The sequence below is a fragment of the Sphingomonas palmae genome (genome assembly GCF_900109565.1).
GTDB classification, from domain to species: domain Bacteria; phylum Pseudomonadota; class Alphaproteobacteria; order Sphingomonadales; family Sphingomonadaceae; genus Sphingomonas; species Sphingomonas palmae.
Window position 1 is genome coordinate 1 of record NZ_FNZZ01000008.1, and the last position, 57,671, is coordinate 57,671.

Consider the following 57,671-nt stretch of genomic DNA (forward strand, 5'->3'; position numbering starts at 1 on the left):
CGACGCGGCGGAACAGCACGCCCTCGGTGATCGCAGCCTCGGCGCGCGGCGACGCGGCGCATCGTATCGGCGGACAGCCACGCCCAGCGCTTCAACGAGATCAAGCGGCGGCCAGACGGCATCACCCACAAGTCGCTCGCCGACGCGTTGAAGCGATTGGAACGGCACGGGCTGGTCACGCGCACGGTGATGCCGACCTCTCTAATTGGCGTCCGCTATACGATCACGCCGCTCGGCCGTTCGTGCGCGACCAGAAGCTGCTAACAACCTTCGAGCGTGAGCGAAAAGGAACTGTTTTCCCGAAATATGTTCCCGATTGTTAATTCCCGAAATTCGCCAATTGCGATGCGGAAACGGGAAAACCAATCAGCCAATTGGGGCAGCTGTTGGTAAGATAAAATACTGAAAGCACGAGCCCCGCTTACGGTGAGACATCAACCGGTGCAGGCGCTTCCGTCTCGCCTCGACGGTCTGACGTTGTTGGCAGGAATCGGTAGACAGTGCCGCGCGAGATGCCAAGCTGCCGCGCGATATGCGCGGGTCGGACTCCCTCGGCCGCCAGTCTGCGCACTTCTGCCGGGTCGATCCGGGCTTTGCCGCCTTTGTAGACGCCGCGCAGCTTCGCGGCGGCGATGCCTTCCATCTGGCGTTCGCGGCGCAGGTTGGTCTCGAACTCGGCGAAGACACCCAGCATGTCGAGGAACGCCTTGCCCGCCGCGGTGCCGGTGTCGATCGGCTGCTCGGTGGCCTTGAGTGCTACCCCTCTGCCCTTCAGTTCGTGCACGATATCCTGCAGGTCCTTCATCGAGCGTGCGAGCCGGTCGATCCGCGTCACCACCAGCGTGTCGCCTTCGCGCAGGAAGTCTAGCAGGATCTGGAGCTCGGTACGCGCGCTCCGCTCGGCGCCTGACTTCTTCTCCGCCCGGATCGTCTGGCAGCCGGCCACCCGCAACGCCTGGATCTGTATGTCGAGGTCCTGATCGGTGGTGGACACGCGTGCATAGCCGAAAAGCGACATGGAAGCCCTGTTCTGTTCAATCAGCTTCTAGATCGTGCGCGGCAGCTGTTCAATATGGCTGCAAGCGACCCTGTTCGGACGCTGGCGCTGCTTAATCGGCTATGTTCTAGCAAAGTATACCCAGATGGACGACCGATGGAGACACAGTCTGCATATATGCCCCACCTAAGGCTTTGCCATAGTCCTCAATGTGGCATACTATGCCTGTGAAGCAGATGCAGGACGAAGGGCGATGGCAACGCAAACTATGGACATCAAAGTGGCTGGCAACGGTCGCATGGTTCTTCCCGCATCAGTGCGGAAGGCGATGGGGTTGCATGGCGATGCCAAGGTCATCCTGACTGTAGAGGATGATCAGGTCCGTCTGACTCCGATCGGACACGGGGTGTCACGGGCACAGGCGCTCTACCGCGAACATGCCAAACAGGCGCGCACGACCGATGACTTTCTCAGTGACCGAAAAGCCGAAGCTGCCGTCGATCTCGGTGAGGTCGCATCCGGTGATAAGGATCGGAACGCGCAATGACGTCCGCCGTCTTCGACGCATCCGCGGTACTGGCACTGGTTCGGGACGAACCCGGTGCCGACAAGGTCGCACCATATGTCGGGCGCGCGGCCATCTCGGCGGTCAACCTCCAGGAGGTCGTCAAGGAACTGCTGCTGAGCGGACTCGACGAAGCCACCACCCGCGAACTGCTGGACGAACTCCGCCTCGACATCCGCGCGCACGACGTTGCCGCAGCCTATGCGGCCGCGGCATTGCACGCCCAGACGCGCGAGTACGGCCGCGGCTTGGGTGATCGGTCCTGCCTGGCGCTTGCCATGCAACTTGGCGTCCCCGCCCTCACCGCCGATCGCGAGTGGAAGAAGGTACGGGTCAAGAACCTGAGGCTCGAGCACATCCGCTAACCCAAGACGCCCGCATCTGCAGCCGAGCAGAGGGCAGCCAATTCGGCAAATGCCCACTCTTTCAGAAAACGCTTCCCCCTTGGCGAGAGCGCCCGCTGTTTCAGGAGAACCGACATCCTGTTCTGCCTCGCGCTTGCCAAGCGCGACGTCCTCTCCGCCTTGACCGCCGACCGCAAACGGAAGGAAAACGCAGGCGCAGCAGAGGTCAAGGTGGTGGTGATCCGCTGAGCGCAGGTGGTCACCGACTATTGCAGAAGGTGCAGAGCTACCAGTCCACGCTGCGACAATATTCGGTCGAACATGCAATGACAGGTTGAAGCACATCGCTATTGGGGCCGACGCGCTTCACGTCAGCCCCTTGCTTATTCACCGCGCCCAGATCTGCCCGGTTGTGCAATTGACGAGCTGATGCTCGAAAGGCCTATGAAGACGCAGCTTCAATCCGCCATCCATGAGTGGATTTGCATCTGCAATGATTGCGTCAATATCGAACGGTAGACGATCGATAGAAGCGATCGACGATCCGATCAATTCATTGGCTTCGTGTTCTGTATAGGTACCGTAATACATTTCTACCCAGTCATGGTATTTCATGAATACACCGGGAACATCGACCTCAGCCTTGATGCAGCCATCCCGCCAGAACAGGATAGCGTGGAGTTCTCCCAGATTGGTCGTGAAGCTGACCAGCGCTTCATAGTCGCGGGTAAGACGAGCGAGGATCGCAGCCTGCCCCTCTGGTGCGGCCCGCAGGATAGCTGCGGCGAACTCCTCGATCTCACCGTCTGCACCGAGCGCTCGCAATGCGTCGCGTTCAGCGAAGCGCCCGGAAATGCCCGAAGGGACAGGGTTGAACATCGACCAGGCCGTGATGTGCGCCGGAATGTAATCAAGCACGACACCAGGACGCATCGCTTCGTCGATGCCGTCATATTCGACGTAGAAGGCAAGGCATTCATCGGCGCGCTGCTCCTCGAAATCGAGCGCGATGGCGCGAACGGCGACGCCCGGCGCATCCTTCGGGATCTTGTTTTCGGCCAGGACGCGCACATCCCTTGCTTGCTCGGCGACCAGCCGGCGTCGCTTCCACAATGTCTCCATGTCGACAGCGATGGATGTCGCCAGCGCCTCGATCTGCGTCGGTGTCGCCGAGCAGAAGCGGGATGCCCCGGTATCACTCGCCGAACGCTGCAACACCACATTGCCGGCCGGCTGGAATGGCGGAAACTGGATCAGATGCCGTGCATCGCTGTCGACGATGAACACCGGCGATGGCAGGCCGATGCGCTGCCAGGGCTTGCCGCGCACCTGTTGCGAGATGGCATAGCGCAGCAGTTCGAGATTGATGCCGTGGGCGTCGCGCCGCGTGGCCTCAAGCGGGAACAGTCCCGGACGCGCGACATCGGTGACCCAGAATTCACGTCCGATCAGAACGCTGCCGATCTCGTCCGATTGAACGCGTGTTCCCAGCGGCAGGTCGAATGCCTGCCGGGCATCGGCGAGTGCGTCGAGCAGGTTGGCGCCGAGCGTGACGATCTGGCTGTCATCCATATCGAACAGGATGGACCAGCCGTCCGGATGCTGGCTGCGTCGCAGATCGACCATCAGCGCGCTGAAAAGGGCGACGGCAAGCGGCGTTCCGTTGGCCAGCATCATGTCTGCCAGTGCTGCGGATAATTGTGCGCGGAGCCGAGCCCCGTTCGATTGCACCTGATCCTTAACTTCCATCTTCATTTTCCTTTCTGTGGCAATTGCCGCATCTCGAATCTGAAGAATGGAATCAGACATCACCCCGGTAGGTATGAACCTCACTTGTCGCATGGGCCGCACCTTGCGGCCGTGTCGCAAGGTTTATCCTGAGTGAGGGGCTTGGCTGCCTAGGCCTCATCTGGTGACGGATCAGGCCATCTTGCGAAACGGTAGCGATTGTTCGCGTTGGTAAGGACGCCAGCTTCCGCAAGCTGTTGAAGGTGCCACGACAATCCACCGATGCGGATGCCTGCGCCGCTTCCGGACGAGCTGACGATACAGCGGCGTGCCTTGAAAGGCTCTTCGCCGTGCATGGTATCCAGCGTCTTCTTGATCAGGCTCTCGATCACGTAGTCGCCAGGCGCAATGTTGGGATAAGCGCGCTTGATGACGCGCAATATTATCGGTGTGCCTGGCCGATATCTTGCCTCCTTGTCGGCGCGTTGCTGCGCCGAAGAGCGCGGTGCGGGCGTCGTTGAAGAAGCATTGTGCCGCTTGCCGGGATCCTGTGCCTTGGCATCACCCGGCCTGGTGCTGCCGGGCTTTGGCGCATCTACTTGCCTAAAGGCGCCCTCCTCGACGCGGACGAGATAGCGCGGATCGCGACAGACGCCCTGCAGATTGGCCTTGGCGGCATAGACCACGAGGATGTCCTCGCGCCTGACACCCGGGAGCCGCTCGCGCAGTTCCTTGGCTTCATGGACCGTATTGCGCTTGAGATGCCACTCCTGGATGAAGCGCACCTCGACCACCATGCGCGGAGCGGTGGTCCAGATGGCAACGCCGCGCAGGCGGGCCGCGGCCGTGCCCCACGGATCCTTCTGCGGAACGGTGCTACCCTTGGGCACGTGCCCGATGATCGTGAAAAAGAGCTTCATCGTCTCGCACATGCGATTGAGATAGAAGAAGAAGTTCGTCGTCGCCCCCTCGTCCATCGAATCGAAACCCGCCATGCTGGTGGCCGAGTCCATGACGACGCCCACGATCTGATCCTCCGGATCGTCGTGCCGGGCGTTCCAGCCTTTGATGTATTCACGCACTTCCGTCAGAACTTCGGACGCGCGCCAGACGCGGTCCTCGGCCAACCTGAAAAGGCTCGCGTTCGGATGGCGGAACTCGGCCTCGCTCATGCTGAGGAACGGCATGACGTGAAGGCGGGCGCTGGTTTCGCGCGCCATCGCGGCGTCCTGACCCATCGTGGTGTGCAGGATATTGCGCAATCGCTCGATGATCTGCTGCCCGGTATCCTCGGCGCTGAGGATCAGGACGTGCCCCGTACCGTTGATCGTACCGCCTAGCCAAGTCGGCGCACGGTATTCCGGGCGGCTGGCGATCATCGCCGCCATCCACAGAAGCAGCTGCGTCTTGCCGGTCGAACCTGCACCAAACCAGACGTTCGCGCCCCTCGCCGGCAGCCAGCCATCTACCCGGAATGGTATCCGGGGCATTGCGACATGCAAGCTGTTGCTAGCCAGCCACCGATCAGATTCAGGCTGTGAGTGCCACCGCTTGCCCGACGGCGCCGCATGCGCCGTCTGCGCGTTCCGATCCGGTGCGTCCGGATCGGCGATCCTGGCGGAACGTGAGGTCATGATTGGCCGAACTCGAGCAATGTCGCGCGCGTGCTGCGCGCGACGGGTAGAATTCAGCATTCAGCGCGAAATCCCTTATATAATATGATGGACTAAAGGTCGGCTGATATTCATCAGCCGCCCTGGTCCGTCCCGCGCTGAAAATATGCGTGGTCAGCAGGCAGACATGCTCACCTGCCCGCGTCCATGATCGCGAGCTTGGCGTTCTCTGCCGTGAAAGCGTCCTGCAGGATCCGTTCTCCAAACCGCTGCCAATGGGCCGTGTAGGAACGATGTCCGCAATGTGCGGTGACGAAGTCGCACAGCCTGCGAGTTGCCTCCAGGGTCGAGGTGCTGCCACCCAGCAGATGGCGCCAGTGCATCAGGATCATCGACGTCGTCAGGACATCGCCCTCGCATACCGACTTGACCGACGACCATTTGCCCTGATCCATCAGCTGGCTGACCAGATCCGGGCGGCAGGTCACCTTGGCCGGGATGCCGAACTTGGCAGCGACCTCCGCAAGGTGCGGAGAACTGGCGCCTGCACACATCTCGGTCATCAGATCCCGGTGGCCAGAGCTATGGCGTCGCCACGGCGAATGAAGCCGCGAGAGGCAGGACGGCAGCCGCAATCCCGCTGCGGCCGCAGCGAGCAGGATCTGTGGCACATCGTTGTGAAATCCGCCCCAGGTCACGAGCTCGACGTTTTGCAGGGCATCCATATCGGCAAAAAAGGCCCGCACGATGCCAGCCTCATCCAGCTCGGGAGCGCCGCGCGTTTCCATGCGCAGCGGGCGCAGGCCATCGTCGGTATCGGCAAAGATCGCCCAGCTGAGGACAACGATCTGCTGACACGCCCACCTTGGGGTCACGCGCGGATCGGTGCGACGATCACGCGGAGACAGGGTGGCCACGTCAGCCGGCACGAAGCGCTCGGCCTGTAGGTAACGTCCGTGAACGACGTGGTCGTAACGGCATTCGGCGTCCAGAACGACGACATAGCCGGGTGTGTCCGCCTTCCACAGGCGGGAGGTATCGATCTGCATGTGATTTCTCCTGCGGACACCCAGGTCCGCGACAGGGAAGAAGGAAGTCAGCGGGCGGAGCGCTGATCGGCCCGCCAGATGTCGAAAGCGCGCAGTGCGGCTTGCGCGGGGTGACTGTGGTCATCGAAGTCGCCGAACGGGCGCACCCAACACTGCCAGCCGACGATCGCCTCATCGATCAGTTCGGTAGCCGTCGTGATCGGATCGGGCAGCAGAACCGCTGGTGTCGCGCCGTCGCATTCGTCGATGCGAACATCGGGTCCGCACAGGCACGGCATGGCCTGCGCTCGAGCCTGGCGCACATGCCAGGTGTGCCCGCGTGGCATGTCGCGCCAACGGCCCACGGTATCTCGCGCGACCGCGACGATTTCCGGATGATGCAGCGGATCGGCAAGTGCGAGGAGCCGGCGCGGCACAGAGCCCCAATTGTCCCAGCTGATGACGGCTGGCGCATCCGACAACCGCGGCTCCAGCCAGTCGAGCAGGTCCGCCACCTTCTCGCCCTCGTGCAGACACCGGGCTGCAGTGGCGAAGTGCGGCTGGCCACCGTCACCCTGCGTGACTGACAGCAGACCGATACCGGTCATGAAGCGGTTATCCGGGCGATGCCGGGCACCGAAGCACGCACCGATGGTGCGCACGGCGAGGCTGATGGACACGGGCGCGTAACAGCGCGCGTCGATCGACACGTCGATAAGGGTCATTTGATTTCCTTGATGACGCCCGCCCTGGGGCGCGCAGGCGTGGGAGGGTTCAGGCAGTCAGCGAATCGAGATCGGAGGCGTGGAGCTGCGCGGCTGCATTGTCCGTTCCGCGAAGCCAGGCGGCAAAATGCGTGCTCATGGCAGCAGCGATCCCACGCCCGATCGGCGCGGTTGCCGCCATGCGGTGAAGGACGAGGCGGAAAGCCGCGATCACATCCACCTGCGTCTCATGATCGATCCGGTCTGTGTCGGACCGGCACCATGCCGCGAAGCGCGCATCCGGATCGATGCTGGTGCAGATGATGTCCGACCAGGTGCAGGCTTCCGCAAAGGTCAGCGGTCTCCCATTCACCTGCCGCGCGGACAGGTCGAGCAACGGTTGCGGCCCGCATCCCGCAAGCGTTCTCAGGCACGGTGACCGATCAGCGTCCGGCAGCTTCGCCAAGAGCGCGTGGATCTCGTCCAGCCGATATCCCGCGATTGTCGATCCGATGCTCGTCAGATGCCCGTCGAGCCAGCCCAGGAGCATGGCCGGATCGCCGGAGGGCTGGAGCAGACACCCATCCAGTGTGAACAGCACTGACCTGCCGTCCAGACGCGCAGTCAGGATGGCTGCGCCGACCGGAATGTGGGCGTTGAAGCCGAGGTGATGACCGATGTCGAGCCGCGCGATGCTCAGCGTCGTGATGGTAGGTGTCGGTAGCATGATGAACTCCATGCGTGCGTCGACATGCCGTGCCGCTGACGCGGATCGGTTTGTGGGACGCGGATGTTGGTGAGAGGACCGGTAATGACCGGTTGGCGACGAAGGCGCCGTCTGAGGGTCAGCCGGTGAACACCGACCTTTCTTTTCCCTCCTTCAACTCCTTCGCTTCAGCCGCTCATCAATCATCAGCAGCGCTGACGAATTACGGTGCCGAACCTCTTGCGATCGCCGGCATGCAGGACAGTGAAGGTGGATCAAGCGATCGGTGCGAATAGTCGGCTGGCGCTGGTACCGTTCTGCTTTCGCCTGACGGGGTAGACGCGATCATCCATCGGCAGATCGCGACCCGATCCACGGATAGCGGATCCTCGATAGACGCGCGCTGCAGGATGATCGCGAAGCGTAGAGGGGGTGATCACACACCCGTCTTGAGAGCGGCGCAGCGGCGACCCCCGCGTTAGCGCTGGCACGCGCGTGAGCGGTGCCACACTCGGCGCGCAGCGCCGATCCAAGCGCCTCGGCAGAGGCGCCGCACACAATGTGACGCATCCGACAGGGTGCGTCACATTGTAGGTATTGCGCCTGTATTCCGTGGGCGAAGCTAAAGTGCGCCCGATCTTCGCTAACCTGCCTGATGATCAGCGGACCCGGCGAAAGATTTCCGCAAGGTATCTTCGCACCCATCAGATCAGGCGCGCCGTCCGGGCTAGTGCTTTTCCATGCCGCCAACAAAATTTTTTGAAAACAGCTAAGTAGATCCTACAACATGGATTTTGTGGTTCAAAAGGTGATCCATGTCGGTCTGGAAGAACATTCGACCCGACGCTTTGGCGAGCGTCTTCGTACAGGTGCAGGCATTCATTGATCAGAACGAGGAACTGACCCGGATCGTCGCGGAAGCCACGCCGGATCGGCTCGCCGGTCTGACGCCCGCGGAAGCTGCAAGGCGCAAGAAGCTGGCCAAAAAAGCGAAGCAGACGCTGCACAATTATCGCGGCTCGGACGCGTCGCTCGCGCAGGAGGAAAAGGCTCGCCGCAAGGCGCTCAGCAAGCTGCTGTTCGACAATAAGGGCCAACTCGGCGACATAGCCAAGGTCGTGGTTGAGGCCTCCATTCTGAGCGCCCAGATCGAGGAAATCGCCACGGTCCGAGCCGAGGTGGAAGCAGAGGCCAAGCCGCAGTTGAAGGCGCAGGAACGCGCATGGCTCGACGCTTTCTACAAGGCCGGTGGATCGCTGTGGCAATTGCGTCAGCTGTCAAAAAGCGACCTCGTTTTCCTCGCCACATTCGCGCGGGAGAAGGCCGAGGATCCACGTCATCGTGATCAAAATGGCCTCGCCATGACGGCCTTCCGCGATGGCCATCTCGACCTCTGCGTCGAGGGTCTTACCGAGGCCGAGCAGACCGCGCTTCTGCTGGCATCCGGTCGGATTACCGCCGCTGATATCGAGGCGAAGAAGGCGTTCGAGATGGCTGCGGGACATGCCTTGGCGATCACTCCGACTCTTGCTGGCGCACTGGCGCGGGCAGCCGAAATCCAACGTGCCGGAGGTGATTGGAATGGCGCGATCGGCACGGTCGACCATGCCGAAAATGCAGCGTTCGAGCGCGATCTCCAGACGTTGGTCGAAGCGATCGGAAGCGGCGAAAAAGCCGAGGCGCGTGCTTGGGACATCCTGCTCCCACCCACGCCATTATCTATCGATGCAGTGCCGGACGCCGCAGCGTCGCCCGCGCTCTGCGCCACGATCGCGCGCGAAATGCTCGATCACATCCACGGAGCGGAGCAGGATCGCTGGGCTACGCTGATGGACAAGATCGGTCACGACATGAGCCAGCGCCAGACCATCGCGGAGCGGCTCGCGGTGGCGGAAAACGACAATCTGCTGATCCGCGATGGCGCCCAGAATGTTCCTCTCGCCAGCGATTGGCGAGCGGCGCTGCAACGCCTTCAGGACGACGATGTTCGCAGCCTTGCCATGCTGGTACGCGACCAGCCGGAGGTGCGGTGGCTGGCCCAATGTCGCGGCATCGATGTGCCCGCGACGCTGACCATCGAGCCGCCATTCCTGCACGCCGCACGCCTGCTTCGGCAGCCCGTCGACGAGCTCGTCTGGGAGCTGTTCGACCCGCCTCCAGCGCGCGAAAACACATCAGGATCGGTCGCCGGATCGTCCTCAACCAGCGCTGTCGGCCCCGCCGACAACCACGTCCTCGATGACGACGACGATTATTGAGAACCGATCAATGACCGACCATCAAAATCATCTCGTCCCCGCTCAATCCCGTGCGATCGCCATACCGGATCGCCCGCGACTTGCGGTTGCCGTCCCCGCATCGAACCTGCTGATCAACACACTCGGCACGACGATTCTGGTCGTAACGGGAGAGACCGGCGGAGCCGGTGTCGATACGCTCGTCGCCTGCCTCATCGCGCTTCTGGACGAGGCCAATCATCCGGTTCGGGTGGTCGAAGTCGGCACACGACGCGGTTACCTGAAGGCTACGCTTCAGCCCGAGGAATATGCCTTCGCCAATGTCGCGTCTTCCGATTTCGTCGCGGATCTTCTGAACGGCGTCGCTGGTGCGCCGGCTGGATATCCGATCATCATCAGCGTCAATGCGGCGGCATGGAAGGACTTCGTATACATCGAGGAACAACTCGAACCGTGGATTGAAAAGGCACCTGAGCGGTATCGCGTGCTGATCAAATTGCCGGAGTGGGGGACGAGCAATCGAACCTCGGGCTTGTACAAGAAAATGAACGGTGCCGGGCGCGTGATCCGGTGCTTCACGCAGCATCCGCCTAGCTTGCGTGGTGCAGGCGCCGCACCGCTACTGCGCCACGATCCGGATAACGGCATCGTGCAGGTTCCGCGGCTCAGCGACCGTCTCAAAGACGCCTTTTACAATCAGGAACGGCGCTTGAGCTCGGCCCTGAACGAAGTTCCGATCGGTGATGCGATCGTGTTCGCCCGCGCCATGAAACTGTTCGCCAGCGGGCTGGAGGATGTGCTGTGACGGCGTGGCGTATCCTGTGGGATCAGATCTGGCCCGACGAAGAACCCGACGTGCAGGTAGCCGCCTCGATGGACGAGATCGCGGCGGTATGCGCGCCCTCACAGGATGATCCTTTCCTGGTGATCGCGATGTATCAGCATCGCAACGGTCAGGTGCTGAAGATGTCGATCGATGAGTGGCTCAACACGCATGGCGAGGCGATGCGCGACCATCTTCACCATGCGACCGACGCCGCATCGCGGCTTCACGCAGCAGCCCGGACTGCCGCTCAGGCAACTGCAGCGTTGGACGAATTGGGTGACCGGCTAGCCGGTCGTGTTCAGCAAGCCATTGCTCGCGTCGATCATGCCGAGCGCGACCTCCGCACTCAGGCGGCGGAAAGCAACGCGGCATGGCGTCTGATACGAGAACAGCTGTCATGGACACGCCCGGCGCTGCTGACCCTGCTGACGATCGCTCTGCTGGCAAGCCTGATCGTCAGTGCCTTCCTCGCCAGGCAGGCGTTCGCCGAACGGCCCGGTGACGCGCTCTGGGCGCAGCTTTCCGATAACGAACGGCGCGATCTGCCTGGTTTCATCTCGTCGGGGTCACTCGATGCGGTGATGTCCTGTCGAATACCAGGTTTCGAGATCAGGAAGGATCACTGCGTTCGGTCGCAGACGACTGTTCCTGACGATAACGAAGGGTGGCTCTTGCCGGAGCAGACCGTTGCGCGGTCGGCGCACCGCTGGAGTGCAGAAGCGCGATGATCGACACCGAACCTGAGGCATCACTGATCGCGTGACCCTGTTTCGTGCGCCGTTCAAGCCGATACGCTCGCATGTGCTACGACCCACGGCGACATGAGTGCAAAGCAAGCAGACACCACTGCCACGTTTCTAGCCGCGGCGAAGCAACATGCCTGACTAGCCACCCGTCTACGCCAGCGCACGAATCGCGACCTCACCGCCGACAAGCGTGTCCGCACGTCCTCACACCCCCATGCTGCACGGCACAAAATGTCGCGTCACATGCTAGCAACATCATGAAACGGCACGTTTGCTGTCGCTTTCCTGTTATGTTGCATCAGGGTGACAGTCGGTAAGATTGTTGCAACTTATCGAAGGTTGCAATTGATATGGCCGCACTTTCTCGGTCAGATACGCCCCACAACATGCGTTAATGGCATGTGAACAAGAGGGGTCTTGATGATTTCACGCTATCTCGCGGCGACCGCGCTTGCCTCGGCAACGCTGCTGTCGGTTCCCGCATTCGCACAGGGCGGCACTCAGGGTGCGGCGCAGACGCCGACCGATCAATCGTCCACCGTTCCCGGCCTCAGCAACGAAGCGCCTGCCGGTCAGAGCATCGCCGCACCGTCGGATCAGGCCGCGCCGACCAACGCCGACGGCAGCTCGGCCGCGTCGTCGGGCGACATTCTCGTCACCGGTACGCGCCTGCGCAACCCGAACGCGGTGTCGGCGGTGCCGATCACCACCGTGTCGGCCGCGCAGCTGACGCTGACCGCCCGCACCTCGATCGGCGACGTGCTGAACGACCTGCCGCAGCTGGTCAGCACCTTCAGCCAGTCGAACTCGACGCGCTTCCTCGGCACCTCGGGCCTCAACCTGCTCGATCTTCGCGGTCTCGGCACGCAGCGCACGCTGGTGCTGGTCAACGGCCGTCGCCATGTCGGCTCGGACATTCTGAGCAACGGTGTGTCGGTCGACACCAACACGATCCCGACCGACCTGATCGAAAGCGTCGACATCGTGACCGGCGCCAATTCGGCGGTTTACGGGTCGGACGCACTCGCGGGCGTCGTCAACTTCCGCCTGAAGAGCAGCTTCGACGGCCTGCTGATCCGCGGCCAGGGCGGCATCAGCGACGAGGGCGACGCGGGTACCTATTTCGTCAGCGCGACGGCGGGCAAGAACTTCGCCGATGGCCGCGGCAACATCGCGATCAATGTCGAGTACGCGCGAACCGAAGACCTGTTCGGTTTCGACCGCAAGGCGTATCGCCAGAACGACACCTTCCTCACCACCAACATCGATGCCTCTGGTGTCGGCTCGGGCGGCAACCTCAACTTCGACGGCATTCCCGACTCGACGTTCTTCCGCGACGTCCGCGTCGGCACCTTCTCCGACGGCGGCCTCGTGGCATTCGCGGGTGCACCGCTCGGCGCCAACTCGGCCGCGCGCTGCGGTCGTGACTATCTGGGTCGCGCGTTCACCTGCAACTACCTGTTCCAGCCGGGTGGCTCGATCGCGCAGCAGACCGGTTCGCGCGTTGGTATCGCCAACGGTTCGGCCGCGGCACCCAGCGCAGCGCCCGCAGGCTCGTTCATCGGCGGCAACGGTAACACGCGCCGCGAGGGCACGCTGCTCCAGCTGCTGCCGCAGCTCGACCGCTACGCTGCCAACCTGATCGGCCACTTCGACGTGTCCGACGCGTTCAAGCCGTTTATCGAGGCGAAGTACGTCCGTGTCGACTCGGTCGGCCTCGGCGGGTCGGGTCCGGCGTTCTTCACCGGCTCGACGATCGACGCGCTGTACGAGCGTCCGCGCCTCGACAACCCATTCCTGTCGGCCGACGCGCGCACCTTCCTGACGCAGCAAGCGCTGCAGGCGGTTGCCAACGGCCAGAATCCGAATTCGGGTGCCGCGATCACCGCCGCGCAGGCTGCGACGCTGACGCAGCAGATCAACAGCGGCGCGTATCGCTTCATCCTGCGCAAGAACCTGACCGATCTGGGTTCGCGTCGCGAGGACGCGCGCCGCGAGACCTACCGCTTCGTCGGTGGCTTCCGCGGTGACCTGAGCGACCACTTCAACTACGAAGTGTCGGGCAACTACGGTGAGTTCAAGGAGCGCACCAAGGTTCTGGGCAACGTCGACGTGCAGCGCCTGAGCCTCGCGCTCGACGCAGTGCGCAACCCGGCCAATGGCCAAATCGTCTGCGGTTCGCAGCTCGACGCGTCGCGCTTCGCCTTCGGCACCGACATCGGGGGCAATGCGGCCAACCTCGCCAACGACATCGCGAACTGCCAGCCGCTCAACCCGTTCGGCACCGGCAGCATCTCGCAGGCGGCGAAGAACTACGTGCTGCGCAACACCACCTCGACCGGCAAGATCACGCAGCTCGACTTCCAAGGTAACGTGGCTGGTGACACCGGTGGCTTCTTCAACCTGCCGGGCGGCGCGATCGCCTTCTCGCTGGGTGCGGAATATCGTCGTGAAACCAATTACTTCGCGGCTGATCCGTTCGTCGAGGCGGGTTACACCTTCTACAACGCACTGGCGCGTTTCGACCCGCCGTCGTTCGAGGTGAAGGAAGCGTTCGGCGAAATCAACGTGCCGTTGTTGAAGGACCTGTCGTTCGCGAAAAGCCTGTCAATCGGTGCGGCGGGTCGCGTGTCGGATTACAAGGGGTCGGCGGGCACCGTCTACACCTACAATCTGAACGCCGAATACGCGCCGACCGAGGACATCCGCTTCCGTGCCAATTACGGCCGCGGCGTCCGCGCACCGAACCTGAACGAACTCTACTCGCCCACGGGTCAGAACTTCGCGCCGGGCTTCGCTGACCCATGCTCCGCCGACAATCTGGGTCGCGGCACACAGTTCCGCGCCGCCAACTGCGCCGCGGCGGGCATTCCGACGACCTACAACTACCAGTACGTCCAGTCGCTCGAGATCCAGAGCGGCGGTAACGATGCGCTGAATGTCGAGAAGTCGGACTCTTACACCTACGGTGCCGTGTTCACGCCACGCTGGGTTCCTGGCCTGACGCTGACGGTCGACTATTACAACATCAAGGTGAAGGACGTCATCACGGCGGTTTCGGCACAGGGTATCGCCAACAACTGCTACGACTCGCCGTCGATCCAGAACAACCCGTTCTGCGCGCAATTCCAGCGCGTTGCAGCCGGGGCGACCGGTCCGAACGGTGAGCAGGCTTATCGCATCATCGAAGGCAGCCTGCTGACTCAGTCGTTCAACTTCGCGTCGCTGCGCCGTCGCGGTATCGACACCGACCTGTCGTACACCCGCAACCTGGGCAGCACGCGCGTCACCGGTCGTGTGATCTACACCCACACGCTGGAAGCCGCGAACTTCACCAACCCGCTGCAGCCGGCGTTCGGTGACACGTTCAACGGCGAGCTCGGCTATCCGAAGGATCAGGTCCAGGTGAACCTGGGCGCGGATTTCGGTGCGATCACGCTCGACACGCAGTTCCGCTACCTGTCGAAGCAGTCGGTTGGCGCGATCGAGAACCTGATCTCGTATCAGGGCCGTGCGCCGCAGAACCTCGACGCGTTCGAGCCGGCCTACTACCCCGACGTGCTCTACATCGGCGGCAAGATCGGCTTCGACGTCGACGACAAGGGCACCAACTTCTACATCGGTGTCGACAACCTGACCGACCGCCTGCCCCCGCTCGGTGCCACCGGCACCGGCTTCGGCAGCGGTATCTTCGACAACATCGGTCGTCGTTTCTACGCGGGCTTCACCGGCCGCTTCTGATCGACGCCACTAACCTCGTAACTCAAGCAGGGGCCGGTGTTTTCACCGGCCCCTTTTTTGTGCGACGCTGACTTCATGCAAAACGTGTCTGACGCCGCGCAACGCCTGCTCGATGGGGGCCGCATCGCCGACGCGGTCGCGTTGAACGCACGCGGCGTGGGGGCGGGTGACGCCGCGGCGCTGTTTCAGCGCGCGATGTGGACGATCATCGGCCAGGCACTGGCGCGCGACCTCCCCGCCGCGCGTCGCCTGCTGCGCGACGCAGCCACGCGCGGTCACGCCGAGGCGCGACTGCTCGAGATCACGCTCGCCGCCAACGGCACGGGTGCCACAGCCGACTGGACCGGCGCGCTCGCGTTGCTCGACGATGCGATTGCCGCGAACGATACGCACGCGCGCGCCTTGCAGCAGCTGCTCGGCGCGATGGCGCTCGCCCCCGACGGCACCCCTGCCCGGCATCCTTCTCCCGAGCCGCTGACCGACGACGGCGTCGTTTCGCGCGTGCCCGGCTTGCTCACCGCGGCCGAGTGCGCGCACGTCGCCGGAAGCGTCCACGACCTGCTCGCTCCCGCGCTCGTCGCCGATCCGCGCACCGGGCGCATGGTGCCGCACCCCATACGCACCTCAGACCACGCGGTGATCGGTCCCTTGCGCGAGGACGTGGTGATCCGCGCACTCAACACGCGACTGGCCGCGGTGAGCAACACCCCGATCGGCGCAGGTGAGGCGCTGACCGTGCTGCGCTATCGCCCCGGGCAGCAGTTCCGGCTCCACTCCGACGTGCTGCCGGGCACGCGCAACCAGCGCGTCGCGACCGTGCTCGTCTACCTCAATGACGATTTCACCGGCGGGGAGACGGTGTTCCCCGACTACGACCTGACGATCCGCCCACGCCTGGGGGACGCGGTGATCTTTCGCAACACCGACGCAGCCGGACGCCCGCTCGCCAAGGCGCGCCACGCCGGTCAGCCGGTCGTCTCGGGCACCAAGTGGCTCGCGACGCGCTGGATCCGCGCGCGCGCCTACGATCCGTGGCGCGGACCGGAATCCGTCTGAACCTCAGGCGGCCGGCGCCTGATACGCCTTGGTCACATCGGTCGTATTTAGGATGCCGCGCGCCGAGCGCATCTTCAGATGCGTGCCTGTCGCTTCGCTGTAATTGTGCACCATCGTGTAGCGTTCGACGCGGTAAATTGGCGCGCCGTTGAACGGTGCGTAGCGACGCCCGGTGACCGCGTCGGTCTTGATAGACAGCCACGATCCGGGCTTCACGTCCGACTGCGCCACCACCGATACGTCGGCGACCGTGCCGTCGGGACGGACAAAGAATGCGACATCGGCCCATTCGGGCTTCTCGCTGGTACCGCCCGACAAGGCGCCGGTCTGCACGCTGCGGTGGATCGGGTTCGAAACGTTGAAGGTCACGTCGGGCTCGCTCAGCAGGAACGCGTCGCGGGTCGCCAGCGGCTTGGCCTGAGCGAGCAGTGCGGCACGCTCCTCGGGCGACGCCTTGGACGCGGCCAGTTGCAGCTTCACCAGCCGAATACCCTCGCGATACTGCACGATCTCGGGCTCGTCGCGCTTGTCGAGCCGCGCCGCCCAGCGGTCGGCCGCGTCGCGGAAATTGGGATTGAGGCTCGCCAGCGTGGCGTAGAGCGTCGCCGCCTGAAAGATCGCCTCACCCTCGACGCCGGGATAGCCGTTCTTCGCCGCGCGCTTGATCACGTCCTCGTAGATCTGCCGCGCTGCCTCAATCCGGCCGGTGCGCGTCAGCTGGTTCGCGCTGTCGAGCCGCTGGAGCAGGATCAGCGGGTCGTTCGGCTTCAACCCGGCACGCAGCGCATCGGTCGCGTCGAACGCGGACAAGCGCGCGGAGTCTTCGCGCCCGTCGAGATTGCCGATCGTGTTGAGCGCGCGGTGCAGGTCCGACACTGCCAGCGGATAGGCCGCGTCCGCCTTGCCCGTTCGCCCGCGCGTTTTCAGCAACGTTTGCCGCGACCCGGCATAATCCCCTGCCAGGAACCGGCGCGAGGCGACGACCAGCGCGGCCTTGATCTCCTGATCGGGCGGACAGCCGCGGGCGACACACGCGTCGAGTGCCGCCTGCGCACTCTCGATCCCGCGCCCGACCACGACGATGTCGCCTTCCTGCGCCGCGCCCGCGTTGGACTGCGGCGCCGCCTGCGCCGCGGGGGTTGCCACCTGCAACAGCATGGCCAGCCAGATCATCTACACTCTCCCGATCGTGCCCGCGCATCGTGACGCCCCCGCCTCATCAGTCGAGCAAAATCGTACCGGCACTTGCGTCATTCCTTACACACCACTTTCCTACACGACGACGTGTCGACATGATGGCCCTCATCGCGCCCGCTCGCGCGCATGGGCGCGGGCGCGCACGCCTGCGTAAGCGTGTGACTTTAGTGACTTTTCGCGGGCGAAGATCGGCCCACGCCGGAACCACAAGCGCGCTCGTTCGATGATCCCCGGCGCCTTTATGCGGCGCTCCTCCCCAGATTGGACGAACCAGCATGAAGCTCGAAGGCAAGAAGATCGCGATCCTGATCGCGCCGCGCGGCACCGAGGAGCCGGAATTCGCCAAACCCAAGGCGGCGGTCGAGGAAGCCGGTGGTCAGGTTACCGTCATCAGCCTGGAGACGGGCGAGGCGGAGACGTTCAACAACGACCTCGATCCCGGCGCCAAGTTTAACGTCGACAAGGCGATCGGCGACGTGTCGGCGGACCAGTTTGACGGGCTCGTCATTCCAGGCGGCTGCGTCGGCGCGGACAAATTGCGCGGGTCGGACAAGGTCGTCGCCTTCGTCCGCGACTTCTTCGCCGCGAAAAAGCCCGTCGCCGCGATCTGCCACGCACCCTGGACGCTGATCGAGGCCGATCAGGTCCGCGGCCGCACGCTGACCTCGTTCCCGACGCTCCAGACCGATATCGAGAATGCGGGCGGCACGTGGGTCGACCAGGAGGTGGTCGTTGACCAGGGCCTCGTCACCAGCCGCAACCCCGACGATCTGCCCGCCTTCTGCGCCAAGCTGGTCGAGGAATTCTGCGAGGGCAAGCACGAAGCTCAGGCGGAGAACGCGTAAATGGCGCGCTTCTCCGACAAGGTCGTCGTCATCACCGGTGCCGCCTCCGGCATCGGTGAGGGCGCCGCGCGCCGCTTCGCCGCGGAAGGCGCGACATTGGTGCTGGGCGACATCGACAAGGCCGCGCTCGACAAGCTGGCAGGCGAACTGGGCGGCACGGTCGAGACGCGCGAGACCGACGTGTCCGACTGCGCGGCATGCGAAGCGCTGGTGCAGGCGGCGGTCGATCGCTTCGGGCGGATCGACGTGCTGGTCAACGATGCCGGCGTCGATCATCTCGGCAAAGTCGACGAGGGCGACTTCGCCGAGTTCACCAAGGTGATCGAGACCGACCTCTACGGCGTCGTCCACATGAGCCGCGCGGCGATCGCTCACCTGCGGCAATCGAAGGGCTGCATCGTCAACATCTCGTCGGTGTCGGGGCTGGGCGGCGACTGGAACCACAGCTTCTACTGTGCGGCGAAGGGCGCGGTGACCAACTTCACCCGCGCGCTGGCGATGGACGAGGCCAAGCACGGCGTCCGCGTCAACGCGGTCAACCCGTCGCTCACCTACACCGCGCTGACCGCCGGCATGAAGGAGCAGCCCGAACTGATCGCCAAGTTCGAGGAGCGCATTCCGATGGGCCGCGGTGCCGAGCCCGCCGACATCTCAGGCGCGATTGCATTCCTGGCGAGCGAAGACGCGCACTTCGTGACGGGCGTGAACCTCCCGGTCGACGGCGGGCTCACCGCCTCGAACGGCCAGCCGCCGCTGTCGTGATGCGTTGGGGCGGGCCGCGCATCCGCCCCCTCCCTCACAATGCGGCGTTGAGCGACAGACGCACCGTGCGCGGTGCGCCGGGGTAGATCCAGTAGCTGTTGTACGAACTGAGCGCGTAGCGTTCGTTCAGCAGATTGTCAGCCTCCAGCCGGATAGTCGACCAAGGGGTCAGCGGCGCCTCCGCAGCGGCTTTCACCTTGGTATAGGCGGGTAGGACCAGACCACTGGTGTCGGTCGCGCCCGATCGCTCGCCGACATAGGTCGCCCCCGCGCTCATCCGCCACGTGCCCCGCTCGGTTTCTTGAGTGTAGGCGACGAAGACCGAACCCGAGTGATCGGGCACGTTGAGCGCGCGCGGCGTCGGGAACGTGTCGTCGTCGTAGCGCGCGCGGGTCCAGGCGTAATTGGCCACCGCCTGCCAGTGGCGACCGAGCCGTAGCGTCGCGTCGAACTCGACGCCGCGGCTGCGCAGCGTACCGACCGGCGCCAGGAAATTGACGTCGCGCGGATCGGTGGTGAGCACGTTCGACTTGCGGATGTCGAACCAGGTCGCGCCGACATCGAGCCCTGCCCAGCGTCCGCTGACGCCGACTTCATAGCCCTGCCCGCGCTCTGGCGCGAACGCCGCGCCGTCCGCGCCGCTGCCCGAGTTGAGCAGCGTCGACTCGCCCCAATTCGCGTGCACCGCAACCGCGCGATCGATTTGGTAGCGCGCGCCCAGCCGGAACGTGACCGGCTGGCTGATCCGCTGCGAGGTCGCACCCGTCAGGTTCCGGCGCAGCTTCTGGTCGACGTGATCGTAGCGCGCACCGCCCACCAGCGAGATGCCGTTTCCCACATTCCACAGATCCTGCGCGTAGAGCGTCACCGCGCGGCGCTTCTCGCGCTGGTCGATGCTGGGCAGCAGTGGCGCGGCCTCAGCGACGCCGTAGACGGGATCGTAGATGTCGATCGCGTAGGGCAGCCCGCCGCGCGCCGGGTCGGCCGGATTACGCCGGCGCAGCAGCTCGAGGTAGTCGAGCGTATAGCCCTTCACTCCGACGCTCGGGCGATGCATGCCGAGCGCCGCCACTTCGCCACGTAGCTCCAGCCGGGCGGCCAGATCCTCGACCTCGTAACCGCGCTCGCGACGCTGTCGCCAGAGCGTGCGATCGCCGACCAGCCGCGATTGATCGGCCGAGAAACCGCGCAATGATCCGCTGCGATACGCCGCCCCGCCGACCAGCGACCAGCCCTCCCCCAGCCGCGCCTCGCCGGTCAGCTGGTGCCGCGTGTCGCGCGCGATCGTGTCGCCATTGTTCGGCTCGCCCAGGAAGCGCGAGGCGGGCAGTGCAAGCGCGTCGCCGTTCACCGCGATCACGCCGCGATCGAAGGGCGAGGCGTAGCGGATCAGTTGCGCGACATAGGTCAGCTGCACCGCATCGGATGGCCGATAGGTGAGCGACGGCGCGACCGTGCGCCGCTTGAGGGTCACGAAATCGCGGTAGCCGTCGCTGTCCTCCACCGCGACGACGATGCGCGCGGCGAGCGTATCGGTGAGAGAGCCGGTCGCGTCGAGTTCGAGACGGCGGGTGTCGAACGAACCGTAGCTGAGCCGCGCCGACGCTTGCGGGGTAAAGCGCGGGGTCTTGGTCACCATGTTGACGCGACCGGCGGGGTCGATGTCGCCGAACACCGCGCCTGCCGGGCCTTTCAGCACCTCGATTCGCTCGATCGTGGCGGGATCGCGCGCAGGGGCGCTGCCGCGATTGGCGCTGAAGCCGTCGACGTAATATTCCCCGCCGCCATCGGCGGTGCTGAGGAAGCCGCGGATCGCGAAATTGTCCGCGAACCCGCCGCGATTGTTCTGCTGGCTGCTGCCGCTGACGAGCTCAAGCGCATCGCCGAGGCGATAGGTGCCGGCCGCGCGCAGCAGATCCTGCTCGATCGAGCGGCTCGACTGCGACATCCGCTCGGTCGCGCGATCGGACGAGAGCGTCGCGTCGCGCGAGCGGCGCGTGCCGAGCACGACAATCTCCTCGCGGCTCGCCTCCTCCTCGACCTGTGCCGCGGCGGGTGCGGCGATCGTGCTGAGTGCCGCGACGATCAGGAGCGGTCGCGACGCAATCGCGCATTGCCGGACCGAACTGCGCAGGACTGAACCACGGCGAGCCGGGGCGCGCCGCGTTGTACGAATACGTGTGATGACCAACTTCGCCCCGATTAGTTATGATATGTTGTATCATGTGCTCTTGCGTTGTCGCGGTGCACAGGTCAACAGGATCAGGCGTCAATCACAGACGAACTGGCGGTGTGCGCCGCTCGCCTCGTAACGCTTCCGCGATGCGTGAACAAAGCCCAGAAGGACCCGATAGTGACCACCGCCACGCTGCCGGCAATGCCCATGACCGCAGCCGCTCCGACGCATCCCCCGCGCTCCTCGCCGGTCGCGCGCACGCGGTTGCGCAGCATCGACGCGCTGCGCGGGCTGGTCATGGTGCTGATGCTGCTCGATCACCTGCGCGAGACTTGGTTCCTGCACGTCCCCATGCCCGATCCGATCGACGCGCGCGTGGCGCTGCCCGCGCTCTATCTCGCGCGGCTGGCGGCGAGCCTGTGTGCGCCGGTGTTCGTCATCCTGACCGGCATATCGGCGTTCCTGTTCAGCACCCGCCACACGCGGGCGGAGACACGCGCCTTTCTGGTCAAGCGCGGGCTGGTGCTGATGGCGCTGGAGGTGTTCTACCTGTCGGAACTCTACTGGGGCATCGCCTCGCCGACGCTGTGGCTGCAGGTCATCTGGTGCATTGGCGTGTGCATGATCGCGCTCGCCGCGGCGATCGGTCTGCCACGGCGGGTGCTGCTGGCCGCGGGACTGGTGATCGTCTGCGGGCATAACCTGCTCGACGTGGTGCAGCTGCGTAGCGGCGACGCGTTCTTCGTGCCCTGGGCGCTGCTCCACCAGCGCGACGTGATCGCACTGCCGTTCGGGCTGGTCGCCAAGACGTCCTATCCGGTACTCGCCTGGATCGGTGTGATCCTGGTTGGCTGGGGGATCGGCCCGTGGTTCCTGGGCGAAGTACCCGCGCGCGTGCGCGTACAGCGGCTGGTGGTCGGCGGGTGCGCGATGCTGGCGGCGTTCGTGCTGCTGCGATTGCTCAACGGCTACGGCGATGCGCCGTGGTTCGTCGTGCCCGACAGCGCGATGCGTACCGCGATGAGCTTCTTTGCGCTGACCAAATATCCTCCCTCACTGCTGTTCCTGCTGCTGACGCTCGGCTGCGGCGCGCTGCTGCTCGCGATGTTCGAGCGGTTGAACGAGGCGAAGCTGACCGCCGCGCTGGCGGTGTTCGGCGGGGCGCCGATGTTCTTCTACCTGTTCCACCTCACCATGCTGCGACTGCTCTACCATTCGGCGTTCGCCATGTGGGGCGCGACGCACGGCGCGACCTTCGGCGTGAGCAATTACGGCTGGGTGCTCGCCTGGTACGCCGCGCTGATCGTGCCGCTGTACCTGCCGACCACGTGGTTCGCGCGCCTGAAGGCACGCCGGCGCGACATCGCCTGGCTCAAATACCTGTAGCCGGGGCGGGTCGCTCGCCCGCCCCGATCGTCACTGCTGCAGCAGCGGGTCGAAGGTGATGGTTGAACGGATCTCCGCGGTGTCGGGTCCGATCGCCATCGGGCAGGTCACGCCGGGCATCACTGCGACGTCGAACAATTCGGTGATGAAGCCTTCGAGCTTCAGCCACTCGACGATGTCGCCGCTCGCCAGGTCGACCACCAGCACGCCGCACCACGGCTCCGCGTCGCGGCCACGCAGCGCGTCGTCGAGCGCGAGGCCGGCAAAGGTGCCGTTGCGCGGCTTGGAGACGGTCACGAGCGCGTGACCGTTGTGGATCGACATGCCGCGCAGGAAGCCGGGGCAGAAGGCGATCGTCGTCTTCTCGCCGCTTTCCAGATCGACGCGAACGATCTCGCCGCGCCCTGAATCGAGCACATAGGCGCTACCGTCGTGCAGCCGCGGACTGTGCGGCATCGACAATTGGTCGGTGACGATGCGCCCGGTCTCGACATCGACCAGCACGCCCCCCTCGTGCCGGCGCTCGCGCCACCCGGTGACGATATCGCTACGGCTGACCGCCGTGACGTAGCGCGGCTTGCCTCCATCGAACGCGACGCCGTTCAGGTGGCAGCGATCCTCGGGCGCCAGTCGCGAGATAAACGGCGGTTTCCAGATCGGGCGAAAGCTGTGGACGAGGTCGAGCGTCGCGAGGCAGCTGTACTTCGTGTTGACGAAGATGACGCGACCGTCAGCATCGGTGCCGACCTCGTGGATGTCGACGTCGCCGACCGTCTGCGCGTTGCGGGGCACGAGCGCGAGGTCGAACTGCCCGTTGGCGCGCTCACCCGGGCGCAGCATGTTCTCCAGCCGCCACACCTGCGACAAGGCGCCGAGATAGAGCCGCCCGGGCTGGTAGCAGAGCCCCATCGCGCGGACGAAATTCTGCTGGTTGAACGACACGGTGCCGTTCGCCAGCAGCCCGACCAGGAACAATTGACCGGTCTGGTAGGAAGTGAAGGCGAAGCTGGTGTGATGGCGCCGCAGCCAGTCCGCCATTCCGCGCGAGACGGTCAGCTGCGTCCCCGTCTGCACCGCAGCCGCGACCGCACCCGCAGTCGGCGCCGCACCCTCAGCCGCGCTGCCCGCCGTCGGTTCGGCTCCCTGATCCGTCATGAAACAACCTTCGCAGTATCACGCCCGCCGCCCGGACAGGCAGCAGGCGTGTGATAGACCGATCAGAAGCGGACGCGCAGCCCCACGCGACCACCGCCACCGCGATATTCCTTTCCGAACTCGCCGTGGCCCTCGATGAAGCCGCTGATGCCACTCGGCATCGTGACGTTCACGCCCAGCGTGCCCTGGCCGAAGGTGTTCAACCGGTCGCCCGTCACGGTGACGGTCTGCCCGCCGCTGGTGAAGCGCAGCCCGTCGCGGCCCTCGAACTCCTTCACCGCCGCGCCCGCGGCGTAGAAGGCGAGCGTCGAGCCGCTCATCTCGGTCTGACCACCGACGCGCAGCCCGGCCTTGCCACGCAGCCCCTCGAAGCGATCATAGTCGAAGCTGTTCGGCCCCACCGCGAAGTCGTCGAGCGAGGTACGGCTGTACGCCACGCTGACCAGCGGCTCGGCGAAGAAGCCGGTCGAGCCGAACCGCAGCCCCGCCTCGAGCTTGCCGCCCCAGGCATGCGCATTGTCGTCGTTGCTCAGCCCGGCGATGTAGCTGCGGCGATTAACGTTGTAAAAGTCGTACTTCGCCAAACCGTTGACGAAGAGCGGACCACCACGAACGCCTGCGTAGACACCGACGTTGAACGCGTCGACGTCGAACCGGTCGCCCAGTCCGGCCGAGAAGCGCGTGGTCGAGTTGAGGTAACCCGCGGTCAGACCTGCGATCGCGCCACCCGAGGCTGAGCGATCGACCAGGTCGAGCCCGACCTGCATCCCGAACGCATCCTGCTTGTAGCCGAGGTTGACGTTCGACTGCGACAGCGCGCCCAGGTTGAAGTCGCGACGATCCTTGCGCGTGTTCACCTCGCCCAGCGCCTGCAGCCACAGGCGGCCCGAGCCACCCGCCGCTTCGATCGCGCTCGCGGTGTCGCGGTTCGCCGCGAAGCGCGCGCTCACCGCGTCGGCCGAGCGGTTCCAGAGCGTCGTCAGCACCTCGCCCAGCTGTGCCTGACGATAGACCGCGGTACCGGGTGCGCTGACCAGCTGGTACGCGCTCGTGTCCGTGGCGTAGTTGAGACCGTAGGCGACCAGCCCGCTGTCGTTGACGCCGCCCGTCAGCGAGAACGCCTGCGGGTTCGACCCCGTCGCGACGTCGACCAACGTCACCGGCGCGAACAGCGTAGGCGTGCCGATGGTGTTGAGCGTGATCGCGGTGCTGCCGCTCGCCGATCCGACGATCAGCTGGTCGGCGGTCGCGGTGTTGGTGCCGAACGCCACGTCGAGCCCCAGCGTCGCATTGCCGCTGCCGGTGTAGGCGGTGTTGGCAAAGGTCAGCCGGTCGCCCGCGACGCCGTTGCGCAGATCGATCGTGCCGCTGTTGTTGAGCGTCTCCAGGTTGGTCACCGACGCCGACTGCGGCGTCGTCGCACGCGCCAGGCGAATCGTGCCACTGTTGGTCAGCGTGTCGGTGCCCGCGCCGAAATCGCTGATGCCGGCGAGCGTCAGTCGACCGCTGTTGGTCAGCGTGTCGTTGCCATCCGTCAATAGCAGGCGGCCGTTCAGGTCGCCGGTGTTGGTGATCGTCGCCGCGGCGCCAGTCACGCGCAGCGCGTAGCCCGTCCCGCCGGTGATCGTGCCCGCATTGTTGACGACCGCGCCGCGCACTGACTCGATCACCACCGCGTCGGTGCCACCCGAAACCGAGCTACCTTGCGCGACAGTCAGGCGTGCGATGCCGTCGAGCGCGGGGTTGCCCAGCCCGATGTTGCCGCCACCACCGACACCGCCCGCCAGCATGCGGATACCGACGCCGCTGTCCGACACAACCGCGCCTGTCGTGCGCACGTCGACGCCGCCACCGAAGCCCAGCGCGCGGATCGCGGTGCTGTTCGCGCCCGACACGCGCACCGACCCTGCGTTGATGATCACGTCACCGCCGAAGCTCGCCGCGTTGATGCCGTTGGCGTCGCTGCCGCTGGTGCGCAGCTGGTTGACGTTGACGGTCACCGTCCCGCCGCCCCCGGCCGCGATCCCCTGCGCGTCTCGCCCGCTGGTCGTCACGTTGGTCGCGTTGATCGTGACACCGCCGCCACCATAAGCGTCGATCCCGGCCGAGCCCGCACCCGTGGTCGTGATCGCGCCCGTGCTGATCGTAATCGGTGCCGAGATCGCGCGTGCGGCGATCGCGGTGGAGAAATCGCCGCTGGTCGACACGGTCCCGGTGCCGCTGATCGCGATCCCGCCGTAGCTGCTGTTCGCGTCGATGCCGTTGGCCTCGATCCCGCTGGTCGTGATCGCGCCATTGTTGACGACGCTGGCGGTGCCGTAGAGCGAGGTCACGGCTACCGCGTCGCTGTACGCGCCGCTGGTCGAAACCGACCGGTTCACGGTCGCGCTCGCGTCATTATACGCCTGCACACGCACGCCGATCGAATTGTCGCCCGCGGTGCTGACCGTGTTCACGGTGGCAGCGGCATCGCCGTAGAACGCGATCGCGAATGCGCCGTCGGACGAATAACCCTTGGTCGATACCGCATTCACGTTGACGGTCGCATTGCCGCCATAAGAGGCCGCCAGCGCGCCGGGCGAATATTCGCCCGCGGTCGTGATCGTGCCGGTGTTCGCGACCGACGCATTGCCGAAGAAGCTGACCGCGTAGACGCCCGCCGCGTTCTCGCCGGTTGTGGTGATCGACCCGCCGCTGACCGAAATGTCGTCGAGGCCCAGCGCCGAAACGCCGAACGAGCCCGCGCCGCTCGTGCTGATCGCGCCGTGCGTGATGTTGATCGTCCCGCCGCCCAGCGCCCGCGCGTCGATCCCGTCAGCCGCGTTCCCGCTGGTCGTGATCGTACCGATGTTGATCGCGATATTGCCGGCGGTGCCGAGCCCGTTCAGCGTGGCGGCACGAATACCGTCCGCGCCGTCGCCCGTGGTCACGATCGCCCCCTGCCCAACCGAGATATTGCCGGTGTAGCTATAGGCGTCGACGCCGACGCCGGTCGACTTGACCGAACCGCTGCCCGATACGCTCACGTCGCCGTAGCCGATCGCGATAATCCCGCCGCTGTTCGCGCCCGTCGTCGTGATCGTGCCGCTGTTGGCAACCGCGGCACTGCCGTTCACGCCGAACGCGTAGATGCCGGGCGAGGCGAACCCGGCCGTCGACACATTGCCCGTGGCGGTGACGCTGACGTTGCTGCCGAGCGCCGCGACTGCGGGTGCGTTGTCGCCCTGTGTCGACACGTTGTTGACGTTGATCGCCACGTCGCCGCCCGTCACCGCGAGCACGCCGACGCCGCCCAGACCCTGTGTCGAGACGAGGCCGGTCGCGTTGACCGCGATGTTGCCGGTATTGCTCGTCACGCTGATCGCGGTCGGGCTGGTGTACGCGTCGCCGGTGCCGGTGGTGCTGACCGAACCGACGTTGATCGTCGTATCGGCGGTGTAGCTGGCGGACAGGATGCCGATACCGTTCGTGCCGTTGTTGACGACACTGCTGGCGTTGATGTTGACGACGCCGTCGTTGCTCGAGAAGGCGTTGATGCCGACCGAATAGTCGCCGTTCACCACGACCGAGCCAACCGTCACGTTCAGGTCGGCGGGGAGCGGGCCGGTGCCGTTTTGGAACGTCGCCACCTCGATCGCGCTCGCGACCTGGCCGTTCGTAGTGACGTTGCCGAGGTTGAGCGTGACGTCGCCCGAACCCTGTGCGGCGATCCCGCGCGAGTAATTGCCCACCGTCGTGACCGAATTGGCCGACACGTTGATCGCGCCTTCATTGGCATAGGCCAGGATGCCGCTCGCCGAAGGGCCATTGGTCGCGATCGTGCCCGACCCGCTGATCGTCACCCCGTCGCTGCCGTACGCGACGATCCCGTTGCCGCCGCCGGTCGCGGTGTTGATCGCGCCGTTGTTCACGATCGTCGCGGCGCCGTCATACGCCAGCGCGCGCACTGCGGTGGAGCCGAAGTCGTTGGTGCTGACCGTGCCGTTGACGGTGACGTCGGCCGAGCTGCCGACCGCGACGACCGCGTTCGACAGGAAGCCGTCTGTCGACACGTTGTTGACCGTGACGCTCGCGTTGCCTGCCCCGTTCGCGAGCGCGTAGACACCGGTCGCGTAATCGCCCGTCGTCGTCACCGTGCCGGTCGACGCGATTGACACGTTTCCGCCGTTCGACACGCCGATGACGCCAAAGGCATTGTCGCCCGCGGTCGACACGTCGCCGACGTTGATGTCGACATTGCCGGCGTTGGCGGTCGCGAACACACCGTCCGAGCCCGCACCGGTCGTCGTGATCGTGCTTGCGTTGACGGTCACGTTGCCGGTGCCGAATGCGCCGGTCGAGATGCCGGTGGCATTGTCGCCGCTCGTCGCGATCGTGCCGGCAGTCACGCTCGCCGAACCGTCACCGTACGCACGAACGAGCGCAGCCGTCGCATCCTGCCCGGTGGTGGTGATCGTGCCCGCATTCAGCGTCGCACCGCCCGCACCGGTGCCGAACATGATCGCGCCGTAGCCGTAGTCGCCGGTCGTCGCGATGTTGCCGACGTTGAGCGTCGCGGTTCCACCCTGCACCTGCGCGCCGAAGGAGGCATAGCCGCTGGTCGCGATCGTATCGACGGTCGCATCGACCGCGCCCGTCGTGCCGAACGACACTGCGCGCAGACCGGTCGAGTAATCGGCCGCGGTCGACACCTCGCCCGCATCAACCGTGATCGTGCCGCCTACTGCGGTCAGGTCGAGCGCGTTGGAGCCGTAATTATAGAAGCTGCCCCCGCTCGTCGTCACGCGGTCGACCGCGACGTTCAGCGCACCCTGCCCGACATAAGCGTTGATGCCACCGGTGTAGAAACCGATGGCGTCGACCGTCCCCGCGTTGATCGTCACGTCACCGGCGTAGGAATTGGCGCTGATCCCCAGCGTGCCGTTCCCCGTCACTGCGATGCTGCCCGCGTTGATCGTGATGTCGCCTGCGTAGGAATTGGCGTTGATGCCACCGCTCGCCCGGCCGGTCGCGGTCAGGCTCTGCGTGTTGATCGTGATGTCGCCCAGATTGGTGCTGGCGAGCACGCCGGTCGATCCCGTCCCGGTCACGCCGATGCTGGTGCCAGTGGCCGAGTTGAGCGTGACGCTGCCGTCGTTGAACCCGATCAGCGCGACGCCAGCACCATTGGCGCGCCGGATCGCCACGCCGGAATCGAGGTTGACGGTCAGGTCGAACACCGGTGCGGTCGGGTCTAGGCCCGGATCTCGCGTCGGGTCGGCCGCGGGCGTCGTGTACTCGATACCGTTCGGGAACGGGTTGCCGGTCGGGGTGCAGGTGACATTGCCCTGCTGCGCGCGCCCGCACTCGTCGGCCGCGTGCGCGACACCGGGAGCGAGCAGTCCGGCGGCAAGGCTGGTGACCGCGGTGGAAAGCAGCAGCTTGCGAACCCGCCGCGTAGACGACAGCGACACCTCGCCCGTCCGCATCGACACACCAACCATAATGACCCCCCGGTTTTACCTATTTGGATGGGGGTCTAACGACCGCGTCAATTGGGTCAACCATGCTTACATTGTCGGAGTGTAACATTTCTTACACATGCGGCCATTTTAAGCATCACCGTACAATTGGGAGCGCCGCTGCCGTCAAATTGCCGCGTCTCCGTTCAGGCGGCGAGCGCGTAGCGACGGCAATGTTCGAGGTAGCCGGCCTCGTGGCTACCCGCGAGCGACACCACGCTCTCCCACAACCACGACGGCGCATCGATCTGCCCGCGGCGATCGGCCTCCAGCACGCCCAGCCACTCCGCCCGCGCGTTCGCGTCCAGCTGGCGACCGTGCGCCTTGCCGATCACGAACGCGAGGTAGCGCGCAGCCTTGATTGCCTCGCCGTGGCTGAACTGGTCGACTTCCAGCTTCAGATCCTGCGGGGCGAGTTCGCGAATGAACAGCGAGCGCCCCTGCATTCGCACCGGCAGCATGCGCGCGCCCAGATGCGGCGACATCGCGCGCGCAGCAGCCGTCACCCGCTCGGCATGGTCCGCCGGCATCGCCGCGCGGTCGACGATCGGCGCGATCGGCTCGACCGCTTCCTTCAGGTCGATCAGCGCATAGTTGGAGCGGCGCCTGGTATGGTCGAGCGCGACGATCACCGCGTAGCGCAGGAGCCCGAGCGAGCTGCACCCCTTCATCCAATATGCCGCATCGACGAAGCGGACGCGGCGACGCTTGTTCTTCGGGTCGAGCGACAGGATCAGGTCGCATACCGCCGGCTCGGCGAACACGTGTTCGAGCGCGTCGCGCTCGTCGGCCGCGAGCGCCCAGAACTTCTTGCCCAGCGGCAGCTTGGGGTCGACCGCCTCCAGCCGCTCCTTGGCCAGATGCTTCCAGCGCCGCTTGACCGCGGTGCGCTTGACGCTGCGCACCACCTCGGGCTCGACACCCGCGTCACCGCTGACCGGATCGGCGATCGCAGCGGCATAGCCCTCCACCATCTCCTCGATCATCCGCGCGGTCGTGACGCCCGGCAGGTCGGACCCGCGCGCCGCAGTCGCGAGCGAAAGCCCCAGGCGAATCATGTCGTGCGCGGGGTTGCCGATCACCGCCTGATCGAGGTCGCGGATCTGGATCTCGACGCGTCCGTCACCCGCCGCGAGCGGGCCGAGATTGCCGAGATGCGCGTCGCCGCAGATCCAGATTGCAGGGCCCTGCGGCACACGCGCCGCGACTGGTGACGCATCCAGCCACTCGTAGAACTTCGCCGTATTGCCCCGCACGTAAGCGTGGGCGGAGCGGGCCATCTTGCGGGTACGATTGTGTTCGAGAATGATGTGTCGGTCGGAACGGCTCGGCATGGGCATCAATGTCACCTCTTGAGGTGCATCAACGCGCGCCCGACCGGCTTGTATCAGTTTGTTTCGGAATGGCCTGATGTGGAGCTAGCGGTCGTTGGTGGGGATGGCTGAGATCGTCGTCTATCCCACGCTACCGGTCGCATGGTTTGCATCGTCACGGCTCCACCAGTCCGCAACTAGGTGATCAGCGCACGCTGCGTCCCCAAGGGACCAAGCCTTGCCGCTCAACTTCCGCAGTCACCATCCGCAGGGTCTGTGGCGACACCAGCCCGCGCAACAGCAACAACATTTCAAGATGCACGGCGCTGGGCTGATCGTCACCCTGCGCTCTGCCAGGCACCTCAACCGGTCGATCGGCCACGAGGCGACTTAATCTCTCGACGTCGTCCCCAAGCTCGATCAACGAAGCACGGATGCTGGCAAGCTCCTCATCCGCCTTGTCGGCGCGCTCCAAACGCTCACGAATAACGGTCGCCATGCCAACGCCCTTGCCCTCCGCCTCGGCAGCGTAAACCAGCGCTTGGCCCTCTCTCAAACGGACCTTGATTGAGTCTGACAGAGCCATTGCACCTCCGACTACAGCATGGACCCTATATTGGTTCTTAAGAATGCCTAATTACAACTACTTCTCGAGAAACATGGTCCTAGCAGGGTCCATTGCTCAAATTTCTGGTTGTAGAAAGTCGGATTGTTTCAGTGCCTTAGCAGCACCGGAAGGTGCGTATGGTGTACGACCCAAAATCACAATTTTTAAAGGGTCGAGAATGAAGTTCTGACAGACCGAAAACGGGCTGACCGAGCTTTAAGGGGGTTCGAACTACCCTGATGAGCGCAGCTCAGCAGGTGAACTGCCGCACGAACGCAGATCGGACGCAAAAAGGATGCACCGAGGAGGCACTCGGGATGCAAAAGAGACGCAGATCGGACGCACAAGGGAGGCAAAATGCCGATCCAGTATGCGATGGCTGAGCGTGATCGTCCTAGCCGGCATGAATACGTCGACGTATCTCTTGCTTGTCCCCGATAATGAGGAGGGCATCGCTGGTGAACCGCTCCAGATCCCGTCTTAAATCGACAACGATCTTCCTGAACGACGATCGCTGCGGGCCCGAAAACCCGTCACAGGTTTCCAGCGTAATCGTGCTCACCAGTGACATGAACTGCTCGGCTTCCTCGATCAGAAAATCGACATGTGCGTCCTGACATCGGGTCATGCTGGACGGCCGGTTCAGAGCAAACCCTGACATAGCTAGGACCAACAAATTCTCGAGTTCGGTTGAGAAGGGTATGTGCTCGCGGCATCCACGTAGATCGGCGAGTAACTCGCGCATTCTGTTTTCCAGATCAGTCACCACGATGCCTCCTTGCTGGGAATGGAGGCAAACCCGGCTGGAAAGCCGGGCGTTCGTAACCCTGCACAAGGACAAGGCGCTGCCACCTTTGGGCCAGGCCTTGGACATGCGTGACAGCCGCCCGGCCGAATAGCTCGACCGGACCTTGTGAATGTCGGGGTTACGACGCCCCACGGCCGGGATTTACCGAACCGCGCAGGCATGGTTGCAGAAGGCCGTTAGGGAGACAAGCCGCTGTTGCTCGTCATTCAAAGGGTTTGATGGCCGTTGGCAACGCAGCAGCTTCGCACGTCCATTGGTCGGTAACTCGCTCGCTTATGAAGCAGTGCAAAGTTGGACGCTGAAAAGCGCGGTCGCTTCGAGAGCAACAATTGCGAGTAAGATATTTCGGATGCGAAGCTGACGGCGCACCCCCGTCGCTGCCGCTTTTACGGAACGTCCGTGTCCATCCAGCCTTCCCGGATGCATTGCGCTCATAGCTGTCCTTACCGTAATTCTGCGGCACGGCGAAATAGACCTATTTAGCCGATCAGCAGGTCATCATGGCCGCTCGCGTCGATGCACGAACAGCTACATCCTGTTGACCATCGAGCGAAGTGTTCGGCATTTTAGCTTACTGATTGATTATCTGAATCAGTCCGTTTTCCGCTTTCGTTCTACTCGGCGCCGCCTCATAGAATCGTCATGCCGATCGCGCGTGAGCATCGCTGGTTATACCCGATCGATTGGCGCGAACTGTCCGCGTTCATCCGCTTCACGCGCGCGAAAGGGCGATGCGAGCATTGTCGGCGTCCGCATGGGCGCGACGTGCTGCATCTCGGCGACGGCATGTGGTGGGACGAGGACGCCTTGCGCTGGCGTGACGGGCGCGGGCGGGCAGTGTGTGCGCTCGGCAGTCCGGCCGAACTGGCGCGCGCGCAGCCGGGCTTCGCGGCGATCGGCGCGCCGGCGATGCTGAGCGTCACGCGCGTGGTCCTCGCCAGCGCGCATCTGAACCACGATCCAGGCGACAACCGCGCGCGCAATCTCGCAGCATTGTGCCAGCGCTGCCACATGCGCCACGATGCGGGTGAGCATCGCCGACGTCGTTGGCTCAAGGCATTCCGCACGCGCGCGATTAGTGACCTATTCGCCTGACCGAGACGCCATAGCTTTGTAACAGCTGGATCGTTACGGCTGTGTTGCCGTGTTGGTGGCGGCACGCGTTTGGGAGAAGTTGCTAGTGTCAGCAATCGTGCCGGTGATCCTGTCCGGCGGATCGGGAACGCGTTTGTGGCCGATGTCGCGGCCGGAGCGACCCAAGCAGTTCCTGGCGCTGACCGCGGCCGAGACGATGCTGCAATTGACTGCGGCCCGCGCGCATGGCGACGCGTTTGCCGCGCCGATTGTCGTTGCGAATGCGGCGCATGCCGATCAGGTCGAGAGGCAACTGGCCGAGATCACCGCCTCGCCGCAGGCGATCATCCTGGAGCCCGCCGGCCGCAACACCGCGCCCGCGATCGCGCTGGCCGCGCTTGAAGCTAACGGCAAGGCGCCGCTGCTGGTGATGCCGTCCGACCACGTGATCGCCGATCCGGACGCGTTTCACGCCGCGATCCATGCCGCGCTGCCGCTGGTCGAGGATGGCTGGATGGTCACCTTCGGGATCACGCCAGACGCACCCGAAACGGGCTACGGCTACATCAAGGTGGGTGACGAGGTCGTGGCAGGCGTCCACCGGGTCGCGCGTTTCGTCGAGAAGCCACAGCGTGAGGCGGCAGAAGCGATGATCGCGAGCGGCGACCATGCCTGGAACGGCGGCATCTTCCTGTTCTGCGCCGACGCATACCTCAAGGCACTGGAGCAGTTCCGCCCCGACATCCTCGCAGCAGCCAAGGCGTCGCTTGAGGGAGCCCAGCGCGATGGTGTGCGGGTGCACCCCGACAAGGCGGCGTTCGAGGCCTCGCCATCCGACTCGATCGACTATGCGGTGATGGAGAAGGCCGAGCGCGTCGCGGTGGTACCGGTCGCGATGGGCTGGAGCGATGTCGGCAGCTGGGACGCACTTCATGCCATCGCCGACAACGACGAGCACGGCAATGTCGTGAACGGCGACGCAATCGTGCTCGACAGCCGCAACTGCCTGGTGCGCAGCGATGGCGCCCGGATCGCGATGGTGGGTGTCGAGGACCTGATCGTCGTCGCGAGTGGCAACGACATCCTGATCCTGCCGCGCGGCCGCAGCCAGGACGTCAAGCTGCTGCAGGAAGAGATGAAGCGGAAATAATACGACCCGGCGTGGCTGCGGCTCAGTGCATCAGCCACGCCGAATGCACCGTCAGCCTGTGATTTTTGATGTCTTAACCAATCTACTTCCGCGTTCCTTCTGTGGTTTTGTGATCTTTTGATCTAGGTACTTAGTTTCAGCACCTGGCGGGTTGGGTTGAAGATGAACCGGTCTGGTTCTGACTACCAGATCTTAGGGTCAGAACCCATTGATGTGAGCGTCGCGATCTGATTCAGGCTCCGCGAGGAGGCCGGGGATGAGCGACCTGTTTTGGCTGACGGACGAGCAGATCGAGCGGCTGCGGCCGTTCTTTCCGAAGAGCCATGGCAAGCCGCGTGTGGATGACTGGCGGGTGCTGAGCGGCATCGTCTTCGTCAATCGAAACGGGCTGCGCTGGCGAGATGCGCCCAGCGCCTATGGCCCTCACAAGACCCTGTATAACCGGTGGAAGCGCTGGGGCGAGCGAGGCGTATTCACGCGTATGATGGAGGGGCTGGCGGCGGTCGATGCGGAGCCAAAGACGGTCATGATTGACGCGACCTACCTCAAGGCGCACCGCACGGCATCGAGCCTGCGGGTAAAAAAGGGAACCTCGGCCGCCTGATCGGTCGGACCAAAGGAGGCATGAACACCAAACTTCATGCCTTGGCCGATGCGAACGGTCGCCCGTTGAGCTTCTTCATGACGGCCGGGCAGGTCAGCGATTACACCGGCGCGGCTGCGCTGCTCGACGATATGCCCAAGGCGCAGTGGCTGCTCGGCGACCGGGGCTATGACGCCGACTGGTTCAGGGACGCCCTGCAAGCAAAGGGCATCCAGCCCTGCATCCCGGGTCGGCGATCACGCAACGAGCCGGTCAGATACGATAAGCGCCGCTACCGGCGCCGCAGCCGCATCGAGATCATGTTCGGCCGCCTCAAGGATTGGCGCCGCGTTGCCACCCGCTACGACCGCCCCACCGCCTTCTTCTCCGCCGTCGCCCTCGCTGCCACCGTCATCTTCTGGCTGTGATCAACGAGTCCTGACCCTAGCCTCCTCAGCTCACCAGCGCCATCGCGACCGTGGCCCAAAAAGCTAGGCACCCTGCTGATGCAAAAAACATTCCAACAAAGGCGTATCGCCCCTTCTCTGCGCTCTCCATGGTAAGGAAGTTAACGTCGCTTTGCACGACGGCAAGTCACCAAATAGTATAAAAAGATCATTGCGCGCTGATCTGGTGTCTGTAGGCGTCAGCAAAATCGGCAAGGCGGTGAGGCGATATTCTGCTACGCCGACGCGAGCTGCCTCATCGTGCCTTTTGCTACGGCCCGGCTCGCCGGCCCACGTAATTGGGGGCACAAGATGTGGTGGATTGAACTTGGGGCGATCTTAGTTGGTGCGGTGTTGGCGCTTCAGCCAATCGGCTTTATAGGCACGCTTGCCTTCACGTACGCACGGGAGTGGCGTCCACTTGCGACAACGACGCGTGTGATAGCTGTTAGTCGCAAGCATGCTCGTCGATGCGCCGCACGCCAAAGGCGTGTACAGCAGCACCAACTTGCGCGAGCATGACCGCCGGTGCGTGCTTCTCGTCAATTACGAAAGCAGCTGACATTCAACTGAGTGTCGAAGCCTTTGGACACGGTCTCAACAAAAGGGTGACCGGCGCAGTGAGCGCCATTGATGGCGTATCGATAGCCCGCTTTCGCAACCAGATTTAGTAGATCACCCAGCTGTTGAGGCTGTCCGGGTGAGCTGTGGTATTCGAAGAAGAGGTGATCGACTCGATCTAACTGATCAGCGATGTCAAAAAGAACAGAGTTCTCAGCACCCTCGATGTCTATTTTCAAGAAATCGACCATTCCATCTTGAATGAAGTATCGTAAGCGAAGCGCCGGCACACGAACCTCACGCTGTGATCCCAAGAAATCAATTTGGGTTGATCCTGCGAGTGACCCTTCCATATAGAAAGTAAGGTCGGTGTTCTCCGTCCAAGCGGCAGCTCGTTTTAGGCTTACACCATCCAGATTTCTTACGTTCTCTTCAAGTAGGATAAATATGTCTGGATCAGGCTCAAAGGCTACGATCTTTGCCTGCGGGTACAAATTCTTAAAATACCGCACGCTCAAACCGATGTTTGCGCCGGCATCAATGATATAGGGGGTCTGAGTCTTAGCTTTGAAGCGGTATACTTCGTCGCCAAAAACCTCCCGCACAGAGTGGAAGAATCCGACGTTGTCGGAAAAGGCGATAGGCTGGCCTTGAAGTCTTGTCTGGCCACGAGAAAAGGGTGCTACCTTGGCGGCTGCGCGATAATCCGCGGCAGTCATGAAGCCATGAAGCGGTGAAATCCTGCGTCGAACCGCCGAAACCACGTTCATGAATCGTATCTCCCGCTTATGTAGCCGTTAACCCATTTATGCGCCGATTAGTCAACTATGGAGGTTCATAGCGCGCTCGAAAGTCGGGCGTTCTCTGTCGTTGGAAGTTTCGGGTAGGTTACGTGGACAAAGGTTGACGGATTGATTTGCGGTTGATTCAGGGCTGCCATTTGGAGGCAGCGTTGGTTGATCGGAGCGGATTGAACTGGTTGCTGGATGCGGTGTGGGAGATCGTTGAGGCGCTGTTGTCGACGGAGCGTGGCGGAGGCTGTCGCCCTTTGCAGACAAGCGTCTCTACTTGAGGGCATGATGTGAATCGCCCCGATGGGCGCGCAGTTGCAATGCCTGCTGGCCGAGTACGGCAAGTGGGATCATGTGTTCCGCCGCTACTATGGGTGCTGGACGACTTGCCTCCAAGTGCGCGAGGGCGGGCGCATCGTGTCGGTCGCTGCGATCCTCAGTGGCCTCAAGGGGCGTGAAGCTTGTCATCTTCGATGCGCGCGAAGGATTGGAGACCGCCAATCAGCCGCGTCGTCGGCGCACTTGGCATCGCTTCCGCGTCCTCTTCATGAGGAACGCGCTGCATATGTGCCCAAGGACCAAAGCACCATGGTTGCCGTGGCGATCCGGCAGGTTTTGCTCAGAGGTGGCTAGGTTTGTCTGCATGGATAGCGCCGAGCACGAGGTGCTCGCCTATCTGACCTTCTCCGAGCAGCATCGGACCAAGATGCACTCCACTACCGATTGAACGGTTGAACAAGGAGATGAAGCGCTACGCCGATATGGTGGGCATCTTCCCAACGAGGGCAGCATTACTCACCTCATCGGCGCTGTGATCTTCGAACAGAACGACGAGTAACAGTCCAAGGACCGCTACATGCAGATCGAGGGCATGGCGGCCCTTGCCACACCACAGATTGAGGAGGTAATGCCGCTAAAGATTACATCCAAGGTGGCTTGATCGATGCAGCCCTGGGGCTAAACTCGGGATTATATCAGATTGACGGACGCGACCTGTGGGCACCGTCGTTGATGCTGGATTGATGCGTTTCGCATCCACACGACCGACGACCTTTTCGTCTAAACTGATGGCCATAATTTACTGTGCCGATGCGCTCTACGCGTCAGCCATGATCACCGTGATCTTTGCGAGCGTGTGCTATTTTTGCCACTACCGTTTGCAGTAGCGATCAGCTAGCTGATCCGACTTCATTCGTAAGTGTGTAACATGTTGGATACTACCGTGACGGGGAAGCGGGTGTCGCTGAAACGTCAGATGCGGATGCGGCTCTACGCCGCGATCCTGCTCGTTGATGCAGCGGCGGTGTCACTAGGTTTCTGGCTCACGCCTTATCTTCAGCCGAGCGCTTGGAACGGTGTGCCAACCTTTGGCCTGTTCATCGCCACTATATCGCTGTTTTTGCTGCTTGAAATTCGAAATCTGCGGCCAACGACACTCGATCAATGGTTGCGTGGCACTATCGTGAGCCTAGCGGCATTGCTAGGCGCGCTGTTGCTGGCGGTGTTCGTATCCTTCTGCCTCAACCGTGCCGCCTACGTGCCGCGTTTGCTGGCAGGTGCTTCACTGCTGCTATCGGGAGTAGCGCTAACTATATTTCGCGCCATGCTGGGCAGTGTTGGCGCCCGAATTCTCGATGGTTCGGCGGAATCGCGCTTGGTGGTGTTGGACGGTTTGACAATCGATCTGCCGCTTGATGTGGCGACGCTAGATGCACGCCGGATCGATCCTGGCGCAGGAACGCCGCACCCTTATTTTCTTGATCGGCTGGCACAGGCGCTGAAGGGTGTAGACGAGGCCTTCATCGCCTGCCTTCCCGAGCGACGCGCGTTCTGGGCTGTAACGATGAAGGGCAGCGCGGTGCGTACCGAACTGCTGGTGCCTGAGCTCGATCAGTTCGGCGCGATTGGCAACAAGCACTTCGCTGGGATCGCCACCGTGCTTGTCTCCATCGGCGCGCTGCCGCTCCGCGAGCGAATGATGAAGCGCATACTCGACCTCACGATCGTAGTGCCCGCGATCGTCCTGCTTTCCCCTCTGCTGCTCGCGGTATTTATCGCGGTTAAGCTCGACAGCCCGGGCTCGGCCTTCTTCGTGCAGCCACGGGTCGGTTACGGCAACCGGCTATTCCCAATGTTTAAATTTCGCAGCATGCGTAGCGAGCTGTCAGACACCGCGGGCGCGCAATCGACATCGCGCGACGACAAGCGCGTGACCCGCGTGGGCAAATTAATCCGTGCGACTAGCATCGACGAACTGCCGCAATTGTTCAACATCCTGCGAGGCGACATGAGCTTCGTTGGTCCGCGCCCGCATGCGCTTGGGTCATTGGCAGGCGACCGCTTGTTCTGGGAGGTGGACCCGCGATACCACCATCGTCACGCTTGCAAGCCGGGGCTTACCGGACTCGCTCAGGTTCGGGGTTTTCGGGGTGCGACGCACCGGACCGAGGACCTGACCAATCGGCTCGACGCCGACCTAGAATATATCAACGACTGGAGCGTGCTTCGCGACATTCAGATCCTGATCGCGACGTTCAAGGTGCTGGTCCACCGCAACGCCTTCTGATCGGCGCGGCGGTGGAAGCGATCTTCAAGCAGGGATTGTAAGCACCGATCCCGCATCAACGCGGACGCCCGCGCCAGTGATGAAGCTGGCGCGCTCGGAGCAGAGGAAGGCGGCGACCGAGGCGACTTCCTCGGGGCGACCGCGGCGACCGAGCACCATGCCGGGTCGTTCTTCCTTCAGGAAGCTGTCGATCGCCTCGTCGAAGCTGGTGCCTTTTTCCTCGGCGCGCTTTTCCATCATCTTGTCGGTCATCGGCGTTGCGATGAAGGCGGGCGACACGGTGTTGACCAAAACGTTGTCGCAACCGTACGCCTTCGACAAACCCTTCGCCAGGCTCAGAATTCCGGCCTTGGACGCACAATAGGCGAGCTCGTCGACGTAGGGTTGCACCGCGTCTTCGGACGCGAACAGCACGATCCGGCCCCAGCCCTTCGAGCGCATGGCCGGGATCGCCTCGCGGCACATGCGGACCGCGCCCATCAGGTTGATGTCGAGCGTTTCCTGCCAACCCGCGTCGTCTACCTCGAGGAAATCGCCCGTCGCGCCGGTCACGCCCGCCGCGTTGACGTAGATGTCGGGGTCGCCGAGCTTCTCGCGGACTTCTTGCCAGAGCTTCTTCACCTCATCAGGCTTTTGCACGTCGGCCGCGACCGCGATCACCTCGCCGAGCGTTGAAAGCTCTTTCACCGCCTCGCCGATCGTGTTGTCGCCCTTGTCGGTGATCGCGACGCGGCATCCCGCCTCGAGCAGCAGCCGCGCGGTTTCCTTGCCCATGCCTGAATCGGCGCCGCTGACCAGTGCGACGCGGCCCTTGATACCTAGATCCATCAACGCTCTCCTTCTTGTTTGATGTGGCGGACGTGCGCCGCGATTAGCGCGGCGAGCGCCTCGGGCTTCTCGTAGGGGATGAGATGCGCGGCCTCCGCGATCACCTCGACCCGCGGATGAGTGTAGTGCGGCGCGTTCAGCCGGCGCTGCGCGTCCTCACCAAGGTCGCCGTCCTCCGCGCCCGCAACGATTAGTGCGGGTAGGTTGATCACCCCTGCCTTTGCGTCCCAGTCCTCGCGCGCGCCCTCCTTCAGCCAGCCACGCCACGCGGCGGGCGAACTGCCGCGCACATCCGCGATCGCCTTCTCAGCTAAATTGTGCGGCAGCGGGCCAGCGGTGTTGGCGGCGACGAACTTCTCGGCCTGCGCCTGGGTGGCGGGACCATTGGCGAACCAGTCGAGCATCTCGGCGCGGCGCGCCTCATCCATCGGCTCGGGCGCGGGCGGCGAGGCGGCGACGAGTACGACCCCAGCGAGCCCGGCGGGGCGGCGGGCGGCGGTGAGCGTCGCGATCTTACCGCCCATGCTGTGGCCGACGACGATCCAGCGCGCGCTGTCATAGCGCGCGACCTCACCCGCGAACCAGTGGAGCGTGTCCACGACGCTCCAGTGCCCCATCGCGGCATTGTCGCCGAACCCCGGCAGGTCGAGCGCGACGTTATCGTGGCCGGGCAATGCCTCGATCACCCGGTCCCACGACCGCGCGCTCGCGCCCAGCGCGTGGAGGAAGAACAATCGCGTCATGCAAATCCGGGTCAGTGAAGCTGATGCACGTTAAAGACCGGCGCGTGCGAAGCGTTCCCCCGCTGCATCGGACGCGCGCGAAAAGCCGGCCGCAACCATGCACTTGGCCGAAATTACGCGAGCCAGGGAACAATCCCAACTTATGTTGGTTGGTGCGGCCAAGGGCCGGCACTTCGGGGTTTGCCTCCACGCATGTACCCCAGGGACATTGATGGCCGACGAGACGAGTGAAACCCCGCCCGGCGGCCCGCCCCCGCATCTGGCCGGCATGGCGAACCACGACATGGGGGATGATCACAACACTATCTTCTTCGCGGCGGTGAAGACCACGCGAATGCCGATGATCGTCACCGACCCGAACAAGCACGACAATCCGATCGTCTTCGCCAACCCTGCGTTCATGAACATGACCGGCTATGCGTGGGACGAGCTGGTCGGGCACAATTGCCGCCTGCTACAAGGCCCCGATACCGATCGTGACACCGTCGCGGAGGTACGCCGCGCGATCGAGCAGCGCCGCGAAACCTCGGTCGAGATCCTGAACTACAAGAAGAACGGTGCCTCGTTCTGGAACGCGCTGTTCATCTCGCCGGTGTTCGATGCCGACGGCAAGCTGATCTACTTCTTCGCCTCGCAGCTCGACGTGACGCGCCGGCGCGATGCCGAGGAAGGGCTGCGTCAGGCGCAGAAGATGGAGGCGGTTGGGCAGCTGACCGGCGGGGTGGCACACGATTTCAACAACCTGCTGACCGTGATCCAGGGCTTCGGCGACATCGTGCTCAACAATCTGGAGAAACCGGGCGAGTTCGACCGTGCCAAGGCCGCGCGCTCGATCCGCGCGGTCATGCAGGCGGCCGAGCGCGGCGCGACGCTGACGCAGCAATTGCTCGCCTTCTCGCGCAAGCAGAAGCTGCAGGGACGCGTCGTCAATCTGGTCGACCTGATCGACCAGTTGCAGCCGCTGATCGAGCGGACCGCGGGCGGCGCGATCAACATCAAGATCGAACACGCCGAGAAGACGTGCAATGCGCGGATCGATCCGACGCAGGCCGAGCTCGCGATCATCAACGTGCTGCTCAACGCGCGCGATGCGATGCCGAACGGGGGCACGATCACGATCCAGGCCTCCAACCGCACGCTCGAGGCAGGTGACAAGGGCTTCGGCGAGCTCGAACCCGGCGACTACGTCATGCTGACGATCGCCGACCAGGGTACGGGCATGTCGCCTGAAATCCTCGCGCGCGTGACCGAGCCGTTCTTCACCACCAAGGACCAGGGCAAGGGCACCGGGCTGGGGCTCTCGATGGTCTACGGCTTCATGAAACAGTCGGGCGGGTCGCTCCGGCTCTACTCGGAGGAAGGCCACGGCACGACCGTGCGCATGCTGTTCCCGTGCGAGGCTGCCAAGGTCGAGCCCGAGGGTGCGCAGCCGCAGCGATCGATGGCGGACAAGCACGGCAACGAGACGGTGCTGGTGGTCGAGGATCAGGTCGACGTCGGCGACTATGCAGAGGCGGTGCTGACCGAGTTCGGCTATACCGTGCTGCGTGCGGAAAATGCCGACCAAGCGCTGGCGGTACTGGATGGCGCGGGCGTGAAGATCGACCTGCTGTTCAGCGACCTGATCATGCCGGGGGGCATGAACGGCGTGATGCTGGCGCGCGAGGTCAAGCGACGCCGTCCGCGGATCAACGTGCTGCTGACCACCGGCTACGCCGAATCCTCGATCGAGCGCGTCGAGGCGCGCGGCGCGGAATTCGAACTGATCCAAAAACCGTACAAGCGCACCGAACTCGCGACCAAGGTGCGCCGCGTCATCGACGGTCCGACCGGGGTCGGCACGCACGGGGCATAAGCAGAACCGATACCAAGAAGGGGAGTGCAGATGGAAAGCTACTACCGCGAACAGGCCGCATCCTGCGCCCGCGATGCCGACGCCGCGACGCTCCACCACGTCCGCGAACGCTGCCGTCGCTCGGAAAGCGCGTGGCTCCAGATGGCCGACCGCGCCGCCCGCACCGCGAAATTCAAGGCGGCGAACGAGGGGTGATCTACCCCGGCGCGTGACGCGCCCGATCGAGCCGGGCTCAGTCGTACCACCGATAAGGACGACCGCGCCCGCGTTCGCGCGCGCGTTGATGCGGCAGCCGGGTCTCAAACCGTTTCATCTGCGTGAGGTAGTCGGGATCGAACCGGCTCGCGCGCCGCAACCAGTATCGATAGCCGGCGCGATCGCCGCGGTTGAAGGCGTCCATTGCGAGATGCTGCGCAGCATATTCATACCCGCCCCTGTCCGCGCGGCGGTACAGCCCTGCCCTGCTAAACCGGTCGGCCATCCGCCCAGGACGATCAAACGTATCGGCGAGCGTCACCATCGCCGAACAATCCCCGCCAAGCGCCAAGTGCCAAGTGCCAAGTGCCACAGGATCGGTGTCCAAAACCGCAGCCGTGCGCATCCCTGATCGCCCAATAGCGGGCCCATAATCGATCACGCTTCTCGCAGCTGTTGCGCCGAGCCATCCATCATCTCCTTGCTGCGCGCCGTATCACAGGCTGGCCACGTCGATGATCGCACCACAGCCGAGCGCTGGCTGAGCAGGTTTCCACTGCCGCGCGTGCCCCTCTGGGCGTGCACAGCTCAGTCATAACGCCGCCTTTGCTCCACCGCTTACAAACGCAAACAAGAATGTCGTTCTATATCAGTGCTTTACCGTTGCGCCAGAACCACTTACCAAGACAGTGGTTATCACGCTTTATTATTATGTTATCGCTGTAGATAATACGACAATGATTGTTGCTTATTTTGTGTCATAGATGACACATTAGTTTACAAAGACGTATTCCCACTCACATGATCGTTGCGCCGCTACTACCGCTGCAACATCATCCTCTCGGGCCGAAACGGTCGCAACATGCCGTCACCGGGGGGTGACGAGAGGGGAACAATAAGTGGCATCACCGATCCGTCGTTATCTGCTCGCGTCCACGTTGCTGATGGGCGCGTTCGCCGCGGCGCCCGGCGCTACGGCGCAGGTGACCCAGCCGGCCGAAGCCGCGCCTGACGTCAAGGACGAAGCGGCCGAGGTGCCCGCGACCGACATCGTCGTCACAGGCTCGCGCATCGCACGCCCCGACCTCACCACCGCCAGCCCAGTCAACATCGTCAGCGGCGCGGAGATCGCGTTCCGCCAGCCCGCGACCGCCGACGACCTGCTGCGCAGCCTGCCCGCAGTGCGCCCGAACCTGGGGCGCGCGGTCAACAACGGCTCCGACGGATCGGCCTCGATCGATCTTCGCGGCATCGGCACCAACCGCACGCTCGTACTGCTCGACGGTCGCCGCATCGTGCCGTTCGGGCTCGACAACATCGTCGACACCAATGTCATCCCGGTCGCGCTGCTCGAGCGTGTCGACGTGGTGACGGGCGGTGCCTCGACCGTCTACGGCGCCGACGCGGTCGCCGGCGTCGTCAACTTCGTCACCAAGCGCAACTTCACCGGCATCGATGCGCGCGCGCAATATGGCATTTCGGACCGCGGCGACGCGCGCCAGTTCAAGGCCGATCTGCTGATCGGCTCGAACCTCGCCGACGATCGCGGCAACGTCGTGCTGGGTCTTGGCTATACCAAGGCAGCCGAGCTGCTGACCACCAACCGCGCCGCGGGCGCATTCCCGATCAGCTCGGTCACGGGTCTGTTCAGCGGGTCGACCGCGTCGGTGCCGACGATCTTCACCTCGCCCAACGCCAACGCCTTCTTCGGCACGACCGCGGGCGCGCAGGGTGTGATCGGCGGTGTCATCAATCCCGTCACAGGCGCGCTCGACCGCGCAACCGCGGGCAACACCTATAACTCGAACCTCGGCACCTATTACCAGACGCCGATCGACCGCTACAACGTGTTCGCACAAGGCCGCTACGAGATCACCTCAGGGATCGAGGCGTATGCGTCCGCCATGTACACGCGCAGCGAGGTGCGGTTGCAGCTCGCCCCCTCGGCGACGTTCACCAACACCTATCAGCTGTCGCTCAACAACGCCTATCTGCCCGCGGCCGCGCGCAACCAGCTGTGCGCCGCACGCGGCATCACCGCGGCTGCCTGCGCCACCGCGGCCGCGGTGCGCGGTGGCCCTGGCACGCCCGGCTATCTCGAGATCCCGGTGATCGCGCAGCGCCGCTTCACCGAATACGGCCCACGCGGCAATCCGATTGAATCGCAGCAGTTCCAGGTCCAGGCCGGCCTGCGCGGTGAGATCGTCAGCGGGCTGAAGTACGACTTCTCGGCGCAGTACGGCGAGACGACGCAGAACCAGGACCGCGAGAACTGGGGCTCGTTCACCCGCGTCCAGCAGGCGCTGCGGTCGTACAACAATGCGGCCGGCGCGCCGGTCTGCACCGACACGTCGAACGGCTGCGTTCCCCTGAACCTGTTCGGCGCCGAAGGCTCGATCACGCCCGCGATGATCGGCTTCTTCGACCTCGACGCGCGCATCCGCCGCAAGACGCGGCTGACCGTCGTCAACGGCAACATCACCGGTGATTTCGGCAGCTTCGCCTCGCCCTTCGCCTCCGCGCCGATCGGGTTCAACATCGGTGGCGAGTATCGCAAGATCGAGGCCGCCTCGTTCCCCGACTTCCCGTCGCAGATCCAGGGCGAGGTGCTCGGCACCGGCGCGCGGACCCCGCCCGATCGCGGCCAGTACGACGTGAAGGAAGCGTTCGGCGAAATCATCGTACCGCTGATCGCCGACGTGCCGTTCCTCTACCGCGTCACCGCGGAAGGCGGCATCCGTTACTCCGACTACTCGACCACCGGCGGTTCGACGACGTGGAAGGCGGGCGGCAGCATCGAGCCGGTGCGCGGCTTCAAGTTCCGCGGCATGTACCAGAAGGCGGTCCGCTCGCCCAACATCTCCGAGCTGTTCCAGAGCCAGGTGCAGGGTCTGGGCAATCTGACCACCGACCCGTGCCAGCTGGCGCTGCCCAACGGCAACGCCGGGCTGACCGCGTTGTGCGTCGCGACCGGCGCACCCGCGAGCACGATCGGCAGCATCTCGCCGCCCTCGTCGACGCAGATCAACGTGACCACCTCGGGCAATCCGAACCTGGATGTCGAGCGCGCCAGCACCTACACCTTGGGCGCGGTGATCGCGCGCGAGGACGTGCTGCCGGGCTTCTCGCTGACGGTCGATTACTTCAACATCAAGGTGACCGACGCGATCACCACGCCGGCGCAGGGTGACATCCTAAACGGCTGCTACTCGGCCGCGCTCAACCCGACGTTCGCGTACAACGGCTTCTGCCAGCTCATTCAGCGCAACCCGCTGAACGGCACGCTGAACGGCGCGGGCGAAACGCCGGGCGTGATCCTGGGCGGCTCGAACCTGGGCGTGATCCACACCGCGGGCATCGACATCGGCGTGGCGCAGCGCATTCCGCTCGAGGACTTCGGCCTCAACAACGCGGGTGCGCTGAGCGTCGGGTTCAACGCGACCTGGCTCGACTATTACCACTTCCAGGCGACGCCGAACTCGATCAACCGCGACTGCACGGGCTATTACAGCACCAACTGCACCAACCCGCGACCCGAGTGGAAGTGGAACGCGCGCGCGACCTACTCGCTCGGCGGATTCGACGCCTCGATCCTGTGGCGCCACATCAACCGCGTCGACCTGGAGCCGTACCGCGCGACCGCGACCACCCCGCTGACGACCGCGCAGCCAGGCGGTCCGAACCCGGCGCTGTCGGGCAGCTCGACCGTGGTCATCAACGGCGTCACCTACACCGGCGTGCCGACCGCGGGCATCCAGCCGGCCTACCGCTCGATCGACGCGTACGATTACTTCGATTTGGCGCTGCGCTTCCAGATCAACGACCAGCTCGACCTGTCGCTGACGGTCGACAATCTGTTCGACAAGAAGCCGCCGATCGTCGGCTCGGGCGTGGGCGGCACCGCGTTCAACAGCGGCAACACCTTCCCGACCACCTATGACGTGATCGGCCGCTACTTCACCTTCGGCGCGCGCGTGCACTTCTAGGCGCCGGCGACATACCTGCGGGCGACCGAGACCCCGCCCGCAGTGTCCGCTCAGCCGCGTGAAGGGCCCCCACCCTTCGCGCGGCCTTTTTGGCTATCCCAGCCTGTATTCCGATATTTGGATGGCTCTCCAGCGGTGATGAGCCAGATCGAACAGATGACGGCTTGCGACGGTTCTCTCGGGTACGCGGCCCAATCTGCTAGGAACGACTGACGCGTCGAGCGACAGCCCGCGTCATCGACCGTACCTTGTCGCGTAGTTTGACTGATCTCGACGCACCGGAAATCCAACCCCGGCTTTTCGCCTCGGCATCCAGTGCATCGGCTGCCGGGTCACCGGACGACAGGTCGCTTTGGATCCATTCGGCAAGCAGCTTCTCATCGGACCACTCACCGATTGTTTCTGGTAAAGGATGAGGATCGGACATCGGATCAGCATAATGGCGCAACCCAAGTTTACAAAGCAGCGCCTTCACATCCTGATCGAGATTGGACTCAAGGCCATGCATTTTTGCAGACTGGTACATTCGCGCTGGTCTCCTGCACACGCTGCGACCTTGCCCCGCTCGATTAACCACCAAGCGTTACAAACCGGTTAGTTCCTGGCACGCCAACTCACAGCGATCTGACGGGTACCGTGAGATCGCATGCAGAGGATTGGAACAAGGCAGGACGGTGCCAAGACCATGCGTGTTATTGATAGTCACTTGCATTAGCTGTCTAACCTCGCCAAGAGGCCGCCATAAGGTTCTTGGAGGAACACCATGTCTGCCCTGCTCGCTACCCTGATGGCGGCTGCCGATCCCAGCGCGATCGCCGTCGCGTCCCCCGAAGCGGCGCCTGCCGACACGAGCGCGACCGCACCGCAGGCCGGAGAGGACATCGTCGTCACCGGCGCGCGTACCGAGGGCAGTCAGGATTACACCATCCCCGGGCAGACCACCGCGACGCGGATGAACCTGTCGCTGCGCGACACGCCGCAGTCGGTCAGCGTCGTGACACGCGCGCAGATCGAGGATTTCCAGCTCAACGACGTCAATACGCTGCTCGGCACCGTGCCCGGCATCAACGTGCAGGCGGGCGAGACCGACCGCGTCTATTTCTCGGCGCGCGGGTTCGACATCCAGACCTTCCAGATCGACGGTATCGGGGTGCCGTTCGCCTTCGGCATCCAGACCGGATCGATCGACACCGCCTTCTACGATCATATCGAGGTGGTGCGCGGCGCGCCGGGGCTGCTGTCCTCCACCGGCAACCCCTCGGCCGTCGTCAACTTCATCCGCAAGCGCCCGACCAGGGACCTGCAGGTGCGCGCCTCCGCGCAATACGGCTCGTTCGACCAGTATCGCGGCGAGGCGGACCTGAGCGTGCCGATCACCAAGGACGGCAGCATCCGCGCACGCGCGGTCGGGGCGTATCAGGACGGCGACAGCTACCTCGACCGTTATGGTCTTCGCCGCTGGGTCGGTTACGGGATCGTCGAGGCCGATCTCGGCACCAATACGACGGTGAGCGGCGGGTACGGTCACCAGGATCACAAGAGCCGCGGCGCCATGTGGGGCGCGATCCCGCTGACCTACACCGACGGTACGCCGCTGAACTTCGACCGCTCGTCGAACGTCGCGCCCGATTGGTCGAGCTGGAACGTGATCGACCGGCAGATCTTCGGCGACATCACGCACCGTTTCGGCAACGGCTGGATCGCGCGCGCCTCGGCGATCCGCCGCGCGACCGATGAGAACAACACGCTCTTCTACGTCTACGGCAACCCGGTGCGCGGCGCCCCGAACGGGATTGGCACCGACGCCGATGGAAATCCGGCCGGGATCGCGAGCTACCCGGGCAAGTTCCGCGCGACCACGCGCAACCTGACGATGGAAGCGTACATCACCGGCCCTGTCACGCTTCTGGGTCGCGAGCACGAGATCAATATCGGCGTGAACCGCAGCGCGCAGGAGTACGTCCAACTCTCCAGCTACGACAACAGCACGATCGGCAACATCCTCCCCTACCCCGGGCTGTTTGATGGCAATTTCCCGCTGCCCAATTTCCCGACGACCTTCTCGACCGATCCGGCATCGAGCCAAAACACGCACACGCGGCGCGAGACGGTCTACGGCCTCGTCCGGCTCAACCCCGGCGACGGCGTCAAGGTGATGTTCGGGGGCAACGTGACGCATGCCAAGAGCACCGGCTTCTCCTACGGCGCGAACACCGACTTCGACGCGACGCGCTTCCTGCCCTTTGCCGGGGCGACTGTAGACCTGTCACGAAACATCAGCATCTACGGAAGCTGGGCAACAATCTTCAATCCGCAGAACCAGCTGCTCGACATCAACGACCGCATTATCGACCCGATCGAGGGCGAGAACCTCGAGGTCGGGCTGAAGGGCGAGTGGTTCGACGGACGACTCAACGCGACGCTGGCGGCATTCCAGACGCGGCAGGACAACACCGCCGAGGCCGCGGGGATCAAGACCGTCGATGGCGTCACACGCACCTATTACCAAGGCATCGATGCGCGCTCGCAGGGGCTCGAACTCGACGTCGGCGGGCAACTCGCCCCCGGCCTGCAGGTGACGGGCGGCTATACGGTGATGCGGATTGAGGACCCCGGGGGGCGCCCCGTTCGCCGCTATGTAGCGCGCAATACAGGACGGCTAAACGTCAGCTACACGCTCCCGATGCTGCCTGCGCTGAAACTCGGCGCGGCCGCGCAATACCAGAGCCGCATCATCTCACCGACCGGGCTCGGCCGCCAGGGCAATTACGCGCTGCTCGACCTGCTGGCGGCGTACAGCATCACCCCCAATGTCTCCGCCGCGGTCAATCTGCGCAACGTGACCAACACAAAGTACCTGACCGCAACCAATTTCGACGGCGGATATTATGGTGCGCCCCGGACAGTGATGGGGACGATCAGCGTCCGGTATTGATGCGGCAGGGCTGGACCGTGCGGTGGTAATGATCCAGCATACCGCGTGATCGTCGAAGGCTTGAAGGCTTCGTCGACACCGGGAGTATTACACAATGGCCAGGTACCGCTTGCTTACCGCATTCGTCCTTGCCGTCTCCTCATCCGCCGCAGTGGCGCAGTTCGAACTGCCCGACCCCAAGGTGTACGCCCGCGCGGAAGACCGCGCACGTGCCCGGTTGCGTGGGGTGCCGTGCACCGAAGCCGATGTCGGACGCGGCTGCTATCGGATGGGCAGCGCCTCGTACGCGAGTCCCCCTGCTTGACGTACCGCGATGGCGTTATCTATGGACTAGCGACAGCCAAGTGCGTCAAGATGACCCGCCCGCAACGCTTCCGCGGCATATGGGTCGACCACTTCGAGGGGAGGCGTTCATTCCTGCCGGCAGCACACCGCCCCAATGGCCTGACGGCAAACTGCCCCCGGCCGAGTGGCGTGCGCAGTACGAGCGTTCCCGCGCCGCTACGATCTAGCTCGACGTGGATCCCGAAAAGGTACCATCGAACTGGCATCGCGTCAGCAACGGGCAGTGATCGACTTCATCGGCCGCAAGACCCGCTATCCGGGCCATTATGGTCACATGGGAATGGCGGGACACGAGATCGTCGTCGATCGCATCATCTCGCTTCAAAAGTGCCCCGGCGCGGCGGGTTGCGATTGAACATCGCTGATCAACCAATTTGACCCCGCGCGCGGTTCCGCTACAGGTCGAGACGCGTCGGGGAGTGGCGCAGGCTGGTAGCGCACCTGGTTTGGGACCAGGGGGTCGCAGGTTCGAATCCTGTCTCCCCGACCATCTGAACATCATTAAGATTTTCATGCCCGCCCCGGCCGCGCGCCACCTCGACCGACGTACAAGCGGGCACCGCGCTCTAGAAGGCAGTCACCCCGGCCGCGCGGAAGTATACGGACGTGATCTACGAGGTCTCACCCCCAGGCCGGCTACCGCGAGTGGAGTGACGCCTTCATTGGACAATGGGGCCTCGTGGAGGGTGCGATCACGGCAAGCCGACGGTCAACATCGTCTTTCCTGTTCCTTTCAGGGTCGAGCGCTTCGGCGTTCGCGACGCCGTGCAGTCCATCCCGGGCAGCCACGTCGTGCGAGAGGTCAGCGTCGTGCTGACCGGCGCGGCCGACAGCTACGCCAAGCCGGTCGTTGCCGCGCCGCTTTGCAAGATCCTCGATGATCGTGCCGGCATGCTCGGTAGCGGTCCAGCGCTATCCATCAGCCCGGCCTAGTACTATCGCCGTTGCGCGCAGGTTGCCAGCAACGCCGGTGGCATCAACATGTCCGGATCCGACGCGCTGATCGGCTAACCCGCATCACCGTCCCGCTCGCATTCACGCTGCTCCGTGTGGTCGCCGATTGCATGCCCGAGGTCGACTTCCTCCAGGTTCTTCGCGGCCTCACCGTATTGGGCGACACGATCGACTATCAGGCGATGTAGCATGAAGGAGCGGGCGAGCAGCCGGGGCTGCTCGCTGGCTAAGTTAGACTGCGACGCCTTCTCAATGCCCCTGAGGTGACGCCGTGCGGTAGATATCGCTACATCCGATGCCGGATTGGTTAACGCCGGTGTCGATGCGTAACGATTGCCGCCGCAGTGATCGCTGCCACCGAACTGATAAGCATGAAAATGGCTGGCATGTGAGTTCCTTGATCAGCCCTGGCGGGGCGGATGATGCTTCTTGCCTCGCATGCGCGCTCTATGCTGCGCCGCATTCCGCCGCCATCGGACCAGCAAGTAGCCGGCAACGACGATCATTAGCGCAAGTATTGCATAGCCGACTACGTGACGTTCACTCAAAGCTAACCTCCCTCATGATCATTGGTTGTGGATCGCCTAAGCCGCCAGCAACGTTAGAAGACCCTCTTCACAGGTATACCCCCTCGCACTCTTGGAAAGTCTGCGCCTTTTTTTCGGACGATGAGCACCACTGCCGATATGTTGCATTTTCTCGGTAATCTCGCGCACGAGGCGTGGTCGAGCCAATCGTTTTCCAAGGTTGATAACGGCGCATGACCCAGCGACGATCCGGTTGAACACACGCAGGCCGCGCTGCTGCTTTCTGGTTCCATCGTCGAAATTGAGGCAACCGACATCCCTGCGCAATCACGTTCACCCCGCAGTTTAGCAGCAATTGCGTGTCGGGGAGGCCGTAGTGAAGCTCGCGCGGATCGCGCGCAGTGACGCTACTTGCCTGCGCTACATCTCCTCGAGGTTCTTCGCCGCGCTCCAGGCAGGGGTTAGCTGGGTCATCATATTGCGTATATGCGTATCGGTTGATGTGATGAATCTATACCGCGATGATATGGGCACGGTTGCTGCTCAGTTTTCATGCCGTGTTGCGCAGCCCATTGTGGCGCGAGTGGAAGCCGGCGACATTGGGCTGCGCGCGTTCGAGATCTTGCAGTCGGTCTCGCGCTGCCGAGATGGTCAGGGAAAGGTGAAAAGCTGGTAGAGTGACAGCGCCTCGGAGGCGAGCATAATGCGTTCGCCGCCTTTGGAAAGGATCAGGTGATCTTCTCGCCGATCCGCCAGCTTTGAAGATTCAGTCTTCTTTTTTACAAAACTATGGCATTTAGGTCATATCTATTGACATTCTCTTCAGTCCTGCGCAGCTGTCTGGTCATTATCCGTAAGATTGAAGACCCCGGGGGGGGGGCACCATGTCTGAACTTTCAGCATTTTTAAAGGAATTGCACGAGCACGTTGCTCCCGAAAACTCCGAGCAACGTCTACAGATAGGTGCCTCGACCAGTAAGCGTATCTATGGACTAGATGCTACCCGGGCCATCCTCCTGCTAGGAGGACCGCTTGTTCATTCGGTTTTTAGTTCGTATTCTACCCCTTTGTTGCAGTTAGCTGTTCAGACCAGTCATTTATTTAGAATGTCAGCATTTTTTATGATTGCTGCATATCTCGCTGCATTAAACACAAAGTCGTCTCAACCAAGATGGTTAATTGGGCGAATGCAGCAGCTACTTATTTCATTGGCCACGATGTGTGTTATAATGGAATTAGTTGGTCAGTGGGCAAAAGTTTACCATCCCAGTCTTAGCCTTACTCCGCCCCTTATACCGCTTCACCTTTGGTTTTTAGTTGCTTTAGCTGCAGTTTCACCAATTACTGGTATGCTTGACCGCAGCCTTCGTGCGCAGGGGTTTGTGACTTTTGTTGGGTGTAGACCTGTAGTTCTGCTGGGTTTGGCCCTGTGCACTTCATTACTATTTACCGTACTGGCGCGTAGCTTGCGAGACACAAGCTTTTCGTCTCTGACGTTCGTCAATTTGTGGCTGCCTGTGTTATTGGTTGATGCTCCCAAGCACGCGGTCTTTTACTTGCTAGGATACACAGTTGCAAGAAGTGCCTACTTTCGGCGATTTGTCTTCGACCCAAAGTTTGTCGCGACTGGGATAGCTTCTCTTGCTGCAAGTCTTTTAATTTATAGTCTTTCTGGAGGAGATAGCTTTCTCAACAGTGCTGCATCCCCTCTTAAAGTGGTAGTACTTATTATATTTGAGTGCACAAAGATACTTATGGGATTAACAATTCTCTCGTTGGCCTTGCGGTGTAGTCGCGCACCCACTTTACTGCTGTGGCTAAGCAAAGCTTCTTATACAATCTACCTGCTTCATTTTCCTTTTATTATTCTAATATCTTACAGCATTATTAATATATATCCAAGTATTAATTCATATATCTTATTCTTCACATGTTTTGCATTGTCTCTTGGCTTAAGTTGCGGCGCTTACGCTCTTATGTCTCACTCGCAAATCGCTATGTTCTTGTTTAACGGGAAGCAGATTCGCTTAGGTAAGGCAACAAAACTGCCATTTGTTGGCAAGCTTTTAAAAAGCCGCGATCTAACTACCGCTTGATTGGACTGGACCGGCAAGAATCGATTGGGTAATCTCAAGGTGTCTCAAAAAAGGCACGGTGCTGGTGTCGAACGAATATAATCGGCGGAAGTTTTTCGGTGGTGCGGTTTGCTACTCTGGCCTGGCTTTACTGTTGCCCGGCTGTGGCGGAAGCGACTCTGGTCCGATTACGGTTTCTCCAGTGCCACCCACCGGCAGCGCTCCGACACCAGCGCCGAGCCCAACTCCGGCCCCCAGTCCGCCGCCAGTAACAATTGCGTTTGCGGGATCCAGCAGCCCTGAGCAGTACCTCAGTCTCTACAACGGACCTGCCACTAATCCGCAGATTACTGCATCCTCAGACGGAGAAGTGTTTACACCTCTGGCTTTAGGTGCGTTTGGAAAAACGGCTGGAAATTTGATTAACAGCAATTCAGGCCGGCCCGTTCGATTTATCCGTGGCGGTATAGGTGCGACAACGCTTGCGCAATGGTCTAGTTCAAACTCACCGCAGCGTGCTGCGTTAGTGGCTGCGATCAAAAAAGCTGGTGGCGCAGATGCTATTCTCGTCCAAGTGGGTCGGAATGACGCAGCAAATCTTATCGTTTCTACTATCGAAGGTCAGGCAACCGCTTTGAGGTTTCTGATTTCAGCGCTTCGAACAGAAGCGGCTGTACCAAGTGCCATGGTTTTTATAGGATCCAGTCAAGACCTTATTGGTGGGACAACCGAACAACACTTGCAGTTGGCACGTCAGCGCTTGGCTGAAGTCTCGGTAGTAGCATCTGTACCCAATGTACGCTATGGCTTCTCGACGTACGACCTTCCAACAAGTGATAATATTCACCAGACAGAAAGTTCTCAGATTATTTCTGGCACGCGGTTCGGGGCTCAGGTTCTTGCGTGGCTAAAGAACCAACCTGAACAACGTGGACCGATCATCTCTCGCATAACTCTTGTTGATCAAAATCGAAGTGATATCGAGTTGCAGCTTAGCGTCGGAACGGATATCACACCAGGAAGTGGTATTGATGGCTTTCAGATAGTGGCTACAGATAATTTAGCAGAGCTAAACATTGTTTCTGCAGAGCGGCTCGGGCCGACAACGGTTCGCCTGACTCATGAGGCGCGTGGTAACCGGCAGGTTCGATTTGGGTATGCGTTAGACCATGACGTGAGTGACACCAATTGCTTACGAAGTAACTCGATCAATCAACTACCCGCCGAACCCTATGTCTCCAATCCGCTGTAAGTTGGTCGATTGAGTCTCTGCCTGCGGTCAAACTTAGAATCCTGGCACCTTATCCCACGGCATGCCACGGCATCACGCGATACATGGCCGACACAGGGGCGTTCGGCACCGCGGAGATCGTGTTGGGATTGTCCTGCCGTAGCAGCCACCCGCCCGCTGGCGTCGCATCAGTTGCTTGATCAGTTCGTGCATAACCTCTTTGCCGTCGAAGTGGGCCGCGCAGCTGGACCACCACACCACGGCTCAATCCCGGCGATCGGCGCGCAAGGACCATCAATCGGCGCCCGGAGCCGTACCGCGGCGTCATCAAGTGGCCTGGCACTTCAATCACCTACAGATCCGAGTACCTAGGCACCTAAATCGGCTTCGCGATGCGCGCTTCGGTCTGCTTCATGGCGGCAATACTCCTGTCTAGTCGCCGAAACTGAGGTCGGCAGCAAGCGCGCGACCGTAGATTTGTAAATGTCTCGGCAGGCGACGGAAGATTTCCAGCTTTCATGTCCTCCCGCCTTCATCCTTATCAAGTAAGTCTAACCCGGACCTTCAACGCCTGTGGCCAAGGAGCTAGAGGCACATCTAGAAACAGGCTGCGTTTGCTCCAAACCAGGGGAAAACAAGCGCGTCGATGGCGGGAATTACGTGCCCCCGCTTTTCATCCAAGGCAATCAGAGATTGACTGATGTTGTCGCGCATCAGCGCAGGAGGGCAATGGGCGTTTTTAACCCCGCCCGTTGCTTCTTGAGTTCGATGGCGAATGCCGCCGGATGGCGTACTCGAGGAAGAAGTGCGGGCTCGGTAATGAATTTGTCGAACCAGCGGGAGGGTCGAGCGGGCCTGACCGGTCGTGAAGAACCGCGTCTTGTTAGGCGGCTCGTCGCGCATACGACCATGAAGCTCTCTACGAACCCGTTTCGCGTCGGCTAGCCCGGCACGAGCTATACTGTATGCTCATGCGGTCCGCTTCGACGACAGCACACGCCCGCCGCCCGCTTATCCTTAACGTCGCCTGGAGATGCGCGACTGCTTACCGCTTGGCGGCGAGTGCTACGACTTTTTTGACAGCAGACCTTCCAGACCCGCGTGGTCGAGCATCGTATCCACGAGCAGCCGCTTGGGCTGGGCGCTCTCCTCAGTCGAGCGCCCGGAGCCACTTACGTCGAATACCTCCAAGCCGCCGAACTTGGCCTCCTCGGCATAGTAGGTCGCACTCAACATCCCGTGCTTGCGGCACAGCTCCGTCACCACCACACCCGCCCCGGCCTCCTTTAGAAGGCCGATGATCTGCTCTTCCGTAAACTACTTCCGCTTCATCCGGCTGCCCCTTCGTGGGATCAGTCTCGAGGTCAGGTGGATGAAGAAACGGAGAATCACATTAAACCTTCCTGCATGCTCTGTCGTATCTTATGAGGGCATTCGGATCCCAAGCGTCGATAATAATCTCGTCGCTGCGAACAGGCAGATAATTACCCAAGCAGTGCCGTCGCGAATTTACGTACGGCAGGTCCGATGTCGTCGCGCGCCAACGCCAGTGCGAGGTTCGCCTGGATAAATCCCTCCTTGCCCCCGCAATCGTAGCGCTCGCCGTCGAAGGTGAATCCGTGGAACGGCTGGCGACCGATCAGCTGCGCAATCGCATCGGTCAGCTGGATCTCGCCGCCCGCGCCCGTCTCCTTGGCGTCGAGGATGCGCATGACCTCGGGCTGGAGAATGTAGCGGCCGGGGATCATCAGGTTCGAGGGCGAGGCGCCTTTCGCCGGCTTCTCAACCAGCGCGGTGACTTCGGTCAGCCGACCATCGACCTTGCCCGGCGAGATGATGCCGTATTTGCTCGTTTCCTCGTCGGCGACCTCGAGCGCGCCGATGACGTTCCCGCCTACCTGATTGTACGCGTTGACCATCTGCGCCGTGAAGTTGGGGCTGCCGACCATCAGCTCGTCGGGCAGCAGCACCGCGAACGGCTCGTCGCCGACGATCTCGCGCGCGCACCACACCGCGTGGCCGAGACCCAGCGGCTCTTGCTGGCGCACGTAAACGGGCGAGCCGGGCTGCTGGCGTATGCCCTCGATCAACGACAGGCTTTTGCCACGCTCGCGAATTGTTGTCTCAAGCTCGTAGGAGATGTCGAAATGATCCTCGAGCGCAGCCTTGCCGCGGCCGGTGACGAAGATGATCTGCTCAATTCCCGCCTCTAGCGCTTCTTCTACCGCGTACTGGATCAGCGGCTTGTCGACGACCGTGAGCATCTCCTTCGGCATCGCTTTTGTCGCCGGCAGGAAGCGTGTTCCCAGCCCTGCCACCGGGAACACCGCCTTGCGCACCCTCTTGATTGTCATGTCTATCTCAGCCTTTACTGGTCGCCGCTGTGTAGAGCTAGCCCTCACCATTGCAACAGGTGACCTATTGGCGTCTCGCACGCTAGAAGCGACAATGCGCAACGTTGTCGCGCTAATCTTGCTGCTATCAGTGAATAGCAACAAAGTCAGACTTTTATCGCTTGCAATGAGTGAGGTCAGCTGCGTGGATAGCTGCAAATTGCGAATCTTATTTTCGTAAATGCGACAGCTTAGCGATCACGCAGGTGAATACTTTTTATAATGAAGCATGATTGCCAAGTGACACGCTAATGGCGAATTTGAGGGTCTGACGAAGCACATGGTCGGGTGCGTCACTCTGCGTTACACGCAGAACCCAATAATCCTGTATTGGAGGGGCGGTATGGGGACGGAGAAGAGCAAGCCTTTGGTGCCGCTGGTGTTCGACACCG

Annotated in this window: 44 protein-coding genes, 1 tRNA gene and 2 pseudogenes; 26 read left to right on the forward strand and 21 right to left on the reverse strand. The window is 63.0% G+C overall.

The window, feature by feature from the left end:
• The first annotated feature begins 60 nt into the window (after nt 1–60).
• The gene (locus BMW51_RS14955; protein WP_281243255.1) at nt 61–264 is read left to right on the forward strand and encodes a winged helix-turn-helix transcriptional regulator; all 204 of its coding nucleotides are present in this window, start codon (nt 61–63) and stop codon (nt 262–264) included.
• A 157-nt stretch (nt 265–421) separates the two neighbouring features.
• On the opposite strand, the gene BMW51_RS14960 is transcribed toward BMW51_RS14955, so the two are convergent.
• Entirely contained in the window at nt 422–1,018 is a 597-nt protein-coding gene (locus BMW51_RS14960; protein WP_093007897.1) for a recombinase family protein, read from the reverse strand.
• A 232-nt stretch (nt 1,019–1,250) separates the two neighbouring features.
• Between BMW51_RS14960 and BMW51_RS14965 the strand changes: the two genes are divergently transcribed.
• Both BMW51_RS14965 and BMW51_RS14970 read left to right on the forward strand, forming a co-directional pair.
• Nucleotides 1,251–1,544 carry an AbrB/MazE/SpoVT family DNA-binding domain-containing protein gene (locus tag BMW51_RS14965; RefSeq protein WP_093007899.1) on the forward strand — a complete coding sequence of 98 codons (294 nt, stop codon included), beginning with the start codon at nt 1,251–1,253 and terminating at the stop codon, nt 1,542–1,544.
• Nucleotides 1,541–1,927: a type II toxin-antitoxin system VapC family toxin gene (locus tag BMW51_RS14970; RefSeq protein WP_093007901.1), complete on the forward strand. Its 387-nt coding sequence runs from the start codon at nt 1,541–1,543 to the stop codon at nt 1,925–1,927. The genes BMW51_RS14965 and BMW51_RS14970 overlap by 4 nt, the downstream gene beginning before the upstream one ends.
• Before the next feature lie 366 nt (nt 1,928–2,293).
• Here BMW51_RS14970 and BMW51_RS14980 read toward each other — a convergent pair whose 3' ends face one another.
• From BMW51_RS14980 to BMW51_RS15000, 5 genes are all read right to left on the reverse strand, one after another.
• Complete coding sequence (locus BMW51_RS14980) at nt 2,294–3,661, reverse strand: hypothetical protein (RefSeq protein WP_218139401.1); 1,368 nt, start codon at nt 3,659–3,661, stop codon at nt 2,294–2,296.
• Nucleotides 3,662–3,804: 143 nt separating this feature from the next.
• A complete protein-coding gene (locus BMW51_RS14985) occupies nt 3,805–5,268 on the reverse strand; it encodes an AAA family ATPase (RefSeq protein WP_177171706.1) in 1,464 nt (487 codons plus the stop codon).
• Between the two features lie 170 nt (nt 5,269–5,438).
• The gene (locus tag BMW51_RS14990) at nt 5,439–6,296 is read right to left on the reverse strand and encodes a 3'-5' exonuclease family protein (protein WP_093007909.1); all 858 of its coding nucleotides are present in this window, start codon (nt 6,294–6,296) and stop codon (nt 5,439–5,441) included.
• 47 nt (nt 6,297–6,343) lie between these two features.
• Nucleotides 6,344–7,000, reverse strand: a complete 657-nt coding sequence (locus BMW51_RS14995; protein ID WP_093007911.1) for a hypothetical protein — start codon at nt 6,998–7,000, stop codon at nt 6,344–6,346.
• Nucleotides 7,001–7,049: 49 nt separating this feature from the next.
• Entirely contained in the window at nt 7,050–7,706 is a 657-nt protein-coding gene (locus BMW51_RS15000; RefSeq protein WP_143051890.1) for a hypothetical protein, read from the reverse strand.
• A gap of 794 nt (nt 7,707–8,500) precedes the next feature.
• On the opposite strand from BMW51_RS15000, the gene BMW51_RS15005 reads away from it, so the two are divergent.
• From BMW51_RS15005 to BMW51_RS15025, 5 genes are all read left to right on the forward strand, one after another.
• Complete coding sequence (locus tag BMW51_RS15005) at nt 8,501–9,943, forward strand: hypothetical protein (RefSeq protein WP_093007915.1); 1,443 nt, start codon at nt 8,501–8,503, stop codon at nt 9,941–9,943.
• A 10-nt stretch (nt 9,944–9,953) separates the two neighbouring features.
• Nucleotides 9,954–10,727 carry a hypothetical protein gene (locus BMW51_RS15010; protein WP_093007917.1) on the forward strand — a complete coding sequence of 258 codons (774 nt, stop codon included), beginning with the start codon at nt 9,954–9,956 and terminating at the stop codon, nt 10,725–10,727.
• Nucleotides 10,724–11,476, forward strand: coding sequence for a hypothetical protein (locus tag BMW51_RS15015; RefSeq protein WP_093007919.1), 753 nt, complete (start codon nt 10,724–10,726; stop codon nt 11,474–11,476). Before BMW51_RS15010 ends, BMW51_RS15015 begins: the two co-directional genes overlap by 4 nt.
• A 438-nt stretch (nt 11,477–11,914) precedes the next feature.
• Nucleotides 11,915–15,235 carry a TonB-dependent receptor domain-containing protein gene (locus BMW51_RS15020; RefSeq protein ID WP_093007921.1) on the forward strand — a complete coding sequence of 1,107 codons (3,321 nt, stop codon included), beginning with the start codon at nt 11,915–11,917 and terminating at the stop codon, nt 15,233–15,235.
• Nucleotides 15,236–15,310: 75 nt separating this feature from the next.
• On the forward strand, nt 15,311–16,291 hold the full coding sequence (locus BMW51_RS15025) for a 2OG-Fe(II) oxygenase (RefSeq protein ID WP_093007923.1): 981 nt from the start codon (nt 15,311–15,313) through the stop codon (nt 16,289–16,291).
• Nucleotides 16,292–16,294: 3 nt separating this feature from the next.
• On the opposite strand, the gene BMW51_RS15030 is transcribed toward BMW51_RS15025, so the two are convergent.
• Nucleotides 16,295–17,464, reverse strand: a complete 1,170-nt coding sequence (locus BMW51_RS15030) for a hypothetical protein (protein ID WP_245708573.1) — start codon at nt 17,462–17,464, stop codon at nt 16,295–16,297.
• Between the two features lie 299 nt (nt 17,465–17,763).
• On the opposite strand from BMW51_RS15030, the gene BMW51_RS15035 reads away from it, so the two are divergent.
• Both BMW51_RS15035 and budC read left to right on the forward strand, forming a co-directional pair.
• A complete protein-coding gene (locus BMW51_RS15035) occupies nt 17,764–18,333 on the forward strand; it encodes a type 1 glutamine amidotransferase domain-containing protein (RefSeq protein WP_093007925.1) in 570 nt (189 codons plus the stop codon).
• Nucleotides 18,334–19,095 (forward strand): meso-2,3-butanediol dehydrogenase, encoded by a 762-nt coding sequence (gene budC, locus BMW51_RS15040; protein ID WP_093007927.1) that lies wholly within the window; start codon nt 18,334–18,336, stop codon nt 19,093–19,095.
• A gap of 34 nt (nt 19,096–19,129) precedes the next feature.
• Here the strand turns inward: budC and BMW51_RS15045 are convergent, their stop codons facing one another.
• Nucleotides 19,130–21,286, reverse strand: coding sequence for a TonB-dependent siderophore receptor (locus tag BMW51_RS15045; protein ID WP_245708574.1), 2,157 nt, complete (start codon nt 21,284–21,286; stop codon nt 19,130–19,132).
• Nucleotides 21,287–21,478: 192 nt separating this feature from the next.
• On the opposite strand from BMW51_RS15045, the gene BMW51_RS15050 reads away from it, so the two are divergent.
• Nucleotides 21,479–22,657: a heparan-alpha-glucosaminide N-acetyltransferase domain-containing protein gene (locus BMW51_RS15050; protein ID WP_093008041.1), complete on the forward strand. Its 1,179-nt coding sequence runs from the start codon at nt 21,479–21,481 to the stop codon at nt 22,655–22,657.
• 30 nt (nt 22,658–22,687) lie between these two features.
• Here the strand turns inward: BMW51_RS15050 and BMW51_RS15055 are convergent, their stop codons facing one another.
• The 5 genes from BMW51_RS15055 to BMW51_RS15075 form a co-directional block, all read right to left on the reverse strand.
• On the reverse strand, nt 22,688–23,812 hold the full coding sequence (locus tag BMW51_RS15055) for a TIGR03032 family protein (RefSeq protein ID WP_093007929.1): 1,125 nt from the start codon (nt 23,810–23,812) through the stop codon (nt 22,688–22,690).
• A gap of 62 nt (nt 23,813–23,874) precedes the next feature.
• Nucleotides 23,875–29,280 (reverse strand): beta strand repeat-containing protein, encoded by a 5,406-nt coding sequence (locus BMW51_RS15060; protein ID WP_143051891.1) that lies wholly within the window; start codon nt 29,278–29,280, stop codon nt 23,875–23,877.
• A gap of 179 nt (nt 29,281–29,459) precedes the next feature.
• Nucleotides 29,460–30,593 carry a DUF2252 family protein gene (locus BMW51_RS15065; RefSeq protein ID WP_245708575.1) on the reverse strand — a complete coding sequence of 378 codons (1,134 nt, stop codon included), beginning with the start codon at nt 30,591–30,593 and terminating at the stop codon, nt 29,460–29,462.
• Between the two features lie 238 nt (nt 30,594–30,831).
• Entirely contained in the window at nt 30,832–31,212 is a 381-nt protein-coding gene (locus BMW51_RS15070) for a hypothetical protein (protein ID WP_093007935.1), read from the reverse strand.
• A gap of 415 nt (nt 31,213–31,627) precedes the next feature.
• Entirely contained in the window at nt 31,628–32,002 is a 375-nt protein-coding gene (locus tag BMW51_RS15075) for a hypothetical protein (RefSeq protein ID WP_177171707.1), read from the reverse strand.
• A 681-nt stretch (nt 32,003–32,683) separates the two neighbouring features.
• On the opposite strand from BMW51_RS15075, the gene BMW51_RS15080 reads away from it, so the two are divergent.
• The 3 genes from BMW51_RS15080 to BMW51_RS15090 all read left to right on the forward strand — a co-directional run bounded on the left by BMW51_RS15080 (nt 32,684) and on the right by BMW51_RS15090 (nt 35,276).
• Complete coding sequence (locus BMW51_RS15080) at nt 32,684–33,136, forward strand: hypothetical protein (protein WP_093007939.1); 453 nt, start codon at nt 32,684–32,686, stop codon at nt 33,134–33,136.
• Nucleotides 33,137–33,221: 85 nt separating this feature from the next.
• Nucleotides 33,222–34,265, forward strand: coding sequence for a mannose-1-phosphate guanylyltransferase/mannose-6-phosphate isomerase (locus BMW51_RS15085; protein WP_281243252.1), 1,044 nt, complete (start codon nt 33,222–33,224; stop codon nt 34,263–34,265).
• Nucleotides 34,266–34,521: 256 nt separating this feature from the next.
• Nucleotides 34,522–35,276 (forward strand): IS5 family transposase gene (locus BMW51_RS15090; protein ID WP_093007941.1). Its coding sequence is split into 2 segments (ribosomal slippage): nt 34,522–34,855 and nt 34,855–35,276, totalling 756 coding nucleotides; the frame shifts between segments, so codons are not numbered across the junction.
• A gap of 560 nt (nt 35,277–35,836) precedes the next feature.
• Here BMW51_RS15090 and BMW51_RS15095 read toward each other — a convergent pair.
• On the reverse strand, nt 35,837–36,625 hold the full coding sequence (locus BMW51_RS15095) for an FkbM family methyltransferase (protein WP_093007943.1): 789 nt from the start codon (nt 36,623–36,625) through the stop codon (nt 35,837–35,839).
• A 472-nt stretch (nt 36,626–37,097) separates the two neighbouring features.
• Between BMW51_RS15095 and BMW51_RS16300 the strand changes: the two are divergent.
• Both BMW51_RS16300 and BMW51_RS15105 read left to right on the forward strand, forming a co-directional pair.
• Nucleotides 37,098–37,586 (forward strand): annotated as a pseudogene (locus BMW51_RS16300) (transposase); the annotation flags it as partial.
• A 267-nt stretch (nt 37,587–37,853) separates the two neighbouring features.
• Complete coding sequence (locus BMW51_RS15105) at nt 37,854–39,212, forward strand: sugar transferase (protein WP_093007947.1); 1,359 nt, start codon at nt 37,854–37,856, stop codon at nt 39,210–39,212.
• 24 nt (nt 39,213–39,236) lie between these two features.
• On the opposite strand, the gene BMW51_RS15110 is transcribed toward BMW51_RS15105, so the two are convergent.
• Nucleotides 39,237–40,040, reverse strand: a complete 804-nt coding sequence (locus tag BMW51_RS15110) for an SDR family NAD(P)-dependent oxidoreductase (RefSeq protein ID WP_093007949.1) — start codon at nt 40,038–40,040, stop codon at nt 39,237–39,239.
• Nucleotides 40,040–40,783, reverse strand: a complete 744-nt coding sequence (locus BMW51_RS15115) for an alpha/beta fold hydrolase (RefSeq protein ID WP_245708576.1) — start codon at nt 40,781–40,783, stop codon at nt 40,040–40,042. The genes BMW51_RS15110 and BMW51_RS15115 overlap by 1 nt, the downstream gene beginning before the upstream one ends.
• 211 nt (nt 40,784–40,994) lie before the next feature.
• Between BMW51_RS15115 and BMW51_RS15120 the strand changes: the two genes are divergently transcribed.
• A complete protein-coding gene (locus BMW51_RS15120) occupies nt 40,995–42,638 on the forward strand; it encodes a histidine kinase famiy protein (RefSeq protein ID WP_093007951.1) in 1,644 nt (547 codons plus the stop codon).
• A gap of 30 nt (nt 42,639–42,668) precedes the next feature.
• Entirely contained in the window at nt 42,669–42,833 is a 165-nt protein-coding gene (locus BMW51_RS16155) for a hypothetical protein (protein WP_174195254.1), read from the forward strand.
• 37 nt (nt 42,834–42,870) lie between these two features.
• On the opposite strand, the gene BMW51_RS15940 is transcribed toward BMW51_RS16155, so the two are convergent.
• Complete coding sequence (locus BMW51_RS15940) at nt 42,871–43,158, reverse strand: hypothetical protein (RefSeq protein WP_143051893.1); 288 nt, start codon at nt 43,156–43,158, stop codon at nt 42,871–42,873.
• Between the two features lie 574 nt (nt 43,159–43,732).
• On the opposite strand from BMW51_RS15940, the gene BMW51_RS15125 reads away from it, so the two are divergent.
• Nucleotides 43,733–46,819, forward strand: a complete 3,087-nt coding sequence (locus BMW51_RS15125) for a TonB-dependent receptor domain-containing protein (RefSeq protein ID WP_245708577.1) — start codon at nt 43,733–43,735, stop codon at nt 46,817–46,819.
• Nucleotides 46,820–47,018: 199 nt separating this feature from the next.
• Here BMW51_RS15125 and BMW51_RS15945 read toward each other — a convergent pair whose 3' ends face one another.
• On the reverse strand, nt 47,019–47,345 hold the full coding sequence (locus BMW51_RS15945; protein ID WP_143051894.1) for a hypothetical protein: 327 nt from the start codon (nt 47,343–47,345) through the stop codon (nt 47,019–47,021).
• Between the two features lie 237 nt (nt 47,346–47,582).
• Between BMW51_RS15945 and BMW51_RS15130 the strand changes: the two genes are divergently transcribed.
• The 7 genes from BMW51_RS15130 (at nt 47,583) to BMW51_RS15155 (ending at nt 54,907) form a co-directional block, all read left to right on the forward strand.
• A complete protein-coding gene (locus BMW51_RS15130; RefSeq protein WP_093007953.1) occupies nt 47,583–49,754 on the forward strand; it encodes a TonB-dependent siderophore receptor in 2,172 nt (723 codons plus the stop codon).
• A gap of 568 nt (nt 49,755–50,322) precedes the next feature.
• The gene (locus tag BMW51_RS16385; RefSeq protein ID WP_281243253.1) at nt 50,323–50,454 is read left to right on the forward strand and encodes a hypothetical protein; all 132 of its coding nucleotides are present in this window, start codon (nt 50,323–50,325) and stop codon (nt 50,452–50,454) included.
• 58 nt (nt 50,455–50,512) lie between these two features.
• A tRNA-Pro gene (locus BMW51_RS15135) sits at nt 50,513–50,589 on the forward strand.
• Nucleotides 50,590–50,864: 275 nt separating this feature from the next.
• A complete protein-coding gene (locus BMW51_RS16160; RefSeq protein ID WP_177171708.1) occupies nt 50,865–51,032 on the forward strand; it encodes a hypothetical protein in 168 nt (55 codons plus the stop codon).
• A 924-nt stretch (nt 51,033–51,956) separates the two neighbouring features.
• On the forward strand, nt 51,957–52,256 hold the full coding sequence (locus BMW51_RS15145) for a hypothetical protein (protein WP_143051895.1): 300 nt from the start codon (nt 51,957–51,959) through the stop codon (nt 52,254–52,256).
• Nucleotides 52,257–52,464: 208 nt separating this feature from the next.
• The gene (locus BMW51_RS15150; protein WP_093007959.1) at nt 52,465–53,676 is read left to right on the forward strand and encodes an acyltransferase family protein; all 1,212 of its coding nucleotides are present in this window, start codon (nt 52,465–52,467) and stop codon (nt 53,674–53,676) included.
• 349 nt (nt 53,677–54,025) lie between these two features.
• The gene (locus BMW51_RS15155; RefSeq protein ID WP_177171709.1) at nt 54,026–54,907 is read left to right on the forward strand and encodes a sialate O-acetylesterase; all 882 of its coding nucleotides are present in this window, start codon (nt 54,026–54,028) and stop codon (nt 54,905–54,907) included.
• Nucleotides 54,908–55,483: 576 nt separating this feature from the next.
• On the opposite strand, the gene BMW51_RS15950 is transcribed toward BMW51_RS15155, so the two are convergent.
• The 3 genes and pseudogenes from BMW51_RS15950 to galU all read right to left on the reverse strand — a co-directional run bounded on the left by BMW51_RS15950 (nt 55,484) and on the right by galU (nt 57,240).
• Nucleotides 55,484–55,789: a hypothetical protein gene (locus BMW51_RS15950; RefSeq protein ID WP_143051897.1), complete on the reverse strand. Its 306-nt coding sequence runs from the start codon at nt 55,787–55,789 to the stop codon at nt 55,484–55,486.
• Between the two features lie 162 nt (nt 55,790–55,951).
• Nucleotides 55,952–56,191 (reverse strand): annotated as a pseudogene (locus BMW51_RS15160) (transposase); the annotation flags it as partial.
• Between the two features lie 179 nt (nt 56,192–56,370).
• The gene (gene galU / locus BMW51_RS15165) at nt 56,371–57,240 is read right to left on the reverse strand and encodes a UTP--glucose-1-phosphate uridylyltransferase GalU (RefSeq protein WP_093007964.1); all 870 of its coding nucleotides are present in this window, start codon (nt 57,238–57,240) and stop codon (nt 56,371–56,373) included.
• Nucleotides 57,241–57,671: the final 431 nt, after the last annotated feature.

What these genes read in the sequence shown, in the direction of transcription:
- BMW51_RS14960 (WP_093007897.1), bottom strand. Translation starts at nt 1,018, where the DNA reads ATGTCGCTTTTCGGCTATGCACGCGTGTCCACCACCGATCAGGACCTC.
- BMW51_RS14965 (WP_093007899.1), top strand. Translation starts at nt 1,251, where the DNA reads ATGGCAACGCAAACTATGGACATCAAAGTGGCTGGCAACGGTCGCATG.
- BMW51_RS14970 (WP_093007901.1), top strand. Translation starts at nt 1,541, where the DNA reads ATGACGTCCGCCGTCTTCGACGCATCCGCGGTACTGGCACTGGTTCGG.
- BMW51_RS14980 (WP_218139401.1), bottom strand. Translation starts at nt 3,661, where the DNA reads ATGAAGATGGAAGTTAAGGATCAGGTGCAATCGAACGGGGCTCGGCTC.
- BMW51_RS14985 (WP_177171706.1), bottom strand. Translation starts at nt 5,268, where the DNA reads ATGACCTCACGTTCCGCCAGGATCGCCGATCCGGACGCACCGGATCGG.
- BMW51_RS14990 (WP_093007909.1), bottom strand. Translation starts at nt 6,296, where the DNA reads ATGCAGATCGATACCTCCCGCCTGTGGAAGGCGGACACACCCGGCTAT.
- BMW51_RS14995 (WP_093007911.1), bottom strand. Translation starts at nt 7,000, where the DNA reads ATGACCCTTATCGACGTGTCGATCGACGCGCGCTGTTACGCGCCCGTG.
- BMW51_RS15000 (WP_143051890.1), bottom strand. Translation starts at nt 7,706, where the DNA reads ATGCTACCGACACCTACCATCACGACGCTGAGCATCGCGCGGCTCGAC.
- BMW51_RS15005 (WP_093007915.1), top strand. Translation starts at nt 8,501, where the DNA reads ATGTCGGTCTGGAAGAACATTCGACCCGACGCTTTGGCGAGCGTCTTC.
- BMW51_RS15010 (WP_093007917.1), top strand. Translation starts at nt 9,954, where the DNA reads ATGACCGACCATCAAAATCATCTCGTCCCCGCTCAATCCCGTGCGATC.
- BMW51_RS15020 (WP_093007921.1), top strand. Translation starts at nt 11,915, where the DNA reads ATGATTTCACGCTATCTCGCGGCGACCGCGCTTGCCTCGGCAACGCTG.
- BMW51_RS15025 (WP_093007923.1), top strand. Translation starts at nt 15,311, where the DNA reads ATGCAAAACGTGTCTGACGCCGCGCAACGCCTGCTCGATGGGGGCCGC.
- BMW51_RS15030 (WP_245708573.1), bottom strand. Translation starts at nt 17,464, where the DNA reads ATGATCTGGCTGGCCATGCTGTTGCAGGTGGCAACCCCCGCGGCGCAG.
- BMW51_RS15035 (WP_093007925.1), top strand. Translation starts at nt 17,764, where the DNA reads ATGAAGCTCGAAGGCAAGAAGATCGCGATCCTGATCGCGCCGCGCGGC.
- budC (WP_093007927.1), top strand. Translation starts at nt 18,334, where the DNA reads ATGGCGCGCTTCTCCGACAAGGTCGTCGTCATCACCGGTGCCGCCTCC.
- BMW51_RS15050 (WP_093008041.1), top strand. Translation starts at nt 21,479, where the DNA reads ATGACCGCAGCCGCTCCGACGCATCCCCCGCGCTCCTCGCCGGTCGCG.
- BMW51_RS15055 (WP_093007929.1), bottom strand. Translation starts at nt 23,812, where the DNA reads ATGACGGATCAGGGAGCCGAACCGACGGCGGGCAGCGCGGCTGAGGGT.
- BMW51_RS15060 (WP_143051891.1), bottom strand. Translation starts at nt 29,280, where the DNA reads ATGCGGACGGGCGAGGTGTCGCTGTCGTCTACGCGGCGGGTTCGCAAG.
- BMW51_RS15065 (WP_245708575.1), bottom strand. Translation starts at nt 30,593, where the DNA reads ATGGCCCGCTCCGCCCACGCTTACGTGCGGGGCAATACGGCGAAGTTC.
- BMW51_RS15070 (WP_093007935.1), bottom strand. Translation starts at nt 31,212, where the DNA reads ATGGCTCTGTCAGACTCAATCAAGGTCCGTTTGAGAGAGGGCCAAGCG.
- BMW51_RS15080 (WP_093007939.1), top strand. Translation starts at nt 32,684, where the DNA reads ATGCCGATCGCGCGTGAGCATCGCTGGTTATACCCGATCGATTGGCGC.
- BMW51_RS15095 (WP_093007943.1), bottom strand. Translation starts at nt 36,625, where the DNA reads ATGAACGTGGTTTCGGCGGTTCGACGCAGGATTTCACCGCTTCATGGC.
- BMW51_RS15105 (WP_093007947.1), top strand. Translation starts at nt 37,854, where the DNA reads ATGTTGGATACTACCGTGACGGGGAAGCGGGTGTCGCTGAAACGTCAG.
- BMW51_RS15110 (WP_093007949.1), bottom strand. Translation starts at nt 40,040, where the DNA reads ATGGATCTAGGTATCAAGGGCCGCGTCGCACTGGTCAGCGGCGCCGAT.
- BMW51_RS15115 (WP_245708576.1), bottom strand. Translation starts at nt 40,783, where the DNA reads ATGACGCGATTGTTCTTCCTCCACGCGCTGGGCGCGAGCGCGCGGTCG.
- BMW51_RS15120 (WP_093007951.1), top strand. Translation starts at nt 40,995, where the DNA reads ATGGCCGACGAGACGAGTGAAACCCCGCCCGGCGGCCCGCCCCCGCAT.
- BMW51_RS16155 (WP_174195254.1), top strand. Translation starts at nt 42,669, where the DNA reads ATGGAAAGCTACTACCGCGAACAGGCCGCATCCTGCGCCCGCGATGCC.
- BMW51_RS15940 (WP_143051893.1), bottom strand. Translation starts at nt 43,158, where the DNA reads ATGGTGACGCTCGCCGATACGTTTGATCGTCCTGGGCGGATGGCCGAC.
- BMW51_RS15945 (WP_143051894.1), bottom strand. Translation starts at nt 47,345, where the DNA reads ATGTACCAGTCTGCAAAAATGCATGGCCTTGAGTCCAATCTCGATCAG.
- BMW51_RS15130 (WP_093007953.1), top strand. Translation starts at nt 47,583, where the DNA reads ATGTCTGCCCTGCTCGCTACCCTGATGGCGGCTGCCGATCCCAGCGCG.
- BMW51_RS15150 (WP_093007959.1), top strand. Translation starts at nt 52,465, where the DNA reads ATGTCTGAACTTTCAGCATTTTTAAAGGAATTGCACGAGCACGTTGCT.
- BMW51_RS15950 (WP_143051897.1), bottom strand. Translation starts at nt 55,789, where the DNA reads ATGCGCGACGAGCCGCCTAACAAGACGCGGTTCTTCACGACCGGTCAG.
- galU (WP_093007964.1), bottom strand. Translation starts at nt 57,240, where the DNA reads ATGACAATCAAGAGGGTGCGCAAGGCGGTGTTCCCGGTGGCAGGGCTG.